Below are 57671 nucleotides of genomic sequence, written 5' to 3'. Positions count from 1 at the left end.
AAAAGCGCAAGTCGCTGCCGATCGCCAAAACTGGCCAGGGTTAGTCGAATGCTTGCAGCAAGTGACAGCCAAAGCCGGCAAGCCGCAGGAACAACACATTTTAGAGCAAGCTGTCAGTTTAGCAATAGAAGCTTTAGAATGGGGCGATTTTCAAGATCGTTGGGAAATTGCTAAAGTATTGCCCAATCTGGGAAATGGCGCGATCGCACCTTTAATTGCCGTACTCGAAGACGAAGACGCTGACACCGAGCCCCGGTGGTTCGCCGCCCGCATTCTCGGAAAGTTCGATCGCCCGGAAGTGATTCAAGCTTTAGTAGAATTGGTCAAAAATTCCGACGAAGAATTGAGCCAAATCGCCGCCGAAACCCTAGGGAATTTCGGCCCGACAGCCATAGAATCCCTCGCAACTCTCCTACTCCAAGAAGACTCGCGACAGTTTGCCACAGCAGCACTCGCCCAAATTCGGCGCACCGAAACCATCCCGCCGCTGTTGAGCGTAGTCGCAGACTCTCAAGTTGCGGTGCGGGCGCACGCAATCGAGGCCCTGAGCAGCTTTCACGATTCCCGCATTCCGCCGGTACTGGTAGCAGCACTCAAAGATCCGGCGACAGCAGTCAGAAAAGAAGCCGTGCGAGCTCTCGGTGTGCGCGCCTATTTAGATGCAGAATTCGATTTAGTTAACTTGCTCAAACCTTTGCTTTCGGACATCCGATTAGAAGTTTGTCAGCAAGCGGCGATCGCGATCGGGCGAGTAAAAACCGATGCTGCAGCGGCTGCTTTATTTGAATTGTTGCGATCGCCAATAACTCCCGTTGAATTGCAAATCGAAACTGTGCGCGCCCTAAGCTGGATGGAAACTGCAACCGCTTTAGAATATTTGCATCAGACATTAATGGCGCAATTTACTCACATAAATTCTACTGTTTATCAAGAGATAGTCACTGTTTTAGGGCGGGTAGAAAAGCCGGAATTAAAAGCTGCTGCTGCTGAAATTCTGATTGATTTGCTGAAAACCGATCATCCGGCCGTGCAGGAGGCAGTTAGCAAAAAATCTTTAGCTTTAGGTTTAGGAAAATTAGGAGATATGAGAGGGCTAGATGCTCTGATTTCAATGTTGGGCGACGCAGACAGCAGCGTCAGGCTACACTGCATGGCAGCGCTCAAACAGCTAGGTGCTGCCGAGGCCAGGCAGCAATTAGAAAGCTTAGTGAAACAAGACAATCTCGAACCGAGATTGAAACAAGGAATTGCGATCGCCCTGCAAGAATGGCAAGAAAATTAATCAAAAGATAAAATACCCAAATCCCCAACTTCTTGAAAAAGTCGGGGATCTAATAGCGATCGCATCTTTCTTCTTCCTGACCTCCGTTACATCCGTTAGAGAATCTGTTGCCGAACTTCCTTCGGCTAGATCATCGATTTTCTTTGTGAATTTGGGCGATCGCACTTGTCACCCGCTCTAACTCTTCATCAGTTAAATTAGAGCCAGAAGGCAAGCAAAGCCCGTACTCAAATAACTCTTCCGCCACCGCACCGCCCATACATTCGCAATCAGCAAATACTGGCTGTAAGTGTAAAGGTTTCCAAACCGGACGCGCTTCTATTTTCTCTTGAGCAAGTGCGAGGCGAACTTGTTCTCTATCTGCACCGAAAGCGGCCGGATCGATCGTTAAACAAGTCAGCCAGCGAGTAGCGCGTCCAAAGGAAGCTTCCGGCATAAATTCAATTCCCGGCAAGTTTCCTAAAGCTTGTTTGTAAAAGTCAAAATTGCGCCGTCTAGCTTCCACTCGCTCTTCCAAAACCCGTAATTGACCGCGACCAATTCCCGCCAAAACATTGCTGAGACGATAATTGTAGCCAATTTCTGAATGTTGGTAATGAGGAGCGGGGTCGCGGGCTTGTGTTGCCAAAAAACGAGCTTTTTCTACCAGTTTTTGGTCATCGGAAACTAACATTCCGCCGCCGGAAGTGGTGATAATTTTATTACCGTTGAATGAGAAAATGCCTATTTTACCAAAGGTTCCAGGCGATCTCTTTTTGTAGCTAGCCCCTAGAGATTCGGCCGCATCTTCTATTAGCGGAATTTCATAAGCATTGCAAGCTTCTAGAATTGGGTCGATATCGCAACTTTGACCGTAGAGGTGTACGATCGCAACAGCTTTGGGTAATTTACCAATTTTTGCTCGTTTGTCAAGTGCTTCTCGTAACAAGTCGGGGTTGAGATTCCAAGAAGTGCGATCGCTATCAATAAAAACTGGTTTTGCGCCAAGATAAGTAATCGGGCTAGCAGTTGCAATAAAAGTCAGAGTCGAGCAAAAAACCTCATCTCCCGAACCGACACCAATTAATTGTAAAGCCAAATGCAAAGCTGCGGTTCCGGAACTAACAGCCGCTGCGTGTTTAGCGCCAACTACCTCGCAGAATTCTTGCTCGAAAGCATCCACATGGGGGCCGACGGGGGCGATCCAGTTGGTATCAAAGGCTTCTTTGACGAACTCTTGTTCGAGGGAACCCATGTGAGGTGTTGAAAGGAGAATTTGTTTGGTCATTTTATCTGCTGTTGGGAGAACGATAGGCTGGAAAAAAGTTTGACTTTAGGAGTTCTTTAGGCTCAATTTTTAAATATTTGCTCCTTAATCTGACCAGATAATTATATTTTTCTTCTTCGACAATCAAGCGCATCGTTAAGTATTTGTGCCTTTGGTTGGCAAACCCTGATTTGAAATGGAAAAGAGAATCTTTTTCGCCTCCAACTCCACCTCCCAGATGTAAGACTTCATTGCCGCGCTCTTTTGCCCATAATCGAGTATAATCTATTTGTAAGCTGTTAGGAGATTGTTTTAAAAATTTGTTTTGCGTGGCAGTAAAGATACTCTGAACGATACCGCAACATTCTGTATATAAACCACCGCTGGCGATTTCCCCCTGAAATTCAACCAGGCATAGGTGCATTTTTTCCCCAAAGGCATCTGCCATATTCAGCAAATACTCTAAGTTGAAAGAATAATAATACTCTGCAGCTTCTACGCGCTGCATAGTTATTTGATAAATTTCGATAAATTTATCGATATATAGCTTAACTGGCACCATTTTTGCTGTAAAACCGGCCTGCTTGCACTTAGTTATTGACTGTCGCTGATTGCGTCTAGTATTCTGCCACATTTCGGCTTCAGAAATTCGCAAGTCAATAGAGACAGTTTCTCCAGTGATTTGGCAAATATCTGGATTTAATATTTGGTCTAACCCTTCATTAAGTATAGGATGCAGCCGAAAGAAAGCCGAACAGACCTTTTTGGCGCGTAACACCCGCGTTAACTCATTTATTGCTGAATTCACAAACTCAGGTGTAGCAGCAGCTTCGTTCAACAGAATTCCCGGATAGCCATAAGGTGATACCACATCAAATACTTCTGGTATATTCTCTTCCCATACTCGATCGCACGGGCGCACAAGATAGGACAAAAAGAACATTTTTTCATCATCAACTATTAAAATAGCCTCTGGCTTATATTCAGTTCTTTTTGCTTCTAAATTTACATACTCTGGCCAATGATAAATATCATGGCATATTTTTTGCAGGGTAGAAATCCACCAACTACTTGACAAATTTACAATTTGTATATCCATATTTAGATAATTTTTTGCAGATTCAAAAAATTTATGGGTTGATTTGGCAGATCGGAAATTATGCGATCGGATCTAACAAAAATCTTGAGCCGATTTGGCTCGATTGATTTTAAAGCATAGGTTAACCTGTCGTCTTTTAGACAACTGTAATCGGGTATGCGCCAGTAATCGTTGCCCAGCCTACCAATTTTGAGAAGACCTGAATTATTAACAGACAGCATTATATAGGAGAAGCCATAGCTATATTGCCATGCTTCGGCTTCCAGCCAATTTTTCACTTCAAACGAGCATTTTTGCGTGCCAAAGTAATCTATTGGTATTTCGTATAAAAATTTGGACTGCTTGATTTCATAACCGAGTTGTTTGTATAAACTTAAACCTGCTTCGTTATTGATATCCACATCTAAACTAATTTTTTTGATGTGATGATTTTGGCATTCTTCCAGGAGATAAGCTAACAGTTGTTTTGCTATACCTTGGCGTTGAAATTCAGGAGCAACAGCTAAATAATTTATACTTAAGGATTCCCCATAAATTTTAGCATTTACATATCCAGCTAGATTACCTGCTAAATTTACTGTAAAAAATTCGGGATATTTTTGAGTAAAATCGCCTTCTTCTATCACTTTACTAATGTATCGTGATACTAGAGGGCTTAAGAATATCCAATCGCATAGAAAATCTTTGGGAAAAGCCTTTTTATGTAGTATTTCTATACGGCAACTTTCCGATGGTAAAGCTTGTCTAACGATCGCACTGTTTTCTTTCATCATCTAAGTCCTTCATTATTTTACTGGGGACTACAGCAACTGATTCTCTTCGCAGAACTTTTTCAACTGTCTTAACCAAAATTTTTACATCCATAAATAAAGACCAATTTTCAACGTAGTACACATCAAAAGCAAGTCTTTCATCCCAGAATAGGTTATTCCGACCGTTAATTTGTGCTAATCCGGTAATGCCTGGAAGTACATCGTGCCGCTTTGTTTCTCGGTCAGAATAATAAGGTAAATATCTGGGCAAAAGCGGTCTTGGGCCAACAAAACTCATGTCGCCTTTGAGAACGTTCCAGAGTTGAGGAAGTTCGTCCAGACTGGTTTTACGCAAGAATTGACCGAGGGATGTAAGGCGTTGCTTATCGGGGAGCAAATTACCCTCGGCGTCGCGATCGTCCGTCATGGTGCGAAACTTGTAGACTTTAAAAATGCGACTGTCTTTGCCGGGACGCGCTTGGGTAAAAACAACTGGACTACCCATGCGGATATGGATAGCGATCGCAACTATCAACAGTATAGGAGAGAAAACCAAAAGGGCGATCGCTGCACCCAATCTATCGAATAACCACTTAATTAATCTGCTGAATTTGATAAGTGGTAATTGCTTGTTATTCATAGTTCATTTCTCTGCTTACCACCTATACTTTAAACTCACAATCCCATTTTTTCCTGACTTAAGAAGATCGCATCGTCATAGCGAAGCATCACAACATCTTCCTGCCAACCATCAATGCTTATTTCTGGATTTTTGCCTAAAATCATTTCGATAATCCAGCGTGGAAAGTTAGCACCTGCTGCAAAAGAAAGAGGATATCCCCCCCCAAAACGAGGATTAATTTCAGTAAATTTAATATCTCCATTGGGAAGCAGAAAACATTGAACGGTAATGCAGCCTAAAGCACCAGGTAAAGTATCTACAACTTTCTTGCCCGCTGCAATTAAAGCTGAATTCTTAACGGTTACTCCTTTACTAATTTCTCCCGCTCTTGTTTCTATGCGTAGTCTAGGTACAACTGAGCGTACCTGTCCTTGAAAATCAACTAAAATATCTAGCGTATATTCTTCTCCTACTAGCAATTCCTGGACAATAGCATTGGGGATATAATCTTTAAAAAAAGCCAATTCTTTGGCATTTTTTATTTTTGTCACTCCCACACTAGCACTGCCATCAGCCGGTTTAAGCAAAAAAGGATATTTAGCTTGAGAGTCAGCTAAAATCTGATCAGCATCTAAGATTTCTGGAGTTGGCAATCCCATTTTTTTGAAAAACTCGTAAGTTTTCGTTTTATCATTGCAAATGCCTGTAGTTTCAATTGATGAAACAACAATAGTTACACCTAATTTCTGGAAATCTTCTTTATGAACGGCTAGGGTATTTAGTTCTGTGTCAATCAGGGGAATGAGCAGTTTTATATCATATTTTTGGCAAATTTCCTTTAAAATACTGATATAGTTTGGGTCTTTTACACGAGGTACTAGCTCGTTGAAATCGCTGATAAAAGAAGCTGGGGCATTATTTTGTGAATCAGCAGTCACAATGCTACCAGTTAATCCCATATCTTTTAAAGTTTTCTTAAAAGCTTGGATCAGGGATACTCTTCTTCCTGCACTTGTAAAAAGGATGTTGAATTCGCTCATAAAATACCTCTTAATTACGATTTTGATTCCCAAGAAATTTAGGCATAGTTACCTTTTCGCTCTGATTAATTCCTTCTTGCTTGAAAACTTTGATTACTGTTAACCAAAGAATTTTCAGATCGAGCCAGAGACTCCAGTTGTCTATATACCACACATCCAATTTAAATTTTTCCTCCCAAGTGATAGAATTGCGCCCATTAACCTGCGCCCAGCCAGTAATACCTGGTTCTACTTCATGACGACGTGCTTGTTCGGGACTATAGCGATCTAAGTATTCTACCAGTAGAGGTCGAGGCCCTACAAAACTCATGTCGCCTATGAAAACATTCCAGAGTTGAGGAAGTTCGTCCAAGCTCGTTTTACGCAACAAGCGACCAAAGGCTGTAAGCCTTTGTTTACTGGGCAAAAGATTGCCATCAGAATCGCAGTCATTGGTCATGGTGCGAAATTTGTAGAAGTTAAAAATCCGACCATTTTTCCCCGGTCGGGATTGCATAAACATAATTGGTCTACCCATGCGAATATAGATAGCGATCGCTACTATCAGCATCACGGGAGATAAAATTAGCAGCGCGATCGCCGCGAACATTCTATCTAATAGAAACTTCACAAACTTGGTCGGTTTGGTGCTTGGTAATTGGTAATTAGTCATGGTTCTTAGTGTGTTCTTAGTGAATAACTAACAAAAGATTTCTCCGCAGATAAATTATCAACCGTTTCCTGTAAACAAAATATTATACCTTCCTAAGCTAAAGCTTCAGCATAAAGTTCTTCATGTAGCTTGATCACCTGGCTCACATCGTAAGCAGCCATCCGTTCTCGTCCCTGCTTGCCCATAGTCTTAGCCTCTTCAGGACGATCTAACACCCAAGCCATTGCTTTTGCGATTCCTTCTATATCCCCCACTTCTACCAGAAGACCGCAACCTCCTTCTAGTAATTCTTGAGTACCGCGAATTTTAGTACCAATTACAGGAATTTCCATTGACAAAGACTCCATAACGCTTCTAGGTAAACCTTCCTGTTCGGAAGCTAGGATATTTGCTACTGAAGCTCGCATTAAAGTAGGAATATCATCGCGCCTACCTAAAAAGTGTACTATATTTTTGACTCCCAAATCCGATGCTAATTTCTGCATTTCCTCTAATAGTCGTCCACGACCGGCCAATACTAAATGTACTTCCGGTCTAGCCAACTTGGCAAATGCTTGAATTACATCTCGATGATGTTTGCGAGCAATAAATTCAGCTACGCACAAAAACAGAGGAGTTCCTTCAGCTACTCCCAACTCCTGACGCACTCGCCCTACCTCTGATTCTGCTACAACATCCGGGTTGTAATATTTTAAATCTACACCAATTCCTGGCATATAGCGAATACGTTCTGGGGGCAAAATATTATATTTCTTGGCTGTTAACTCATCCTCGCGATTAATTAATGTTAAATAGTCTGTCCAATTCCCAGCTATTTTTTCTAAAGTTAGAAAAATAGCATTTTTTAAGGCTTTTCCGCCTGGATGAAAGTGAAAGCCGTGAGCAGTATAAATGACCTTACATTTCCCCTGCTTTCTTAAATTATTAACAGCGTATCGGCCAACAAAAGCAGCCACAGGAGTATGTACGTGAACGATATCGTAGTTCCCTTGTGCCATTACTTCTCGAATTGCTTGTGGAGCAAGGATCAGATTTTTAGGATCTAAGGGATTGCGCGACCATTCGATTTCCCAAACTCGGTTAAAAGCTTGTAAACATTCAGGGGATTTAGAAACACCTTGAGCCATTGCATCTACTTGCCAACCTTTGCTGCGGAAGTGGTAAGCAAAAGGCAACAGGAAAGCGCGGAGAGTTGCTGCTATCGTAGTTACTACTAAAAGGCGGGTCATTTTTTTTGCCTCAACCATACTTCTGTGATTTCCCGGACGTGGCGATAAAATTCAATCCGTTGTTTTTCGAGAATTTCATCTCTATATTCTTTGGCTGTTTCTAAGTTACCCGCTGACATTTTGGCCATACGAGCGGGCTCGGTTATTACTTGGCGAATTTTAGTTGCCAATGCTGTTACATTGCCGGGGGGCACCATATCTTCCGGGGGTAGCAATTCCGGTATGCCTCCTACTGTGGAGCCAATACAAGGCAATGCTCGCGCCATTGCTTCTACCATTGCTCTCGGTAAACCTTCTTGGTGGGAAGGCAGAACAAACAGATCGGCACGATCCAATTGGGCCATTACTGCATCACCACCAGATAACTGACCCAGGAAAGATACTCGCTCTTCTATGCCAAGGGATTTGGCTCTAGCTTCCAATTCCGATCGATGTTTGCCATCTCCAATCAAAGTTAATTTTAGGTCTAATCCCTCTTGCACGCAAGCCCCAACTGCATCGATCAACACATCGGGTGCTTTATAAAGTTGAGCGAGCGTACCGACAAAAACTAGATTAAATGTGCCTTCTTGACGAGGTACACGAGGGGAAGAAACCAGCGTGCGTTCTGGAATGTCTACATCTGATACACCTACGGAAAAGTTAGCACAAGGGTATCGTTGCTGCAAAGCGTTTTTGGTAACATAAGCTGCTGCTGCTGCTTCTCTACAATGCCGCCGCAGTCTTCGGGGAGATGACCAGCGAAAAAACGGGCGCAGGGGATGTTTTACCGACCCCGGTGCAAAGACATCATAAGGGTCTGCTACTACTTCCACGGCATAAGGACGCCCCGCTTTGTGTAGCATGGATTGGATAGGGGAGGCGATCGTAGAACCAACGCGCAATATTACCGCATCGTTTGGTTTGACTGCATTTCTGGCACTGCGCTGCACTTGCCATGCCTTGAGCAAATATTGCCAAGGGCCAATGTAATAAGGTATGGCCGCAAAGTCAACTCCTTCTCCATTTGCTTGTTTCCAGTCGGAAGGCACATTTGGGACATCTCGCACGCGGGCTACGACACGCACGCGATCGAATACTTGTAAGTATCGCGTCCAAAAGGAATAGGGGAAGGTTGTTTGCGTCCATACCTTGCCATCTGGCGTGCGATCGAAGCGATATTCCACAGTTACGACAACATTCATAGCGGGAAGAAAGGGGCTAGGGGCATTTGAATTAGGGAATGATAGGCCATAAAAGAACGAGCGAATCTAAAGTTCCTTAGTTGCTTGATAAACTGCCACATCTAAAGGTTTAAGAGAGCCAGATAGGCGAGTGCCGTTTAATGCTAGATTGTCAGGATTATTTTCAAACATACGTTTGAGTTGCGTAATTTTTGATGGGATGGCGACCGATACTTCTTGGCGATCGTAAGAACGGTTAACTACTATCACTAATGCTTTGTTTTGATAAGTCCATATTCCAGCTATTACCTTTTCTATACCTACATCAATTATTTTTATATCTCCCTCTAACAATAGGGAATCAATGGTTTTTATTTCTGGCACTAAAGTCTTCATTTTTGCCCACAAATCCGGGTGGGATGGTAGATGCCAACCTGTATCGTGATAAGTGTAGTAAATAATTCCTTTTGCACCTGCTAACAGGGCTTGATAGGTCATATTTCTCACTTCATCAAAAGTTGGGATGCGGAGGGGACGGAGTTTTCCTTGTTTTCTTCTTCGCCAAGCAAAAGCTTGTACGTTAGCATAAACAGCCTTCTGGTATGGAGCAACTGCATCGCGGACAAGGGAAACCCGATCGTAGGTTAATGATATCTCATCATCTCCGTTACCAATAGGATAAGACTGCATGGCAATTACATCAGCACAACTGGCAAATTCTTTAATTTTATTTGAATAACCGCTGATATAAGTGATATGATTTGGATCGTTTAATTTCACTTGTTGGTGAAATTTTAACACTTCTTGGGGAACGAGTTTACCATTATCAACATCATCCGCAATATTCCAACCCAAAACCGCAGGTTTTTCTTTGAAGGAATTGACCATATTAACTAACCCAATCCCTTGTTCGCTCACAACATAAATCCCAAGGCGCTCCGCTTCATTCAAAAATCGATCGTAACTATTAACTTCTGTTGCGGAAGCATGAATCGTGTTGAATCCAGCCGCTGCAATATCCCGCATATCTTTGATTAATTCTTCTGGTTTTGATTTCCAAGAAACGTGATAAAATCCGAACGGGAAAAATGGTTTACCATTAACTATGGTGATACCGTTAACAATATTTACGCTCTTATTTTTTAACGATTGATTTATAGTGGCTGCTTGAGAAGAGCAGGCTAAATTATTATTTGTTGTAATTGCTACACTTATTACTAGCATTACCACAAATAATGCTACCAATGTATAGATTTTATACCAGTTTTTTCGCTTGCTCATATTGTTTCGCTTAAGCCTTTGGAGTTAGGTAAAGATTCTTCTAGTAAATAAGGAGTTCTCAGGACAATTGCTACCGAACTGAGATAAAGTCCGAGAAACTGACCTAGAGCGGGTACGGGATAAAAAGTTTCTTGACTAACAGCGGTAAGTAAAAAAGTAACTGTTCCCCATAAAAAAGGTTTTTCTTTGATTTCTATCTTATACAAATAGAAGAGAATCATCCCAAATAATATGGCAAATATGCCCACACCTATCAAACCTGTTTCGGAAGTAATTTGTAGATAAAGCATATGGGCATTGTCGCCTCGATCGATCGCCGAACCAAAACCATTTCCGACAATCCAACTAACTTGATTGTCATCTAATGCAGCCAGGTGAGCAGCCCATCTTTCATCCCTTCCACTTAAATTGTCAGTGTTATTAGCTTGGAACACGGTTAATTGGCGATCGATAATTGAGCCTTCGTAGGAATTTAGCTCAATACCTTTCAACCCTAAAGCAGATGCCAGTACAGGTAAAATCCATGCCATATTAATAATTATTAAAACATAAAATGGTTTGGTTACCAAATAAAGTAATACTAAAAATAGGATAGCTGCGAATCCAGAACGAGACTCGCTGATAAATACAGTTAGTGCAGAAAGAATAAGGAAAGTAGTGTTAGATATATCCTTTTTTTGACTGCTGCCTAAGTGCAATCTCAAAATCAGAAGCATCATTACTTGGGCAGCAACATAAGCATGGTTGTAACCGACAAAACCTAAACCCTTAGTGCCAATCTCACCAACATTACCATAGTATTGCCAAGCTCCCACCTTCGGTAAATGGGCAGTGATTAATGAGAGAGGTATTACACCAGCATAGGTTAAGAAAACTCCCAAGCAAACAAAAATTAGTACACCATCAACAATTTGCCTCATTTTCTGAAGTCGCTCTGGTGTTAATGGAATACGAGCAATTAACCAAAATGAACTAAAGTATTGCACTAAGCGATAAAGTTGGAAAGCGCCAAAAGGAGGACCAACGGCATTGGGTTCGGCAGTAGCCAAGTAACAAAGATAGGATAGGATGATTCCCAACAAAATAATTATAAAAATCGAAAATATTTTTTTATTTGGCAGAGATAGAGGGGTAGTATATCGACGACATCGGATAAAGGTGAAGATAATGAAAAAGAATGCTAAATCAGAAAAACAAGGCCAAAGTGCCCAAGGCCCTATCGGTAATATCGGGACTGTGAAACTTTGGGAGAGCAAATAACAGCATAAACCAAAAAACAACCATTTTGTGCGTTGTAACTGCGATGACGATATAGCCGTAGAGTTAGGTATAACAGATTTAGTTTGGGTTTTTAACTTCATTGAACGATCGCTCCTGTGTAAAGTGCCTCCAATTGTTTAACGCTATTATGAATATTGAACGAACTTTTCTCAACCACTTGATAAGCTTCGGTTTGGGGAATTTTCGGTTTGGCTTTTTTAGTAGTTAGGATCGCCTCCGACCATTTCGATGCAGTTTTGGAAAGGGAAAGTCGTTGCATCAATGGCCGAACTACCTCTACTTCTTGAGTAATAACATCAGAAAAGATACAGGGTAAACCAGCAGCTTGCGCTTCCATCAAGACGAGAGGTAGTCCCTCGTGCAGGGAGGGCAAGAGGAACAGATCCATTGCCCCAACCATCAATTGAGGAACATCCGATCGCACGCCTGCCAACATAACGCGATCCCTCAAATTCATCTGATGAACTTTTTCCTGCATCTGCGCCCGCAAGGGGCCATCCCCCACCAATAAGAAGCGGATGTCAGCATCTTTCTTAGCTAGCAAACCAGCGATATCTAAGATAAAGTCATGGTTTTTTTGTTCTTCAAATCTACCAACATGACCGATCACAAAAGCCTCGGCAGGAATGCCCAATTGATTGCGTATTGCTTGTCGATCGACAGATTGGCTAAAAGGAGTCAAATCGACACCACAGTAAAGCACTCGCCAGCGCGGGTCATTTTCCCAATGGGAACCGAACAAAGATTGGGCAGATGGGCGACTGGCAGCTAAACCGATCGTGGCATGGCTAGAAATCAACCATTTCGTTAAATTCAAATACAATTTTCGCGTTGGGCTAGCCTTAGCTTCTACCGCAGAGGTATCGTTATGGCTGTGGGCTATGCGGATGGGTACACCAGCCTGCTTTGCTAACCGGAGAACGTAACCATTGAAGTGCTGAACGTGGCTGTGGACAATATCATACGATTCATTTTTCTGGAGAATCCGTTTAAAATTAGACTCGTAAAGCAACGGTTGGGATGGGCGAGGGCAAGATATAATCTGGCTGCCAAGAGTGCGAACTTCGTCATCGTAAGGGCAGGGTTTAGTGGTATGAACCAAAAAGTCTATCTGGAAGCGATCGCGATCGATATGTCTCAAAACGTGCATCAGCCAAGTTTCAATCCCGCCCCGATTCATGCCACCGACGACATGGAGAATGCGTAGGGGACGGCGATCGCGTTTTTCAGAGAGTATTTGATTCTTCGTCAACAGAGCATCTACGGGGTTTGCATATGGCATGATAAGTAACACGTGAACTGAAAACCAATCGAACTAATACTGAAATAACCAGCGCGATGCTGGCACCTCTCAACCTCTCAATCCCTCAACTCTATTTTGGGTGACAAATAATTACAATACCATCAGCCAGCAAAGGATATCGTGCTAATATTATATTTTTAATTTGCTCCTTGAAAAATTTGTTTGAGTGAGCGCTTGTGCACAACTGGATTGTATCAACAAATAGCCCAGCTTGATTTACCACTTTCCAAATTGTGTAGGGTGTAAACCAGTACCTATGGTCGGAATTGATAACCTCTACGTTTTTAAAGACCCGTCGAATATTACTGAACCTGAGAGCATTAGGAACAGTGATAACAATCTTTCCAATATTGTCTCCATAATTATAAATAAATTGGTTGAGAAAATAAACAGGATTATCAATATGTTCTAAAACCTCACCTAAAACCACGTAATCCCAGTATTTAGAAATAATTCTTTGATTTTTATCAGGAGAAATTATATCTCCAAAGTAAATATTAGAGACATGAAACTTTTCTCGAACAAAGTCAATACCTTCTTGGTTAATATCAATCCCCAAGCATTCTGATGCAATATTAGTCAAGCGCTGATGAAACCAAATACCAGATTGAATTCGGGACTCAATGAGTGGAACATGGTCAAGGCAGCCAATATGAAGCACACTTTTCCCCTTTACTATATCTTCAACAAATTCCATTCTTTCTCGGATGCGACCTAATTGCTCTATCGAGAGTGCAAATACATCGCTGAAAGATTTTCCATCAATATAAGAAAATGCTTTTGAGTCAAGTTTCATAACTACCTCTGCGGAGTTTGTATATGGCATGATAAGTAACACCAAAACTGAAAACCAATTGAATTAATGCTGAAATAACCAGCGCGATCGCTGCCCCTCGCACTCCCTGTGTTGGAATTAACCAGAGGCTAGCGATCGCAGAAGTCCCTGTTGCCAAAGCAAACAAAGGCATTAGCACCAGAAAGTACCTAGCTGCCGTCATCGCGGAGCCCAGGAAAGACGACACATATCCGATACCCGCAGCCACCATCAGCCACGCGAACAAATCTGCCCGCTCGGCATACTCCGGTTTATAGAGTAAAGTTAGGATTTCCCGGCCGGCAACAACAGCGACAAAAACGCCTCCCGCACCTAACATCAAGCCAATCCCCACCAGCTTGAGCAAAAGTGTGCGAAAAGCAGTGCTATTTCCCGCTGCATAATATTTTGCCAGCCGCGGACTTGCAGACTGCGCTAGGGGACTGACTACCATGTTCCCTGCAACCATCAGGTAAGATATTGCAGAGAAAATCCCCAGTTCCCGTTCGCCCAAATACCGCTCGATAAAGTATCGAGGAATGTTAGTATTCAGCGAAATCAACATCATCACCCAACCCAGAGGTAAAGCCAGCAAAACTAACTTTCCCAAAGTTTTTCCCTCCCAGCGCGGGTACAAGGGATTTTGGCTGTTTTCAGGTTCAGCATCGGCCACTAATAAATCTTCTCGCTCTCTCCCCTGCGAAGAATTATTTAAAATTAATCTACCATTCCGAATATCCCAGCCGAATAGGACTAAACCCCACGCAACTGCTAATCCGATCGCTCCCCCTACAACACTCCCAGTCAGAGAAACTCCGATGCCTAAAAGTAATAACGACAAAGGCCCTTTAATCATCAAGGCGATCGCAATTCGATCCATCCGTTCGTGTTGTTGAATCAAGCCATAAAACACATCGCTGATCGACTCAAAAGCCTTTGCCAGGGCGATCGCCAAAACCACCAGCGAAGTCTCCCACCGATATCCAGCGTTGAGCGTAATTCCGGCAATTATCAAAAGTGCTAGCGCGGTTGCAATTAACCTCAGACCCAGATAATCGCTAAAAACATACTCCCCTTTGGCATCTGTTGCTTGGATCTGACGCAATTGGAGATTGCTAAACATGATCACAGGTGCTGTAACCGCCAGGCCCAAGGTAAATTGACCCACCATTTCAGGACTGCCCAATTTAGCAAGCAACACCAACATCCCCCACTGGGAAGCCGCATAAACGAGGTGCCCAGTGAAAGTCCATGAAAAATTTCGGCGTAATGTTAGTGGTTTCAACTGTTGCATTAGTAGCTAATTACCTGCTTGCTAATTGGTGGATTCTCTATCGTGTATTTCCCATTTCAAAGTTATTCATAAATGCCCCCTTAACTTTTCGCACTCTTAGCCATCATCAATTTCCCTACCGCAGCACCTTCTACAGGCTTCGAGAAAAAGTATCCCTGCCCGTAGACGCACTTCATGGATTTTAGCTGAGCTATTTGCCACTTCGTTTCTACTCCTGTGGCAATCATGCCCATACCTAACTCCTGAGTGATTGCAACAATTTTATGAAGAACTTCTAAGTTGGGGTTGCTAGCATCCAGCCCGCTGACTAGAGAGCAATCTAGCTTCAAACTGTCAAATTTCCCATACTTCAGCCGCGTCAATTGGTAAAGGTGAGTTAATGATACATCACTAAGACCACAGTGGTCGATTTGTACTTGCACACCTAAAGTTTTAAGTTTGAGAAAAACAGCTCCAGCCAACTCGGAATTTTCCGTCACAACATATTCAGGAATTTCTAGCCTCAAACTCGGAGCAGCGAGATTTGTTTCTTTCAAAATTTTGGCAATCGTCTCAATTAAGTCAGCGTGAAAAAACTGTTTGCTAGTCAGATTCACGCTGACTGTTAAAGGAGGGTTAAGACGAAATTGCGACTGCCAAATCCGCATCTGGCTGCAAGCTTGCCGCAGTACCCACTCGCCAATAGGAACAATCAAGCCGGTTTCTTCTGCCGCTGGTAGGAATTCGTCTGGCCAAAGCAAACCTCGATTCGTGTGCTGCCAGCGCAACAGCGCTTCAAAACTACTAATCTTATTAGTTTCCAGGCAGACGATCGGCTGATAGTGAATCCGAAACTCCTCATTGGCAAGAGCCACCCGCAAATTATTCTCTAACTGAACAGATGCTGCACTGCTAATCTTGGCCGTCTCGGTTGTTTTTTGGGCTGTATTGGCGTGCAAATTGGCGGTTGAATACCCTGGTACGTACTCAGGCACTAACTGCTGTAGCATTGAGACAATTAAATTCGCATCATTACGATCGCTCGCTTGACAAAGGGCTTCTACTTCCTGGTCAATATTTTCTTTCACTAGGCGGCTGGCATTGCCAAGACTGAGAATTTTTTCGTGTTTAGTGCGGTTGTATTTCTCGCCCGGAATAAACAGCTCTTCAAACAATTTTTCTCCCGGCCGCAGCCCTGTAAACGCGATTTCTATGTCTTTGCCCACTTCATATCCTGAGAGCCGAATCAAATCTTTTGCTAAATCAAAAATTCTGACTGGTTCTCCCATCTCAAGCATGAAAACTTCCCCGCCATTGCCGATGACTGCTGCCTGCAAAACCAGTTGAACTGCTTCGGGAATTGTCATGAAATAGCGAGTGATATCTGGATGGGTAATTGTGATCGGCCCGCCCTCAGCAATTTGTCGCTTGAAAGTAGGTACGACGCTACCGCGGCTGCCAAGAACATTACCGAAACGAACCACTACAAATGGGTTTTTGCTTTTTTTGGCTGCTTGCAGCACCAGCATTTCGGCAACTCTTTTGCTAGCTCCCATAATGCTAGTTGGATTCACCGCTTTGTCGGTGGAAATCATCACAAATTGTTTCACATTGTATTTCAATGCCAGATCCAGCAGATTTTTCGTCCCCCGCACATTGTTAGTAATCGCTTCCGGCGGGTTTAATTCCATCATGGGTACGTGTTTGTGAGCGGCCGCATGAAAAATGATGTCTGGTCTCATTGTTAGAAAAACGTACTCTAAGCGCTCGCGAAAGCGAATATCGGCCATAAAGGCTGTCACGCGAGTAATATCTGTTGGGGTTTGGCTGGTTTTTTTGAGTTCTGACAGGGCTTTTCCTAATTCTTGTTGAATGTTGAATACAGAATTTTCTCCGTGTCCGACGATGATGATTTCCGCAGGAGCGCACTTTAATATTTGCCGACAAAGTTCGCTGCCGATGGAGCCACCCGCACCGGTAATTAGAACTTTCTTGCCTCCAATCAATCCCAAGACTTTCTCAACATCAGTTTGAATGGGTTCGCGGCGGAGCAAGTCCTCAATCTGTACTTCTCTGAGGCTACCTAAACTGACACGACCGTTGATGATTTCATTGATGCCGGGGAGGGTGCTGGTTGGAATTCCCATTGACTGACAAATTTCTACGATCTCCCTAATCTCTTTTCCCGGAGCTGAGGGGATGGCAATCATAACTTTGTCGATATTTAGCGATCGAACTACTTCCGGAATGTTACAGCGATTGCCGACTACAGTCAGTTTGCCAATCTGCTTGGAGATTTTTTTGCGGTCGTCGTCTATGAAAGCGATTGGATCGAGTCCTACCTCTGGACTCCTCTGCATCGTTTGCATCAGAGATGTGCCTGCACTGCCCGCACCGACTATCAGGACGCGATCGCGTTGCTGAACTTTCCACGATTTTTGGTTCCATCTTTCCAGGGCTGGAATGCTGAAACGAATCGCCCCCACTAACAAAAAGCTGATCATAGCGTCTAGTAGCGGCAGCGATCGTGGCAGATTGGCGATCGGCGAATTATTTAGCTGGTAGAGTTCTTGGAACAAGATAATTTCCCCTGCTAGGGATATACCTATCAGCATCGTTATTTGTGCCATTTCTTCCAGGCCCGCATACCGCCAGTAACGCTTGTAGAAGCCGCCGCCATAAAATACTGTAAGCTTTAGTGCTAAAAATAATACTGTAACTACCGCTAGGCTCTGTAGGTAGGGAGTCAGATTCAATATGCCATCTAAACGAATTGCCAAGGCCAGTAACGGTGCGATCGCAAAACAAATTGCATCGATTATCAAAAAATGACGGGTTCTTAATCCCACCAACACTTTGCTAATTTTTTTTCTGATCATATTCTTCCGACGCTATTAGACAACAACTTTACAGTAACTAGATCGAGTCCCTAATGCTGAGGTATTTTTTTATACCACCCTCTCCCCTTAAATTAATCAACCTTTTAATCGTCGGGCCTAACTCAAGTGATATTATGGTTAAGGAGAGATTATCAAGAATATGTCCCGTCTCTTAATTTATTTTTAGAGAGGATTTTTAGCTAAAATTTATAGATGCCACCTTATTGCTGCTTCTATCTTCTCCTACTACTGGTTCGATCGCTCATAACTTTACAATTATTTACATAATTTCACCCAAAAATATTTCTCTAGGGGGATGGCCAACGATATATGTGTTAAAACCATGACAGTGCTTGACTTAAGTGATAAAATGGATATCCTCAATAATGAGTTTAAAAGCCTAGGGCGTGTTTTCTTGCCTCGTTGTATCCTCGAAAATAGGCGTGCTCCGGCAGGAAGTCTTGAGGAACCCTTGGAGACTTAAGTACGGAACAGTGGGATTAGTTAAAACCGCTACTACCACCGCTCCAACCCAAAACCGATCAGCCTGCGTGACGACCATCGACAAGTTGTCAATGGCATTCTGTGGATACTCAGAACCGGGACTCCGTGGCGAGACCAGCCAAAACGTTATAGTAAGTGGGTTCAGGGTGGCAACACGGTTTTATCGGTGGCAAAAAGCCGATCGAAGGAAACAAGTCTTATAAGGTCTACAAGCCGATGCGGATCAACTCCGAAAGCTACACTATCCGGTTCATTACGTCGATCGAACTGTGATTCGTGCCCGCCAACCCTCGGCTATGGTGGAAAAAAGGAGGCGAATCACAGGAAAAACTAGGCCGTTCTCGTGGTGGTTTTAGTACCAAAATACAGATACGTTAAAGTGAGGGTAAAGGTAAACCTATAACTTTTCTTCTGAGTAGCTTGTCAACCTAACGAGTCAATTTTTTTAGAACAATTGATGGAACAAGGAGCAGTAAGCGCATTCTGGTGCAGGTCGTCCGCGTCAATCCCCTGAAAGAGTCGTAGGAGACAAAGGCGATCGCACGTCGTCCCATCCGTAGTTATCTAAGTCGCGCCCGGTATCCGTTTTACGATTCCACGACTTTCAAATGAACTACGTCGCCGTCTTTTTAGCCGTGAAATCTACTCTCAACGCAATATAGTTGAATCTGCTATCAACCGACTCATGAAAAGGAGACGTATTGCTACCGGATAGGAGAAATTGGCTGCCAACTATACAGCCATGATTACGATCGCCTGCATTCTGTTGTGGTTATAGTTTAAAAACACGCCCTAGGGTGTTAGAGTTTACAAAAAATCATTTTTCGGGAGTAACTGATGGAATCAACTGAAAGTGGTATCGGATTTCAGGAATACTGGCAGATTCTGAAGCGCAGGTGGCTGCCAGCCTTAGCAGTATGTGCCTCGGTTGTTGCACTCGCCACCTACAGCACGCTGAAGGAAAAAGCAGTTTATATGGCAGAAGGAAAGCTGTTATTTAAGAAAACAACTCCTGGATCTGCTTTAACAGAATTGGGTAAAGAAATCGGAGAGTTGACTCCTGCGGCGCAACAAAGCAACCCTCTGACAACGGAAATCGAACTGATTCGTTCAGTCGAAATTGTCGAAAAAACTATAAATATACTTCAGTTAAAAGACGAAGAAAATAATCATCTGAAAACAAAAGATTTTTTTAAAAATCTGACAGTAGCTACTATTAAGGGCGCTGATATCCTCACGGTTTCCTACAAAGATAAAAACCCGGAGATAGCAGCCGCTGTCGTAAAAACCATGATGAAGTTTTATATTGATAACAATCAAAAAGTGAATCGCTTAGAAGCTGTGTCTGTTCGACAGTTTATTGAAAAGAAGCTGCCTAAGTCAGACCAAGCTATGCGGAAAGCAGCTGCAGAATTGAGGAAATTTAAAGAAGATAATAAAGTGGTCAATCTTGAAGAAGAAGCTAAATCAGCAGTGGCAGTTATGGCGGAACTAGAAAGTCAAATCGACCAAGCTAAGTCGGATTTGCTCAAGGCCCGGGCTCAGTCTAAAGCATTTGAAGACGAATTACAAATGAATCCCCAGCAAGCATTGACCGCCAGCACCCTCAGCCAATCTAGCACTGTGCAGGAAGCTCTCAAAGAATACAAACAAATAGAGCGGCAGTTAGCAATTGAGCAAAATCGCTACCAGGAAAATTCGCCTATAATCACTAGGTTAGAAACTAAGAAAGCTACGATGAAAGCTTTACTAGACCAACAAATACAACAAGTTTTAGGGGGGCAACAGCCGTTGCAAAATCAAAGTTTACAGATAGGAGAGGTGAAACCCAAACTGATCGAAGAATTTATCAAGGTAGATGTAGAACGCCAGGGTTTGGCTGAGCGAGTTACTATTCTATCAAATGCTCTAGCTGGCTACAAGCAGCGGGTAAAAGTTTTGCCGAAGCTAGAGAAGGAAAAGCGGGAACTAGAAAGAAAACTCCAAGAAGCCGAAGCTGATTATCAGGAATTGCAAAAAAAACTCCAGGAAATTCGGATTACTGAAAATCAGCAAGTGGGGAATGCTCGGATTATCCAAAAGCCGAGTGTTCCGGAGGAACCAGTCCGTTCTCGCAAGTCTTTATTGCTGGTAGCTGGCGGCTTGTTGGGAACTCTGCTGGGTATAGCTGCGGCGCTGCTTTTAGAATCTCAAGATAAGTCGGTCAAAACTATTGAAGAGGCGAGGGAATTATTTGGGTTTACTTTGTTGGGAGTGATTCCTTTCCATAGAAAGTCTGAAAAAAATCCTCGGCGCAATTCCTGGCGACTTAAGTCTGCTTCGCAGGATTTAGAACAATCTCCCCGACAGATTGTTGTGAGAGATACTCCTCATACTTCGAGCAGTGCTGCTTACCGAATGCTTCAGGCAAATCTGAGGTTCCTGAGTTCTGATAAAGAGCTGAAAGTCATTGTTGTCAGTAGTTCGCTACCGCAAGAAGGCAAGTCTACTGTATCGGCTAATTTGGCTGTAGCTATAGCTCAATTAGGACGGAAGGTTTTGCTGGTAGATGCGGATATGCACTGTCCTGTTCAACATCGGATTTGGGAGCTTCCCAATCAAGTAGGTTTGAGCAATGTGATAGTCGGACAAGCTGGGTTTGGCGATGCGATCGCCCAAGTCATGGATAATTTAGATGTGCTCACTTGCGGGGTGATTCCGCCTAATCCAATGGCTCTCTTGGATTCACAGCGGATCACTTTATTAATTAAGCAATTTTCGGCTACTTATGATGCAGTAATTATTGATGCTCCTTCTCTGAATGTTGCTGCTGATGCTCTGATTCTGGGGAATAAAGCAGATGGGATTTTATTGGTAGTGCGGCCTGGTGTTCTGAATTCTGGTACTGTGGCTTTTGCCAAGGAGCTATTGAAGAAATCAAGCCAGCACGTTCTGGGCTTAGTGGTGAATGGAGTAAGTGCTAAAAACGAACCGCACAGCCATTACTATTTTACCAATGAATCTTACGCTCAAGAGCAGAGTCCTGGCATCAATAAAATAACGAATAACCAGTAACCAATAACAAAAGTTAACAGTTAACTGTTGACTTTTGTTATTGGCAGCCGCACTCCGAAAGTCGAGCCGAGTCCTTCCCCTGAACTTTCGGCCCAGACACTGCCGCCGTGGAGTTCCACCAGATGGCGGACGATCGCCAATCCCAGTCCCAGCCCGCCGTAATTGCGCGTAGAAGTGCTGTCAGCTTGGCGGAAGCGATCGAACACAAAGGGCAAAAACTCCTTGCTGATGCCAATTCCCGTATCTCTGACAACGATCGAAACAGAGTGAACCGGAGACGGCCCAGACAAGATCGCGCCACCCGCTGCTCCCGGTTCCCCATCCTCCGAGAGCCTTACTTCCACGCGACCCGACGGCGGCGTAAACTTAATAGCATTCGAGAGCAAATTAGACACCACCTGCTGCAAACGAGTAGCATCGCCCCTCACCAAGCTCACCCCTTCGCCACAAAAACTCACCAATTCAATTCCCCTAGCTTCAGCATCAGGGCTCAGCGCCTTCACCGCCGTTTCTACAATCCGCACCAAATCCACCGGGAACAGCTTCAAACACACTTTGCCGCTGACAATCCGGGAAACGTCCAGCAAATCCTCAATCATCTGAGTCTGCAACCGCGCGTTTCGCTCAATAGTCTCCAAACCGACAGCCGTTTTTTCGGCACTCATCTGGCGCTGCCGCAGCATCTGCGCCCAGCCCAAAATGGCGTTCAGAGGCGTCCGCAACTCGTGAGAAAGCGTTCCCAAAAACTGGTCTTTAATCCGGTTGGCCTCCGCTGCTTCCCGGTAAAGCCGCGCATTGTCGATCGCCACCGCCGCATCCCGCGCCAAATCCTCTAGCAAAACTAAATCGCTCTCCCTGCAGCGGCGGCCCGACTCCCCGCACAGCAACGAAATCGCTCCCAGCGTCCGCCCGCGAGCGATCAGTGGCACGCAGATTGCCGACAGCACCTGAGATTGGGATCGCAGCACCAACTGCAGTTCCCTGTCGGGCACAACCGCCTCGATCACCCATTCCGGTATTTCGGCGTAAAGCTTCGACTCCCCAGTCCGCAGCACCTTTGCTACTCCGTGCCGTCCCTGGGGGTCTAGCGGCATACGCCGATCGATTTGCCACAGCAGAGCGACTTTGCTCGGATCTGAATGAGCAACTGCGTGCAAGCGGATCGAGCCGTCGGCCTCGACCAAATGCACGCAGCACCAATCCCCCAGCGCCGGTACTGTTAAATCTGCCAAACCTTGCAGCGCCTCCTCGTAATCCAGGGAAGCCGACGACAGCACAGCCAAAGCTTGAGCGCGAAAATAGGCTGTTTGGGTCGCTCGCTGGCGATCGTCAATATCCGTACAAGTCCCGAACCACTTGATAATTTTCCCCTCAGCATCCCGCACGGGCAATGCCCTGCCCAGATGCCAGCGGTAAGCCCCGTCAGATGCCCGTTTAAAGCGGTATTCCACCTCGTAAGTCCTCCCCGTCTCCACGGAGGTATTCCAGCGTTCTAGGCAGTTTTCCACGTCATCTGGATGCAAAACTGGCTGCCACCCCCAGCCTTGAGTTTCCTCCAGCGTCAAGCCGGTATATTCAAACCAGCGCTGGTTGTAGTAGTCGAGCCAGCCGTCGGGTCTGGCAGTCCAAACTATTTGCGGGATGGCTTCAGCGAGGACGCGGTACAACTGTTCGCTGGCTTCGGCGTGGCGACGGGCGGCCTGTTCCCGCGCCAATGCCCAATTCCGCTGTTCTTCGGCCTCTTTGCGAGCGGTGATGTCGCTAATCACGCCGATCCATTTGCAGGGATTACCTTGTTTGTCAAGCACTGCTTTGCCCCGATCGATCCAATGGAGCAAGCCACCCCCCTGGCACTGAACGCGGTATTCCTGAAAAAATGGGGCGGCAGAACTGTCTGGCGCACTCAAATACCGATCGACTGCGGCTAAAACTCGATCGCGGTCGATCGGGTGCAAGATACTGTTCCAAGCTGCTCTTGTCCTCGGAAATCCGCCTTTTGCGTACTCCAAATGTTCGTCAACGTGACCGAACCACAGCACGATCCCGGTTTCGATATCCCATTCGTAAATTAAATCACTGGCACTTTCTGCAGCAATCCGAAACCGCTCTTCAGACTGTCGCAGCACTTCCAGAAATTTAAAGCGTTCCGTCACGTCCAAAACCAGAGACAGCACCGATACCAACTGTCCCGAATCGCTGTAAAAAGCCGAATTGTACCATTCGCAGTGTACCAACGAACCCGACTTATTATAATTGCTGTTGCGAACTACATTGCAGCGATTTTCTGGTTTTTTTAAACTATAAATTGCCGATTCTACCTCTGATAAATCGCCCTTTGAAATAAAGTCCCAGTCGCTAAAATGCTTGCCTAAAACTTCTCTTTTTTCCCACCCAAAAATCTTCTCGGCCGCCGGCGACCACCCGCTGAGACGAAAGTTTTCATCCCACTCAATCACCGCTAGGGGCGTATTTTCAAAATGAGAAGTGAGTTTTTGCAGCGCCTCGCGCAGGGATGCTTCTACTTGCTTTCGCCCAGTAATATCGCTAAAAGAAATAGCAATGCCGTCTCCCAATTTAACGGTCATAATCCGAAACCAGGCGACAATGCCTTCGTTGTTATAATAAATCTCGGTATCGAGGGGAATTCCTGTTTCTACAACTTGCACGTAACGGTCGAACAAATTGTTATCTTTATGGCCCGGCAGCACTTGCAGCAATCGCTTGCCGGTTAATTCTTCAGGAGTACGGTGTTGCATTTTGGCCGCTGCGGGATTGACGTATTCCCATTCAAAATCCACAATTGTGGATTCGTCGCGGATGCTGCGGAATACGTTAAATCCGTCTAGAGATAATTCCTGAAAAACGCGGAAGCGTTCTTCGCTTTCTTGCAGCTTGCCTACAGTGTCAAGCAGGAGGTCCTCGACTCGCTCGCGCTGTGTTATTTCTGCAAGCAATTGCTGGTTAATTTGCTGGAGTTCGGTTGTGAGGGAAGGGAGGGAATTTGTAATAGCAGAGTCGGCTTGCAGTCGATCGACCTTTTGGGTTCCCAGCGCCGTATTTCCTGGTAAAGAGGCAGCCCCAGCCAAAGCCAACACTTGAGGAACCCAGGGTATCAGGGACGCTACAGCCCACAAAGAGATGATAGCGGTAACGGCAGCGATCGAACTTGACAGCCAGTAGCTGGGATGCACCAGCATCCAAACTTGCATCAAGTGAGTTGTCCCGCCGCAGAAAAACCAGGCTCCCAATAGGAGAAACCCCTTGCTTAAAGGCACATTCCGCTGCTTCCGGGCATAGTATGTCAGAAGTGCTGGAATTGAATAATAAGCCAAGGCAATTAACACATCGCTGACCGCGTGCAGTCCCATCAACTGGGGCTGCCACTGGCAACAGCCATCTTGGGGAATAAAATTGTGGTTAAATGACATAATCTTAATAAATGCTTAATAAATGGCAGCATTTCGGCTTTCCTGTGCGATCGATCCTAGTTGCACTTGTGTTGCTGACCCGCTAATTTCTAGTTTATACACAAAAAAACCTAAAACAAGAGTAACTTTAGTCTGGGGAGCAAAGTTCACAGTAGGTTTTAACCTGCCTACAATATTCGTACATTTATTGAGAGGTTTAGGGAGAGTCAGATACTATAATTCCCAAGGAGGTACGAAATTCAATGCTATATTTTGAATTCACAACTTACTAAAAAACAGAGCAATCGAGCGCACTTGATGAAGGGATTACTAAAGTGCCGTTCATTGAAACGGTTTAGCTAGAAGCTTGCAATATTCGATAAATTCATCTTTATGGAATCTATTCTTTGAGAAGTTTGCCGATTCAGAAATCCCTTCAACATAATAGGAGAATCGACCTCTACTTGGAGGCTCAGAAATCCTGCCGGAGCAGATTGATGCTTGGAACGTAGCATCCCCGCCTCTCGCCCCGGAATCACAACTAATCTGTACCTGTATCAAAGTCTACTAAATTCTGCTACTAAATCGGTTAATGTCACAGATAATCTTCCAGTAAAATTTCTGAAACCATCTCGAATTAAACATCCATGCGCTTAGAGCAGCTTCAAGCATTTCTTTCAGTTGCTGAAACTGGTAGCTTTCAGCAAGCGGCCCGGAAGTGCGGCGTTACCCAATCGACTATTAGCCGCCAAGTGCAGGGATTAGAAGCGGAAGTGGGTTTGTCGCTGTTTCACCGCACGGCCCACGCGAAACTGACTGTGGGAGGGGAATGCCTGTTACCTCACGCTCGCAAAATCTGTCAGACTTGGCAAAATGCTGCTGAAGAATTGGGAGACTTACGGGCGGGAAAGCAGCCGGAACTTTGCGTGGCTGCGATTCACTCGGTTTGCGCTGCTTATTTGCCACCTGTGCTGCAAAAGTTTTGCCGCGACTATCCAGACGTGCAATTGCGGGTGACTGCCCTGGGGAGCGATCGAGCTCTGAAAGTCCTCAAAGATGGTTTGGTGGACATAGCGGTGGTGATGAACAACCGCCATTTTACTCAAGCCCCGGAAATGTTGGTTGAGGTGCTCTACAATGAGCCGATCGAGGTGTTGATGGCGGCGGGTCATCCCCTGGCCCAGTACGATCGAGTACCTTGGCCGGAATTGATTTGTTACCCGCAAGTGGTGTTTAAGGACGGGTACGGAATGCAGCGGATGGTGCAAGAACAATTTGGACGCATCGGTGCTAAACTTCATGCTGTTTTGGAACTCAACACTCTTGATGCTTTTCGGGGTGTGGTGCGACAGGGAGAATTGATTGCTTTGCTGCCACATTCAGCTTTGGTGGACGCCAAGGGCGATCGCACTTTAGCAATTCGGTCGATCGCCCCAGATCGGTCAAATTCCAAGGTTTCGACGATCGGTCAATTGGCAGCAGATCCCACTTGGACTCGCGAAGTGGTATTGGTGACAACTCACGATCGAATGCAAATTCCGCCGATCGCCCATTTCTGGAATCTGGTACGCGAATTTGTCCCGCCAGTTGATGTAATCAAGCTAGGAAAATCAGGGAGTTAATACCATTTTAGATTTTAGATTTTAGATTTTAGATTGGGAAGGACTGATGAAATAAGGGTTTGGATATTTCCAACAATTGCCTTCTTTTTGAGAACTGGTATAATTCGATAATTTTGAATAGATAGTTCTGAAATTTAAATTTAAAACGGTTCAAATACTACCAATTACCCCTTACCAATTACCAACTTCAAAAGTTATGAGTGACGCATTTAGAGAATTGCTGCGAAAAATTGGCAGCGGAGTACACACAGGAGAAAACTTAACTCGCTCCGAAGCAGCAGCAGCCACGCGGATGATGCTGCTGGGGGAAGCAACACCGGCTCAAATCGGAGCTTTTATGATTTCCCACCGCATTAAACGGCCCACTGGGGAAGAATTAGCCGGAATGCTCGATGCTTATGAAGAATTGGGCCCTATGCTTGCCCCCCCAAACCGAGAAAAAGGGTTTTCCGTCTCTACCGTCGCCGTGTTTGGCGTTGCTTACGACGGGCGATCGCGCACGGCTCCAATTAGCCCAATAACCGCCCTAATTTTAGCCGCCTCTGGCGTCCCAACCCTCATGCACGGGGGAGATACCATGCCAACAAAGGAAGGCATTCCCCTGATTGAAATTTGGCGCGGTTTGGGAGTGAATTGGGGAAAACTGAGTTTAGAAAAAGTCCAGCAAGTTTTTGACAATACGGGTTTGGGTTTTGTTTACCTTCCCAAGCATTTTCCTCAAGCCGCCACTTTAGTTCCCTACCGCCGCGAAATTGGTAAACGGCCACCTTTTTCGACAATGGAGTTGATGTGGTGTCCCTGTACCGGCGACGTTAACGTTATATCGGGCTACGTCCACCCGCCGACAGAAGGTATGTTTCAAAAAGCCTTTGATCTGCGCGGAATCAAAAATTATACCACAGTCAAGGGATTGGAGGGAAGCTGCGATTTGCCGCGCGATCGTACTGCGATTATCGGCATTGCTAAGCCGGACGCTGAGTTTGAGCGAGTGCTTTTAGCCCACGGAGATTACGGTTTTAGCAGCACAAATCCGGCCTTGGAATCAACCTCTGAGTTATTAAAACAAATGCAGGAAGTGTTGCTGGGAAAACCCTCAGAAGTGATGCAGTCCGCTATCTGGAACGGCGGCTTTTATCTGTGGCGCAGCGGAGTTTGTTTGGATATGAGCTCTGGTTTAATTGAGGCAGAAACTTTACTCAGCAGCGGTCAAGTAGTGCAAAAACTTGAGGAAGTTAGCCAAGCCGTTAGTGTTTTGAGTTGAGAATGACAGTAGTCAGTAGTTGACAGTTGACAGTTAACTACTGACTACTGACTACTGACTACTAGACATCTCCAATAATTATTGTGGAACAGGCATCTTGCCTGTTCAAAACAGACAATTGTTGCGATGACTAATGACTAATGACTAATGACTAATGGCTAATGACTAATGACTAATGACTAATGATAATGACTAATGACTAATGACTAATGACTAATGACTAATAACTAATGACTAATGACTAATGACTAATGACCAATCATAAAATTGCCGTAATTGTACTTGCAGGCGGTCAAAGTTCGCGGATGGGTAGGGATAAAGCTCTACTGGAAATAGAGGGGAAATCCCTATTGCAGCGGGCGTTGGAAGTTGCCACAGTTGTAACCCCCGAAGTTTATGTTCTGACTGCTTGGCCCCATCGCTATCGATCGACCTTAACCGAAACATCCCAATTTCTGGTAGAGTACAATCCGGGTTCCGGGCCTTTGGTTGCATTGACTCAGGGATTGACAGAAATTGCCGCCGAGTGGATTTTACTGTTAGCTTGCGATTTGCCTTTGTTGGATGCCCAGATTATTCAGAATTGGGCAAGTCAGTTAACAGAATTTTCCCCATCAACTTTAGCAGTTGTGCCTTATCAAAATTCGCGCTGGGAGCCTTTGTGTGGCTTCTACCGCCAACAATCTCTGCCCAGCTTGCAAAGTTTTATTGACAAAGGGGGACGTTCCTTTCAAGTGTGGTTAAATCAAATCTCCGCAATCCCTCTACCTGTAGGGGAACAAGAAGCAGTAATGTTATCCAATTGCAATACATTAGAAGAGTTTGAGCAATTAAAAGGTAAAATGGTTAACGGTTGACCGTTGACAGTTGACAGTTAACTGACTACTGACTAAGGACAACTGGCTCATGACCGTTAACTGACTAATGACTAATGACTAATGACTAATGACTAATGACTAATGACTACTGACTACTGACTACTGACTACTGACTACTGACTACTGACTAATGACTACTGACTAATTACTAATTACTAATTACTAATGATTAACCAATATTGGTTGCTCGATCGCAATATAACTTTCCTCAATCACGGCTCTTTTGGGGCTTGTCCGATTCCCGTACTGGAAGCGCAAACCGCTTTTCGGGAACAACTGGAAAGAGAACCTTTGCGCTTTTTAATGCGGGAATTTGAACCATTGTTGGATAATGCCAGAAATCAATTAGCAGCATTTCTCGGTGCGGCTGAGGATGACTTGGCTTTTGTGCCGAATGCCACGACGGGAGTAAATGCTGTTTTGCGATCGCTCTGTTTTTATCCCGGCGACGAATTGCTAACTACCAATCAGGAATACAACGCTTGCCGCAACACACTTAACTTTGTAGCCGAGCGTACAGGCGCTAAAGTAATAGTAGCAGAAGTCCCCTTTCCCATTGAGTCACCAGAACAAATTATTGAAGCAATAATTAAGTGCGTTTCACCGCAAACAAAGTTAGCTTTATTAGACCACGTTGTGAGCCAAACAGGTTTAATCTTTCCCATCAAACAGTTAGTGGGCGAGTTAGCTAACAGTGGCGTGGATGTATTGGTAGACGGAGCTCATGCGCCGGGAATGGTAGCACTGAATTTAGATGAAATTGGCGCGGCTTACTATACGGGAAATTGCCACAAGTGGCTGTGCGCGCCCAAAGGTGCGGGATTTTTATACGTGCGGCGCGACAAGCAAGATGCCATTCGGCCAACTACAATCAGTCACGGTGCTAACTCGCCCCGCGCTGATAAATCACGCTTTCAATTAGAATTTGACTGGATCGGAACAGTCGATCCTAGTCCCTATTTGTGCGTACCTGTGGCTATTGATTTTATGGGTTCTTTATTGAGTGGCGGCTGGCCGGAATTGAGGGCAAAGAATCATGCTTTAGCATTGGCAGGGAGAAAAATATTGGCTGACAAATTAGATTTGCCGCTGCCTTGTCCTGATGAAATGGTGGGTTCGATGGCAGTTGTCCCTCTGGCAGACGGCCAGTCTGATGTGGTTGCAAAGGGAGGAATTCCACCTTTGCAAGAGGCGCTGTGGGAGATTTTTAAAATTGAAGTTCCGGTGATTCCTTGGCCGGATGCTAGTAAGCAGTTGGTGAGGATTTCGGCTCAGTTATATAATACTTTGCCGCAGTATCAATATTTAGCTAATGCCCTGGTTGAGCTGACGAGAATTTGAGCTGGATTTTCCCGAAAAGAAACATCACACCCAACTACAAACCTTTAAATGTTTGTAGTTAGGGTGTCCGTCCTCATAGTTGGGGTGAATAAAAACTATTCGTCATTACTACAAAGGTAATAAGGGTTATAAAACTAGGCACAATTAAAAGAAAAAATCCTGCAATAAATCACCCTTAAGCGTCTTTGATTTGGCTACCATTTACCGAAACTAAAAAAACTAAAAAAACAGCTCTCAAGCCCGAAGTGCCTAGACTTCACCAATCCGCCCAACCCAAACAAAGTTTGTAAATAACCCGCAAGATTTCCTAAGTTAAAACAGGGTTGTCAAATCGGATAGTGAACAACTTCCGCGCAACAGAATATAATGCAATACGCTTGGGTTAAAACTGTTTATTCCTCGGAGATTCCTTGCAGCATCCCCCTGGTTGTTGGGGAGTAGGGGTTGACTTTGAGCAAGTTCTTGTTCCCCCCTTTTTAAGGGGGGTTAGGGGGGATCGGCCTTAACTAAACGGTATTAGAATATAATGTATCCACACTTGTATTTTTGCAGACAAAAAAAAGTAAATGAAAAGAGGCGAATACCATGTCCAATGCCATGATGGTAATTTACCCCTATCGCGAACAGTACACCTGGGTTTTTGACGACGAGAGAGTCGGACTTGTCCGAGAACCATTTGTTCAGGGCGTCCCCGAAATGATTAACGCGCTTGTCGCAGACATTCCCAATGCCGCTCAAGGTTTCCGACTTTTATTTTCAGCCAACCCATTTCCCGGATATCACGCAGAAATGCTGTGGTTGAAAGCAGAGTACGGGGGTAACTGGTATCGGTGGGAATCGAAAAATCTCGAAGGCTGGCTGTGTCCGGCTTTGCTCAAATACTTTCCAGAAGCACCGCCCAAGTTTTACTGCAAAGCTGAAAAACTGCAATAACCAACAGCAAGTCAATGAAAAACTTGTCAATTTTTAAAAGAAACTTTGTTGAACGAGTCGATCAAACATCTCGAAAAAAGCCTAAATTCTTCGTATATATAGTGGGGCTATTTTTCCTAGTCTTCACCGCCGCCATCTCGGCCACAATGGGGGCAATTACTGCCCTGTTAGCTCCCGTGGAACCCCCAATTATCAATAGAGTATTAGAGGCGACTGGCTTTGACTATCTATCCTCCAACCGAGCGGGATACCGCCTGTCGCGGTCAGTTAATATCTTGGTATTGGGAATTGACGGCGTGCCGGAAGCTGTCGCCAATGGCCCTAAAATATTTAACGGTCGCAGCGATACAATACTCTTATTCCACCTCGATCCTAGAGATAAATCTATTAGTTTGCTTTCTGTTCCACGAGATACTAAAGTCGAAGTTCCCGGAATTAGCTTCAGCAAAATTAGCGAAGCCAATGCTAGAGGAGGAGCAGCTTTGGCGACGCAATTAGTTAGCAGTATGCTGAACAATACGAAAATTGACCGATACGTGCGAGTCAGCAGCAATGCGTTTCGGGAATTAGTCGATTTGTTGGGCGGAGTTGAGGTATTTGTACCTCGCGCGATGTCCTATACAGATACCGCCCAAAAGTTAAAAATAAACTTAGCCAAGGGATGGCAAACTCTCAACGGAGAACAAGCAGAACAATTTGCTCGATTTCGCAACGACGGTTTAGGAGATATCGGCCGCATTCAGCGACAGCAATCTTTAATTCAAGCTATTCGGAACCGCCTCGCAAGTCCATCAGTATTGGTGCGCTTACCACAAATTGTTCGATTGATGCAAAAATATGTGGATACAAACCTAAATTATGAGGAAATACTGACGCTGGCAAATTTCGGTTTGCAATTGGAGCGAGAGAATTTTAAAATGGTAATGTTGCCTGGAAGTTCTAGTTCAGAACAAGCCGATTTAAGGAGTTATTGGATTGTAGATGCGATCGGGCGCGATCGCATTATGACACAATACTTGAACCTGGGCGTGCCAGATTTTGAACAAGGACGAATTCGCAATCCCAGCGACTCCCTGTTGCCCAAAAACCTCAAAATAGCTGTCCAAAATGCTTCTAGCAAACCGACAACCGCAAAAACCGTTGCTGAATTTCTCAGAAAAAAGGGCTTTTTTAATGTATCTGTAGTGCAGGATGCGCCCCAGAAGCAGCGTCAAAGTCAAATTATTGTTCAGCAAGGAGATTTAGAGGCAGCGAATTTACTGCGAAAAGAGTTAGGTGGCGGTAAAATTGAAGCATCTTCTACCGGTGAAATCAATTCTGACTTGACGCTTCGCGTCGGCGAAGATTGGGTAAAGCGATTTTAATTAGTCATGAGTCATTAGTCATGAGTCATGAGTCATTAGTCATTAGTCATTAGTCATTAGTCATTAGTCATTAGTCAGCAGTTAACAGTCAACAGTTAACAGTCAACAGTTAACAGTCAACAGTTAACAGTCAACAGTTAACAGTCAACAGTCAACAGTCAACAGTCAACAGTCAACTATGCCCAATTCCCCATTCCCATCATCATGAAAAGTGTTTTCCGAATCTTCCTGAGCCTGGTTTTAAGTTTAGTGTTGGCTGTTGGGTGGGTGCTGCTGAGTGCTACTCCGGGATTTGCCTTGCCGAAAACAAGTATTAATTACACAAATATTAATTTGTCCGATCGCGATTTTTCCAACTCGGATTTAGCGGGAGGAACATTTGTCGCTGCTGAAATGCGGGGAACAAATTTTCAAGGTGCTGATTTAACTAATGCGATTTTGACTAAGGGAGTTTTGCTGAATGCCAACTTGTCAGGTGCCAACCTCTCCGGTGCTTTGGCAGATAGAGTTACATTCGACGGCGCTAATTTGATGAATGCTAATTTTACCGAGGCAATTATGACTCGAACTCGGTTTTTTGATGCTGCAATTTCCGGCGCTGATTTTACTGACGCGATTATCGACGCTTATCAAGTGAGTATCCTGTGCGAGAAAGCAGATGGTGTCAATCCCGTGACGGGAGTTTCTACCCGCGAAAGTTTGGGATGTCCGTAGAAATTCACACTTACAGGAATTACGCAAAAATTGGTTTTACGCGCTACTTATAGCGGTTAAATTTATAGCGGTAAGGCGCGCAGGGCGCACCCTACATATAGATGTTCTGAGTAACTTCTGTTCTTCCTTCTTCCTTCTTCCTTCTTCCTTCTTCCTTCTTCCTTCTGCTGTATTGGCTCTATCGAGCGCTACAAATGTCTGTGCTGGCAGTACCAACTACCAAATCGGAATTCAACAGCAAATCTAAATCGGTGTCGGGATTAACAGCATACAAATCGACTTTATCTCGGCCCAAAAATACTCCGATCAAAGTCCCGATTCCCGCACCGCCGAGCACCTCTTCAGTCGCGATCGCCCGATCGCCCGTAACACCTGCAATCGCCGCCGCTGCTGCTGCACCCAACGCCGTATTCTTAACCAGATTGCCAACATTAACGCCCTTGGTAACAGTTTCTTTCCTAGTAATCAGTTGCGAAGTGGCATTGAGAGGCACTCTGCTGCCGTTGAGTATACTTAATTCTTGAGCCACAAACTGAACGCCCGAAGCAGTCGATCGCAATTCGCCACTAATTTTCGAGCCTTCGGGTATCAGCACTTGACCATTATTACCCGTGATATCCGAAGCTACAGTCAGCGTAATTGGAGACTTGTCATTAGGGCCGAGCAAAATCTTGCCTTTTGTGTACTCGATTGGGATAGTCACCCCCCTGGGAATTTGCACAGCAACAGACTCGTTAACATCAACCTTAGCAATGTAAGGAGAATTAATTGCTCTTGCTTGATTGGTACTCACTAATGTTTGATAGATAAAAGCAGCTACTTCAGCTCGCGTTGCTGACTTGTTGGGTTTGAGAGATTTAGGATTGGGATAGCTGACAACCAACTGTTTTTCAGTAGCAGCAGCAACGCTTTTGACAGCATAAGTTTGAATCTCACCCGCATCATTATAGTAGCTGAGAACATCTTGAAAATCGCACGTAGGCTCATAGCCCATTCCGTTATTTAAAGCGACTACAACTTGAACGCGAGGAATCTGCTGTGTCGGCCTGAAAACATTGCCGGGATAGCCAGACATCCATCCCATTTCGTAAGCTTCGGCGATCGCCCCGCTTGCCCAAAAATTCGACGGAACATCGGCAAACCTCACAGCATCGCGGGTTTTTGCCTTTTTCACAGAACGCACCATTGCCGCGAATTCAGCCCGCGTTACCGGTGCATCCGGGCGAAAACTACCATCGGGAAATCCTTTGATAATTCCTCTTTCTGACAAATCTTGGATAAAGTCTTTTGCCCAGTAGTTATTATTAACATCCGAAAAAGCTGTTTGAGCAAAAGAAGGCGCAGGAGCTACCATCGGCGCTGCGGTTGCCGCAAATGTTCCCAGTGTTAATAAAACAGATGTACCGGATTTAATGCGATGTAATACAGACATTTTTGATTCTCCAATTTACACAAGCTTTTTATTGAGGAAAAGTAAGCTTTTGATAGGCTGATTAATTACTACCGAACTTGCTCTTTCCCTCCGTCATGTAATCATTATTGAATGCTTTTACTTTTAGTGTGGGGAAGATACGGTCTTTTAAAATAAATATTTTGATGCTTCTTTTGGGATTTTAAAATGCTTAAATTCCTTAAAATCCTTATGTTGCTTATCTCCCTTATCTACCAGGTCTCTGCAATTAACAGGATTTAGGGACAAAACCGAAAGCCGTTTGATATTAGTTAACTATATTAACTGAGATGTTGCACCATTCTCAATAAGCTTTTTATGAACAGGCTTTTAGGCCTGTTCCACAATAAAATTCACTCTTTGTGGAAGAGGCCGAAAAGCCTGTTCCACAATAAAATTCACTCTTTGTGGAAGAGGCCGAAAAGCCTGTTCTTGAGAATGGTGCAAGATGTGAGTTAACTAAAAGTGAATATAATTGACTAGATCGAGAAATACCTGTTTGTTGCCTATGAGTAGCCTGACGTTTGCCTCTGCCCATCAGCTAGCGCGAATGATTCGCGATCGCCAAGTCTCTGCCGTCGAAGTTCTCGACGCTTACCTTACTCAAATTGCAAAGCACAACTCGCAATTAAACGCCATTTGTACGCTGGATGAAGACAATGCCCGTACTAGAGCAAAACTTGCGGATGAAGCCCTAGCCAGAGGAGAAAACTGGGGTGCTTTACATGGGGTTCCCATCACGATTAAAGACATTTTTGAAACAGCCGGACTCCGCACCACAGCAGGCTATATTCCCCTCAAAGATTATGTGCCTCAACAGGATGCAACTGCTGTTGCGAGATTGCGGGCCGCAGGTGCTGTCATCATGGGAAAAACCAACATGGCGGAACTGGCTGCCGATTATCAAAGCACAAATTCTCTGTTTCCACGGGTGAATAATCCTTGGCATCTTGACTACACACCTGGGGGCAGTTCTGGAGGGAGTGCCGCGGCTGTCGCAGCCGGACTTTCACCGTTGGATTTGGGGAACGATTTCGGGGGTTCGGTGCGTCAGCCTGCTCATTTCTGCGGCATATATGGTTTAAAGGCGACAGATCGCCGTATTTCTACAGCAGGGCAGATTCCTGAAGTGCCGGGAATGCCACTGTCTATTCGGCAAATGATGACAGTGGGGTGTTTTGCGCGATCGCTCGAAGACATCCGGCTATGTTTTTCGTTAATTGCAGGCGCGGATCTGCGACGCCCTGATGTCCCGCCGATTCCGCTCGATCAACCCTCTGGCAAGCCTTTGCAGCATCTCAAAATCGCTTGGAGCGATGAATGGGCCGAAGTTCCCGTTGCTTCTGAAATTCGAGCAGCTATGGAGTCGATCGTGCAAACACTCTCTGACGCAGGTGTCCAAATCGAACGCTGGCTTCCCAAAGACTTTGAGCTTTCCAAAATATTGAATCTCTACGGACGGATGTCAATGTACCTGACTATCTACGCTCAACCGCAGGATAGATATAACGTGCGTCGCAGTTTAGAGTTAATCTTCCGCACCGCAACCCAAGGCGACAAGGAACTCCGAAAATTGGGAGATTTCAGCAGATTCCTACCTGAGATATTGAATCCAAGTTTGAAAGGATATTTCGAGGCACTCACACAGCGCGATCGCTTCACTGCCCATATAGATGAGGCATTAGAACCTTGGGATGTATGGCTTTGTCCCGTTGCGGCAACCGCTGCGTTTACTCACCGTCCCGCTTGGAGTGCCGTTGACATTGATGGCAGATCCTATCCTCATGCAGTGGCAAACGGGGCTTACACCATGCCTTCTAATCTTAGCGGACATCCTGCCGTGGTAATTCCAATTGGACAAACTCAAAATGGTTTACCGATTGGAATGCAAATTGTTGGTAAGCGGTGGCGTGAAATGGAGTTGTTGGCGATCGCAAGTGCGATCAACAAAATGGTTGGTAGTTTGCAACACCCACCTGGTTATTGAACGCTCTATCGGCACAAAAAATCCGCTCGTGACGCAAGATTTTTGGATGGTGCGTCATGCGTAAGCCCTGTCTCTGTAATTAACAGGATTTACGGACAAAGCCGTTTGAGAATAACTGCCAGTTCTATTGATATTAGCTAACACACATGGGAATATTAGATATAGACGACATATATCGCATCAACTCTAGAAGCACAATATGAGCGCAGACGAACATATCCTGCAATTACCGCATATAAGTTTAAAGGGCAGAACGCTACTGCCAGAAGCATCGGGAATATATTACGTTGTTGATGAAAAATCCATAATTTGGTACATAGGACAAGCAAAGAATCTGCGTACCCGGTGGACAGGTGATAGTCACCACAGACTATATCAACTACAAAAGCAACGAAAACAACAGTTTACTATCTACTACGAATTATTGCCGGAATCGCTACTTGATATTATCGAACAGCAGCGGATTGAGCAGTACAGCCCGCAGTTGAATGGAACTAAAGTCAAGGCTAAGAAATTAGCTCCCACAGAGAGATTATTACGGGAAACGTTATTTAGCCTAGCCCCTTACAGTTTTGTATTAGGTGTAGAATCCGCCCGAAAAGAAGACCTTAAATTTATCGAAACTTCTATCTATTGGCAAGATAATTGGAGAGTAAAAAAGGCTGTTTTGCCTCTGACTGTAATACATATTTGCATAAATCTAAGTGAATTAGGCTACAACTGGAACTCAGAAATGCGTTTCCTGAGAAGGATTTTTAGAAAGCGCAGTAATTATTATACTAATTGGGAATTTGCTTATACTTATAAAGGTAAACCCATTTATGAATTAGCCGTGAGAAGATTGTTGGTTAATGGGTTAATTATAGAAGTATATGGAATCGAGCGAGAAGCATTACAATACATTCAAGGGTACGATTTGACTCAAGTGGCAAATGTAGAGGTTAGGGCTGTTGATGAAGCTTCTTTAGCCATCCTAAAAAATAAGTGTTTGCTTGGGATTGGAGGGATATCTTTGGCTAAAGATAACCAAGATGACCTATATGAGAGACTTTCCCGCAAGGCTATAGAACGAATATATCCTTATAAACAAGATTTGGTTAAATTACTTTTTAATGAAGAGATAGATTTTAGTAAAAAGCAAGTATTACCAACCAACACAACAACTGTCCGGGATAGTAATACAGGTATGCTTGTAAGGTTAGCTAATCTTGCTAATAAGAAGCAATATCTCGTGGCCTTGTTAACGGAACGTGGTATTGACTTAAATCGTTATGAGGTAAATAAGTATTTAGAGTGCATACCAAAAGATGATAATTACATAGACAGTAGTAGAGATAAAAGAATGATGATATTTGTTAAGCCATTCTTTTGCGATTTAAAAGAACCAATAGGAAAGACAGATGTCAAGTCTGGAGTTTTTCCTATAAGCAACAGCATATACGGTGCAAAAGGGAGGACAAATCAAGGTTCTCAGCATAAAATTTACAAAGAAGTTTATTTGCAAACCACAGTAGATAGAGTCTTTTGGTTGCTGCTAGAAGCCTACTTGTCTGACTTTGCTAAAGTAAAGCTCAACGAAGAAGAAGGATATATAGAAAAAGTGTATGTATCGCCGAGAAGATTTATCACACCCGCTACAGTAACTGTCACTTTAAATGGAAAATGGAAAGCAGATATTCCGTTTGGTTCTAAAGATAATATGTCGTACAAGACAAGTGTAGAGGCGATCGCCAGTCTCTTACAGGCAAGCGGAATACCTAAGCTTAAGTTCTCATTCACAGTAGAGTCTATACGCACATAACTGTTTGTAAAAGAAAGAGTTGTGGTAAACTGCGTCAGGTTTGACATTCTCAATCACCACGAAAAGTAGGATTATGACGAACAGTTTGTTCCCTGGTTCGTCAGTTGTGAGATTGTTAGTTTGTAACGAAAATAATGCGCTGATGACGCACCCTACTTCATTGACTAATGACTAATACTTGCGATCGGCTCCCAACTTGTCACATCTTCAAATAAAGATTGATAGCCCGCTGCATTGGGATGAAGCCCATCTGCAATCAAGCGCGATCGCCACCAATCACTGCCCCGATTTACCCATTTATCAAAAATATCTAAATAGGGAATTCCCCGCAACTCACAAGCTAATTTCGTTGCTTCCTTATACCGATATTGGTCGGCATGACTGTAATACAAACAATCTTGAAAAGGCATTTTACTTTCATCCACCGGCACCATCCCGACAAATATCACCGGACAAAGTTGTTGGGACAGGTTTAACAAATGATCCAAAACAGTTTTAAAATGTTCAAAATCAGTATAACTGCGCCCGGTAGGCGACTGCACTCTCGCCGAATCGTTGAGGCCTACGGAAAGAATAATCGCATCCGGGACGCGGTTTCTGAGCTCGCCACGGTGGCGAAACTCGTTTTCGAGCCGCTGGGAGACTTGATAAGCCCGATCGCCCCGAACGCCCAAATTGTATAAAACGTGTCCTACACTCTCCGGTAACATCCACTGGCGCCGCAATCTTTCCACCCAACCCCCGCCTACACCGTCGCCGAAACCGTAGATTAAGCTGTCACCGAAAGCAACCAATTTGAGGGGATGAGAATTTCCCCGATGCAAGTGACCAAAGGAATAGGCTGTTGCTACCTGCATAAGCAATAATACTCAGTTAATAAATTATGAATCTTGACATACTAGACTAGAATGTAACATTACATAAAGTAGGTAGTCTCATGGCTAATAAGCGTCCACCCTTCGATTCTACTCAGCTAACCCGTCGCGCGGAAGAGTTGATTAACGGTGCATCCAACCGCTATCGGATTACGGTGCAGGTGGCGAACCGCGCCAAACGCCGTCGCTATGAAGATTTTGACAATATGGACGACCATCAAATGAAACCTGTAATGCGGGCGATATTTGAGATGTCGGACGAACTGACTCAGCCGGAAATTATCGGAGACAAGTACTAGACTTTGGGAGTTTTGGGTTTTGAGTGGTGAATTGCCAGCAATTTTTGTCAACTCAAAACTCACAACTTTTTCAAACTAGACTTGGGCGCGCGGGACGAGAAACCCGGTTTATTCCTAGCTACCTCGTTAAGAAACCTCTGATTTTTCTAAGAAACCGGGTTGATGAGCGTAAATCCTAAAATTATAAAGAATACCCTGAAAACCCTGTGGCTTTAGCCCAGGGATGAAAGGGCGTTGCAGGATTTATCCTGCCTACTATCAAGATTGCCAGATGCGGTAAAATAAATCAAAGGAGGTGAAATCAAATGTATGCAGTACAAAAAGATATTTGGCATTTAAAGGGACTCCACAAAACCATTGTTGAGCAACTACTCAGATGGTCGAACAATCTGTTTAATGTTGGCACTTACGAAAGTCGCCAACGATACTTTAAGGATAAAAGTGCTGTCAAATATCTTGACTTGTACAAAATCACTAAAACCAACGAGAATTACGGTTTACTTTATTCTCAGGTAGCTCAACAATCCCTTAAATCTGTTGCCGAATCTTTTAGCTCTTTTCGAGCCTTGGAAAGGTTAGCCAAAAAAGGAGAGATTAATCAAAAACCGAGGCTGCCTAAATATAGAGCAAAAGGCGCTATGTACCAAGTCTCCTATCCAGGGCAAGCCTTAAAAATAGTTGGCAATCGAGTGAGGCTACCTCTGGGAACCAAAGGGAAAGGACACTTTGGGACAGATGCTCTCTGGGTTCCATTGCCAGAAAGGTTAAAAGATTGCCAGCTCAAAGAACTTAGGCTGATCCCTAGAAACGGTCAGGTCTGGATTGAGTATGTCCACGAAAGTCTAACTGAACAGGCTCGCCTGTGCAGTCTCGAAGTAACAGGAGTTTTGGGCATCGATCATGGCATCAACAATTGGTTAACCTGTGTCTCTAGCAATGCCAACCCTTTCATTATTGATGGTCATAAGTTGAAGTCTTGGAATCAATGGTTTAACAAACGAAAAGCTTTTCTTCAATCTGAACACGCCCGACATAAATTACCTCAAGGCTTTTCGTCAAAAAGACTGCAACAGTTATCGGAAACTCGCGCCCGCAGAATGAGAGATGCGGTTAATAAAGCAGTCAGCACTATCGTAAATTATTGCAAAAATAACCAAATTAACGTCATAGTTTTTGGCTGGAATAAAGGACAAAAGCAAGAAGTTAATATGGGAGGTAAGACCAATCAGAGTTTTGTTCAAATTCCTACCGCTAAAGTCAAGGAAAGATTGCAGCAAGAATGCGACTTAATGGGATGGCGATTTGTAGATCAAGATGAATCTTACACATCAAAATCGAGTTTTTTAGACCGAGATTTTCTGCCAGTGAAAGTCGGTGAAAAACCCGACAATTGGCAGCCATCGGGTAAAAGAATCAAAAGAGGATTGTACCGTTCTAGCACTGGATTATCGATCAATGCAGATACTAACGGTGCAGGGAACATCATTCGGAAATCAAAAGTAGCCACAGACTTAATTATTAAGCGAGTGGGTAGTGGGCTGCTGACGAACCCTTTAAGAATTAAACTTTGGCGGGATTCATCCCCCAAAGTTTGTCCTTAAGAATCCCCGCGTCTTTAGACCGGGGAGTGTCAAGAAATTATTCTATTTTTGAAATTCTTGTCAAAACCGTGAATAGATTAAAGCAGGGCTTAAGTTTTCTGTTTGTTACTTTGAGTGTAGCGATTTTCACGCTTTTGAGTTGGGTATTGGAATCCGGGGAACTGAGTCTGTCGGCTTTGGAACCTTCGCTGCTGCGGAGTTCTGAGTCAGCGTCTGTGCAGCGGGTTGCTCAACAATCTGCGCCACCGCAAGTGAGGGTGCAAGATGCGTGGAAATTGGTGTACGAAAAATTGCCGGATTTCCCGATCGAAAATAACTACATTTCCAAGGAAACTGGAAAAGTCGATCCTACCAATACTTTAGTGGGGCGGTTGATTCGATATCACGTATTTGTCAAAGGACGGCCCCCCAATTACCGCTTTGATTGGAAGTTGAGTTTAGCTGACTATTTGGGCGCGACTCCCGATTATTTGGTGGAAAGCGTTTATCCGGGAAAGGACGTTTTGCGCTCAAATCCAATGGAACAGGATCGCGCTGCTATTCAAAGTTTAAATAGAGCACAGCGGGATGCTTTGGTTCAAGCTTTGGTTGATGTCTTTACCGAGACTTCCGGGCGTGGGCGCACACCAGCGGCGGGGGAAAAACCACAAGGGCGATCGAATTCGCCGGAGATACCGCAGCCGCAGCCGGGAGATGCGAAGTTGCTGGCACCTTAATACTCATGGATACAGAAACCGGGTTTTTTACGGAAATATTGCTGTTGACCCTTTAACACAGCTAAAAAACCCGGTTTCTTCCGTTTCGTATTTATGGGTAAGTCCTACTAATCTAAAATCCAAAATCTAAAATCTAAAATCCCTCAATGGTGGAACGTGTAATTAAAACGGGTGTTGGGTGGCGTTTGGGATGGAACCCAGAGGCGGAGGAGTTTAAGGGTTTGGTGGCTGGCGACGGTTGGGCGATCGAACTCACGGAGGCTGAGTTGAACGATTTTTGCCGATTGTTGGGGCAATTAGCCGGCACAATGAGTCAAATGGCCTCTGAGTTAATGGATGAGGAAAAAATCGCCATTGAAGCCGAAAGCGACTTGCTGTGGGTGCAGGTGGAAGGCTATCCCGAAGCTTACAGCGTGCAGTTGATATTGAATGCTGGCCGTCGCGGCGAGGGTTTTTGGCCGGCGGCTGCGGTTCCGAGTTTGGTGCAGGCTGCAAAAGTTTTAAAAGTTTTTTGACTTTTTTGGGAATTCTATGCTAAGCTGTTAAAGCTGTCGGGGCGTAGCGCAGCTTGGTAGCGCACTACTTTGGGGTAGTAGGGGTCGTGGGTTCAAATCCCGCCGCTCCGATAGATGGAATCCTTATACACTAAGGATTCCATTATTTTTGGGAGATTTCGCAGCATATTGTCATTCCCAATAAGGGGTGACAATATCTGACATACTCAGACATAAAGTGCGATAAATCTGCGATATGCCAAAAGGCTCAGTAAATATAGAAGTTTTCAAGCCACTTTGCCGTCACAAGTAATTTTTGAACATTAATCTTGAGGCGCTCGAAATGGTTACTCACAATATTTTAGTTGACATCTCTGAATAATTATGATGCCGACTTCCTACAGCTACGTATAGATTTGTGGATTAGCTTTGACACTCCGGGCGCCTGAAGGCACGAGGATTCTTGGATCATCCAGTCGATTTGCTCGTTGATGCTGCCACCAGCGAGTAGAGATCGGTCTGTCCCCCAGCGTGAATTCCGGTGTGTCCCACCGTATTTAAAGTGATTCCTGCCTGTTTCAAGCCCTTTGCCAAAATGTTTCTTCCGGCATTGTGGTCGCGATCTAGTATCGTTCCGCAACTACAAATATGGGTTCGAGTTGACAGGGTTTTCTTGACAAGATTGCCACAATTTGAACAGTTCTGAGATGTGTACTGCGGTGGAACAGCAATAACTGTTTTGCCGTACACTTTCCCAAAATATTCCAACCATTGAGCAAATTGCGACCAAGCTGCATCGCTAATTGATTTAGCAAGCTTGTGGTTTTTCACCATATTTCGCACCTGAAGGTCTTCATAGGCTACAAAATCGTTAGATTTTACCGCGCACAATGCCGTCTTTATGGCGAAGTCTTTACGCTGCCGACTAACCTTTAGGTGCTTTCTTCCTAACTTGTTGAGCGCTTTTTTCCGGTTTCTGGAACCTTTCTTTTTCCGAGAAACTCGCTGATGCAATCTCTTCAAAGCTTTTTCACTTTTTATGAGATACCGAGGATTAGGAACTGTTTCACCGTCGCTGTCAGTATAGAAGTGGTTTAACCCGACATCTATGCCAATAAATTTACCAGTAGAAACGGGTTCCTCTTTTCGTTCAACGTTGATACAGAATTGGGCGTAGTATCCGTCGGCACGGCGTACAACTCTGATTCGCTTAATCTCATCGGGCGCATAGAAATGCAAATCCCGACTGCCGATTAACTTGAATTTTCCAGCAGCAAAACCGTCTTTAAATGTTAGGTATCTTTTGTCGCTAGAAAGCGCCCAGCCTGATTGTTTGTATTCAACGGAGCGAGTGTGCTTCTTGAATTGTGGATATCCCTTCTTTCCGGGTTTTTTCGCTTTGCAATTGGCAAAGAAACGCCCTATAGCAAAAATGGCACGTTCCGCTGAAGCTTGACGTGCCGTTGAATTAAGCTTGCCCGCCCATTCAAACTCTTTAGCCATAACGGCGCATTGTTTGTACAGGTCTACTAGCTTAATCCCTTGATTGTCTATCCAGTGTCTAAGAGTTTTGTTTCGCACAAATTGAGCCGTCCGAATCATGTCGTCGATGATTCGATATTGCTCCGCTTTGCCCTTTAACTTAAACTCTAATACTATCATTGCAATAGTCTACCACTTTTACAAAAATTTTTACTTACAAGTCTGTGTATCCAACAAATCTTCACAGTCTTTGTAGTTAAAGCCGTCCTATAAGGACGGGGCTTTAGACCCAATTTCGTGGTAACAAAATATAGCAGTCCAAGCTGCATATAAAGCCAATTGAAGGTTTGTTATGATTAAAACTTGTTGGTGAAGTCCCGCTAGCATGAAAAAGCGATCGCCACCCTCCAAATACAGCGATCGCACAATATCAAGAGAATCCTTACCCCTAAGCCTCCTCTGATTGAATGCGAACTGGTTCTGGTGCTGATACTTCCGGCCCAGGTGGTGTTGCCGTGGGCAATGCAGCTTCCTATGTTGGTTGTGTGGGTAGTGTTTTCGCTCTTAGTGATGCTGTGGGTGTTGTTGCGAGCGATACAACGAATGGTGCTTGCACACCTGTTTTTATGTGTGTTAGCTTATTACTTAGAAGGGAATATGTGTCAACGATTACCGTCCGTCGTCGTTGTTCGAGGATGAGGAGTGGTTGAATGTTTCTGATTCAGGGCCGGTGGTTGTTGTGGTTAAGCCATCCACTCCAGCCAAACGGAAAGCTTCAACAAAATTTACTTCTGAGGGTTTTCCAGTTCCCAGTTTTCGGACGTTAATAACAAATTTATCGACAATCGCTAAAAATCGAGTCTAGCCTAAATTGCGTCGGGTTTCAGTTAGTTTCGACAAGCTGACGATGCCGGCTCCTTTGCAACGTAGAGAACTTTGGATTTACTGAAGGTTTTTCCTAATATTGTAGTCATCTATTGGGCGATGGCTAATGCCGTATTGCCCGACTGATGGGGTTTTTGCTTGGATGCGATCGACCACTTGGGGAAAGTTCCGCACTAAAAGTTGAGACTATTTCAACTTTGTGACTGCTTTCGGGAAAGCAACGCTTACGCATCACACCAGGAAGCATACGCGAGCTCGCTTTCTATTTAGCTACCCTTAAACAACGAAACTCTACCTTACATCTTGCACCAGTCGAATAATCTCACATTCCATCTGCCCTGCTTGACAACAGGGGTGAAAACCCAAAGTTAATTTCTGGCTTCTCTGACTGAGGTGAAACTTCCTAATTGGTGCATTGTCTTACTTAGAGGCATCCAGCACATCCATGAATTTTCAATTCAAAGCACGTTTGAAGAGCCAGAAGAACTCACCAAAATTGGTGATGCCGTTAATTAACCAACATTGGTTGGTGCGGATCGTCCTGCGCTCTATTTCCTACTTCCGCCAAGATTTATGGCTGATAGTCACGCTCTTGCTTTTAATCGGGGCCTCGGTGCTTTTGAACCTTCTCAACGCCTGGCCGATCGCGATTCTAGTCGATACGGTTTTGTCACCAACTCCGAAATCCAACTGGATTCATACGCTGTTTCTTGCCCCGTTCGGTGAAAGCACGCTGAACCGAATTTTCGGAATGGCGTTCGTCGCGATGATTATTAGAATCCTGAGCGATACCGTCTTCATGCTCCGTAGGATGTTGAACTACCGCATCCAGTACAACGGAACCTTGCGGGTTCGTACCGAACTCTACGACAAAATGCAGGCGCACAGTCTCGGCTGGCATGGCTCCCGATCGCAGGGTGACGCAATCTATCGGTTGAGCTACGACAGTCTCGGCCCCTGGGGGGTAATCGATACGCTCATCGGCTCCACGGCCGCATCGGTGACGCTGACGGCGATGATCTGGATCATGCTGTCGCGCCACGTCCTTCTTACCGTGTTTGCACTTTCGTTCACTCCGCTTCTAATACTGGCGAATTGGTACTTCGAGGGAAGGATTAGGAGTCGAGCCCTGGAGTCGAAGCAGACCGATGCGGTGATGACCTCAACCATGCAGCAAGCTATAGAGTTGATCGGGCTAATCCAGTCCTTCGGTCGAGAAGCAACGGAGTCGCGGCGCTTCGGGCAGGCGGTCGAACGCAGCGTCAAGGCCTCCATGCGGCTCAATTGGCAAGAAAACCTCTATCCGCTAGCGGTTCAGGTAGTCTTTGCCCTGGGAAGCGGGGTAATCTTAGGCTACGGCGGATACCTAGTTTATCGCGACCAGTTCTTGCGTCCGGTGCCCGGCGGCGTGACCATCGGCGATCTGCTCGTATTCATGGCGTACCTGGGGCAGTTCTGGGACCCGATAGGTTGGGTGTTGGGGTTCACGACCAAGATCCAGACGTTTGTAGCTTCATGCGATCGCGTCTTTACGGTTCTTGACGAGCCACCCGCCATACAAGACGCGCCTGACGCGCCATCGCTTCCCGTCTATCCCCGCACACTAGCATTTGCCGACGTGAGCTTTGAGTACAACGCTGGGCAACCCGTTTTACGGAATATCAGCGCTAGTATCGAGCCTGGTCAGATGGTGGCGTTTTTGGGTCCTAGCGGAACGGGAAAGAGTACGCTGCTCAATCTTTTGCCGCGCTTCTACGACCCGACATCGGGCAGCGTCCTTCTCGACGGCTTTGACCTCCGCACCGTTAAGATTGCCGATGTCCGCAAACACATGGCGCTCGTCTCGCAAGGCAGCCCGCTTTTCCCCGGAACGATTGCAGAGAATATCGCCTACGGTCGCCCGGATGCGAGGCTCTCCGATATTCGGGAGGCGGCGGTTGAATCTGGGGCAGCCGAGTTCATCGAAACCCTACCGGAGCAGTATGATACCTCGATCGCTGAGGGCGGTCAAAACCTATCGGGGGGACAGCGACAGCGCCTAGCTATCGCGCGGGCACTCGTCACTAAGGCTCCCATACTCATCCTCGATGAACCCACGAATGCGCTGGACTTGAAGCACGAGCAGTGGGTCATAGAGACTCTGCAACGTCTGCGCCGCAAGAGAACCATCATCTTGGTCACGCACCGACTGACAACTGCGGTAGACTGCGATCTGATTTTTGTGATGCAGGAAGGTGCGATTGTTGAATCTGGTACTCACGCCGAACTCCTTACCCAGCAGGGGTTCTATTACCGAATGTTTGGCTATGACCCAGTACAATCAATAGGGTTTACTGATAAACCCTGCATACAGTAAGAGTTTGAAGCAGAATATGCTGAAAACTTCCCCGATCGAAATGGGAGCCCCTGCAAAATCTTTAATGTGAGTAAATAAAAAAAGAAGCAAGCCGCATCTGATGAGAGGATTAGAAATGCAATTGAGGGCAAATTTGGGGCTTGCGTAAACGAAGATTCGATCTGAATTTGGTCAGGGCAAAACTTGACAATACCTCGCAAACAGCCATTGCGATTACTTTTTTAGTAATGAAACTTTCTACCGGGTGGCGCCGGGTTTTTTGTGGATTTTTATGCCGTTCGGGGAAAACAATGCCTGTTTTTGGGTAGAACATAATCTACAGTTATGTTTTACTAAAATTGAAGCAGGAAAAACTCATATTTGGGAGCATCTCAATGAAAGCAGCCCAGCTAGAAATTGGAGTTAGGAGTCAGGAGTCAGGAGCCAGGAGAAAAGAGTCAGAAGGAAGAAGGAAGGAGCCAGAAGAAGTGTTTTTACAAAGATGAGATGCTCCCTCATATTTAACGTTGGTTGAATATATCGATCGCTCTTGTTATTGATTTGCGATCGCTTATTCAGCAAGCCCCAATTAGGGGCATCGGCCCAGAAACCAGAATCAATCTCTGCTTCGGAACAGTCTATAGCTGTATCCTCAAATTCAAAGGCTTTGCGATCGCTTCGGGACCCTCACAATGAAATTAATCATAAAAAAAATGGCGTTTGTACTTGACAAACGCCATTTTATAGAGTTACGAACGCGGCGTCTTATCTTGTTTAAACGACGCTAACAATTCGCGAATTTGGTCGGCCGCAATCTCGCGCCCGCCCAAACCAAAAGCTAGAGCAATACCAACTGCGATCGCCCCAAGCAGCAGCCCGAAAGCCAAATTCACAATATCGCTGCCAATGCCCATCTGTTGCAGCGCCAAGGCCGAAACAAAGGCAATAATCGCAATCCGAGCCGTTTGGCCCAAAAGCCGCGCTTGACGAGTTCCAGAACTGGCAATCAAACTAAACGCCAGATTCGCCAAATACAAGCCGATCGCAAATACCACCAAACCGGCCAGCACCCTACCTGCAACGAGGACAATACCGCTAACAATCGCCGTCAGCGCTGGAATTTGCAGCACGTCGGTAGCCGCCACCACTGCAAACAGCATGATGCCCACCTGCACCACAATGCCGACCAACTCAGAAGGCGTGCGGGCCGGAAGTTCCGGTTCCTGAAGAATCGTTGCCTCCGGATCGATCGAACTTGGCGGTAGCCTCAGCGACTGTTTCGGTGGCTGCACCCCCAACCAAGAAAAGACATTGTTAAAGCCAATTCCGGTCAGGATATTAGTAACCAAATCGCCTACCCAGCGCCCCAAAAGGTAAGCAAGCGCCAGAATCAGCGCTGCCGTGAAGATTTTGGGAACCGCGCCCAAAATGTCGTTGAGCATCGCGACTGCAGGCTGCGAAATCGCTTGAATTTCCAAAGCGTTGAGAGCTGCGATCGCCGTTGGAATCAAAATCAAAACATAGACGATCGTCCCGGCAATCCACGACAGCGATTGTCCGCCAGAAGTCCGCGAAATTCCAAACCGAGCGCCCAAACCGTCCGCCCCAGCAGCAGCCAACAGATTCGTGACAATCCGCCGCACCACCATAGCCAGTAGCCAGCCCACAAACCCAATCAGGACAGCTTCCAGAATTTTCGGAATTGCCGCCAGAATTTGGTTGAGTAAATTATTAACCGGCAGCAGAGCCTGCTGCATTTCCAGTGAGTCGAGAATCAGCGGCAAAAACAGCAGAAAAATGAACCAGTACAGCGCATTCGCCACAGTATCGCTCAGCAGCAAAGGGCGCTCGCTGGGCGCTGCGCCCACCTCCTGATTCAAGCGCTCGTCTACGCTAAAAGTCCGCATCACGCGCGATACGGCCATTTTGGCGACTGTCGCCAACACCCAAGCAATCCCCAACCAAATTAAGGCGCCGGCTAACTTCGGCAAGAAACCGGTAATTTGATTGAGAAAAGTATTGAGCGGTTGCGAGACAGCCGTTAGATTCAGGCGATCGAAAAAGGCAATTAGGAAAAAGATAAAAATGATCCAGAACACCGCTGTGGAAATCCATTTTTCCACTTGCGGGGTTTCAGCTCCTTCCGGGCGGCCGGTAATCCAAGCCGCCAGCCGATTGTCGATCGTCGTCTTCTTGAGCAATCCCCCGACTATAGATGAGACGACGGCTGATACTATCAAGCCAACTAGCAGGATACCGACGGCCCAGAGGAGATTTTCAATGTTTGAGCCCTGAAAGAGATTGTTAATTCCGCGTTCGGCCTGTGCCAGCGGATTTGCGGGCTGGGCCTGTGCCAAAAGGCGATCGGACAAACCCGCTATTGGGCCCGATATGGGTCTAGTTATTTCTTGCCAAGTTTCATTCATTTTTTTCTCAGGTTAACGTCACATTTGACAAGGAGAAGACGAAACTTTAATAATAGTTCCAAAAAATCTAGACATCGCCTAAATTTAATGTTTGTACACTTTTAATGTACTGGGTTAACTACAAAACCCTCTAGCGAATTTGGGATCAACCCATCTCCGACTGCTTTGGGGCCAATATTCAAAGAACCGTTGACATCGGCATTTATGAAGCGTCCAGTTTGGGTTCTGAACAATCCTCTTTTTACCCTACTGCCAATGTAGCCGGAATGTTGTTGAATTGGTTCCAAATCCCAAGCTGAACATTTGGATGTGTAACTCTCCTCAACTAACCCAACTTTAATTCCTGCAAGTTGTCCTTTGTACTGCAACATTTGCACGAATCGGCGATGGGGAATACAGGCAAAATTTTGATTATTAACCTTACCAGTATTAATCCCATCTTGAAAATCATGGTTCCAGCCTATCGCTAGCAAGCCCCTTTGATGATTAACGAGTTCTTTAATAATTGCGGAACTCGTCGTGTGGAGGTAGTAATCCACTTTACAGTTAGGCTTGTGCCACAATGGGGCAAGTTTTTTACTGTTTTTTTGCGCTGCGGGCAGCAATGATTTCAATGCCGATGAAACTTGATTACAGTATTGGTTTGTTGACTTAACAGCCCGTCCATCCAAGATTGTCGGTACTAACCCAGGAACATTGTAGGTTAATGTTGCCAGATTGTTTAATCCTAAATCTATGGCAGCTACTGTCTGATTAACTTGTAAAGGCTGTTCTAACTTTTCATAGAGCACCTCGACAACATAACAACCTACTTTGGGAACAATCCGGATTTCCAGAATCGAGGTGACTTTTGAGGGGAACCAAATATTAGTCCCAGAGGGACGAGCATATCCTTTTTTTAAGGCTCTTTTGCGGACAGCTTGACAATTAAATACAACTACATAGCGCCCGTCCTCTCTTTTTCGCTCTCTTGAACCTTTGTAATGAGGGATTTTCGGGGCGGCTTTAAATTTAGTTGGGTCTTCCTGATAGTTTCGCACCGCCAGATAGTAGCTAGTCGAGGCTTTGAGGACTAAGCCGATCGTGCTTTGTGCTACCTTTGCAGGCAGTGCTTTGTAATCAGGACTTATTTTGAGGGTGCGATCGACAGCCTGAGCATTTGTTTGTTGGCTGGCGAAAAAGTTTTGACGGTAGATGTAGTTAGCGCTATTGTAAAGATTTTTGCACAGCCAAGACAGTCGATCGGCTTCTCGATAAAACCTATGATTTGGTTTAATGATGTGCCTTTCGACTAACTCCATAATCAGTATATATACTTTATTTGAAGATGATACACTGTATTTATGAGTGTGTCAATCTTTTAATTTCTGGAAAAATTGACGTTACAAGTAAATAAAGGACTATTAAAGTAAGCAAAGTTTTGTAATACCCTCGTTGTTGCAGGTTCTCATGTCAATTCGTCAAGTTTTCGAGCAATCCATTGAAATTCAGGCTGCTGCTACTCTGGTGGAGCGCTGTATAGTCGATCGTACTTTAATGCACAAGTGGCTCAATCCCCTGCTACGTTGCGAACCCCAGGGCGAATGGGATACTGCTGTAGGAAGTCGCAGCTTATTTATCATAAAAATTCCCGTTTTGCAACCCTCTTTAGAGAGTGTTGTATTGGAGCGTCAACCAGGTTTAATTGTTTGGGGGTTTGACGGATTTTTCAAAGGATGCGATCGTTGGGAATGCCAGCCGCAAATCCAAGGAACTCTCTTGATTAACCGCTTTGAATTTCAAATTCCCAATCGTTTAATTAGATTTGGTTTCAATCGCTTTGCCGCCCCTTGGACGGAAAAAGATATGAAAGACCAACTCCGCCGACTCAAGCGGGTAGCCGAGCAACTATCTCAAAGAATGGGTAAGGGGTAAGGGATCATGGGTAATGGGAAACGGGAGCATCTCAATGAAAGCAGCAAAGCTCGAAATTGGAATTAGGAGTCAGGAGTCAGGAGCCAGGAGAAAAGAGTCAGAAGGAAGAAGAAAGAAGTGTTTTTGCAAATATGAGATGCTCCCTGGGAAACTTTTACCCTCGCGTAGCCTAATAATTGGTAATTGGTCATCAGTAATTGGTAATAGCTGAAAGCTAGAGCTAATAGGAAAAAAAGCACCAATTCCCAATTCCCAATTCCCAATTCCCAATTCCCAATTCCCAATTCCCAATTCCCTCCAACTTCAGTTATTTATTTCGCACTTCCTGATGGACTGGGCTGACAAATCATTTGTCGGGCCGAATTCACCGCTTGGCCGGCGGTATTTTGCAAAGCCGGGGAATTCTGATACATAGCTTGCAAATTTTGCAAGTCTTTAATCACTCGTTGGTAAATAGCTATAGCTTGATTCCCGTCAACTTCTAAGGCAGCAGGGCTGTAATTTTGCATCACTTCAATCAGCGATATTTTGCCATCTTTGGAAGCGGCGACTAAAGCATCGCGCAGTGCGGGCGCGCTTTGAAGACGAGTGGCCGGCGTATAAGCAACCTCCCCCAATTGTTTGAAAACAATTTCCCCAAAATAAGTATTTGCCAGCCCCGCTACTAATTGGGAATCTAAAGGGACTTCTTGCGTTAATATTTGGCGCACCGACTCGGGACTTTGTTTCGCAAGACTCAGAACGCTTTGCAGTTGAGATGATGGTTTGCCGGTTTGTGCAAAGCTTTGCAAGTCGCTCATCGGTAATGTTACGTCAACAGCACCGTATTTTACGGTGACATTATCTAATGCCAAGGCTTTGCCGCTGCTTAGGAATACTGCACTTGTTCCCAACAAAAGCGCCAAACCAAATGATAAAGACTTTGACATTCTTTTGGTTAAATTGGCTGACAGCGGTTGCATTCCGTTGAGATAACCTTGTTGAAACTGAAAGTTCATGAGTTTGTGCCTCTTTACGTCAAAATACTTTTTCGATCGCTCGTCATTGCGGGTATCAGTGCAGGTATCAGTGCGGGTATCAGTCGGGAAAGTGGACTCGGAAGTTCGGTAAATGACCTATGATTTTACAGTCATGTCAAGCAAATTTAACCTATCAAAAGATAGGTATTAATTGAGAATTAATATGTTAGAATTAGCTGTTTGACAATTTTAGATACCTTTGCAAAAATTATAAAAGCGAAATTTGGTCGTCGGGCAGCAGTTTATTGAGTGTCGCTTTCACGCCTTATATAGCAATCCTTGCAGGAGTCGTAAATTTTTGACCCCACCCCAACCCTCCCCTTATCAAGGGGAGGGAGTAAGAAATTCACAAATGATTTAGGATGGCTATAGTGTGCGATCGATACCAAATTTAAATATCCCGATCAAGCCGATCGACCAATTGGCGAATTCTAGCAGCATCAGGAGCATTAGGAGCATTTCTCAGGTATAGTTCCAAATCGTGGCGCGCTTCGACCAAGCGTCCCAGTTGATAATAGAGAATTCCGCGATCGCGCCGTTCCCCCAGCGCGTCGGGAAACAGCAGCAAAATCCGTTCGATCGCCAAGAGCACCCTCGAAGCATCTCGCTGTTGCAAATAAATGGCCTTCAGATTTCCCAGCATTCGCCCCAAAAAATGTCGGCGACTTACCGGAGCCAGAAAAGCCGGCTGCAACTCCATAGGTTGACCGTAAATTTGAGAAAGTCGGGCTTGACAATCTTCAGGAAACAAGATTTCGCCGCCGTTAAACGCATCAACAAAAATGCCAGCATCTTCAAAATCCGGTCTAATTAAAAAATGTCCTGGCATCCCAATTCCCACCATCGGAAAATCAATGCGCTTAGCCACCTCCAAATAAACCAAAGATAAAGAGATCGGAATGCCAGTACGCCGATCGATCACTTCATTCAAAAAGCTATTGCGGGGGTCGTAATAATCAACATCATTGCCCGCAAACTGCAACTCCCCGTATAAATAGGCGTTAATAGTTTGAATAATCCGCAGCGGATAATTCTGTGCCGGCAGGCGATCGCGGACTTCATCTGCGATCGTGTCGAGAGCATTGAGATACTCTTCGGGCTCTAAATTTGGGTATTCTTCCAACGCCATGTAAAGGGCAGCTTTCGCCAGGTCGATCGAGCCATCGGGCTGATTTATTTCTCGATAAAAGAGTTGTCGGGCGATCGGAAAATCCATATTGATTATTAATTTATTTTTAATTTACTTATTGGGCTAATATCATGAACAGGCATCTTGCCTTTTGCAGCTTTTTGTTGTAGTATTATTAACCTTTTTTCTGGTAATACAGGCATTTTTTCTTGTGGAACAGGCATCTTGCCTGTTGCTCAAAAGATATTAAAAACAGTGCCTTATTTAAATTTTAATATATTCTAAATTTTTTCATCTAAATCAGCCACTATTTTTAATAAAGCTTCACGATATTTTTTGCGATCGAGCCAGATTGAGGTGAACGCCCTCGAATGTCAAATCAACTTTCAAATCCCGTGACTTTTACCAATCACCCAACTGCGGCGAAAAATCCGAGCCAGAGTAGATTCTTCCAAAGCAAAATAGATGGGGCGGCCGTGAGGACAAGTGCGCGGATTACGAGTTTGCTGCCATTCATCCAACAAATTTTGCATTTGGGAAAGACTCAAAGGAGTACCGTTTCGCATAGCGCTACGGCAAGCAGTCGCAACTTGAGCCGCTTGTAAATCGGCGACTTTACTGAGCTCAAAAAGCGCATCCGCACAGTCATCTCGATCGGCTAACAATTCAGGAACTTCGCGGGCAGCCCATAGCTGTTCGCCAAAACTTTCTACTTCCAAACCCAAGCGGGATAAATTATCAATTTGCAGTGCAGATAATTGACTGAGAATTACTGGTTTTTCTAGACATTTTAGCTGCCAAGCCGCGCACAATTGCTCGTACAAAACGCGCTCGTGAGCGATGTGTTGTTCCACCAACCACATTCCGCTGGAATGTTCTGCAACAATGTAAGTATTGTGAACTTGAGCGATCGCCCTCAATTCCATCAATCCTATTTGATTAGCTTTTTCCTGTTCGTCGCCTTCATCATTCTGCCTAGCCGAAATTCCGACACTGTAAGCACTTTTTTGTTCCGATGCCTTCAGTAATTGTCCCACTCGAGCGGGAATTGGGGCAGGGGGCAAAACTTCATCGTTCAAATGTAAAGCACGAGAAATTGCCGCGCTAACTTGTGCTTGCCAAAAACTCGGATCATGCAGATAAATTTCAACCTTAGCCGGGTGGCGGTTCCAGTCGATTTCCGAAGGGGAGATTTGCAGGTGAACAAAACACACCGGATAGCGATCGCGCGGACAAGTGCGGGCAAAGGCGCTGAGAATAGTTTGCTCTAATTCGGGCGATCGCACAACTCGCCGATTTACCCCAACTTTCACCCAATCCGGCCGCCTGCGGTGACAGCGATCGGGCAAACCAATTACTAATTCTAAAAACTGGGAATTTGGAATAGGGCATGGGGCATTGGGCATTGGGAATTGGGCATCGGGAATTGGGCATGGGTAACTAGGCTGTGTTTTTGACAAAAACAATTGCGTGTGTGCGAAATAATCTGGCGATTTATTCCTTTCAGGAAATGAAGGCAAATTTACTTTTAAATACTGCAAATCATTCAAGCGAATTCCCCGCACGAATTGAGGTAAAAGTTGTTCCGCTGTGCTACCAGGAGTTACGTGCAAACAAGGCGTAGTTCCTTGACGCAACTGCCAATTAACGTGCGGGTGACAAATAGCAATTTGCTGAAGGGTTAATTGGATCGATCGCATTTGCTGTGCCGGCGACAAAAAACTGCGACGCACAGGCCAATTGCCAAACAAATTATCAACAGTCACCACCGTACCAGGAGCGATCGCCGCTGTTTCCACCTCCACAGCAACGCCTGCGTTATTGTAAACCACCCGCCAGCCCGATCGAGCATTTTCCATTCCCCCCTTGTTAAAGGATGATTTGGCGGGGTTTGACGCCGACTCTGGATTTTCCGAAAAATCCCCCAATCCCAAATCATTCGATCGGCTCAAAACCTCCAAACAGCCCAACTGAGCTAAACTGTGCAAAGCTTCCCCACGAAATCCCAAAGTATCAATTTTGTAAAGGTCAGCTTCCGTGGTAATTTTGCTCGTACTGTGAGGCGAAGCCGCCTGGCGCAAATTTTCCAGATCCATTCCTGTACCATTATCTGCAACTTGCACCCGCCACTGTTCGGGCCAGACAGAAACAACGATGCGAGTTGCGCCAGCATCCAGAGAATTTTCAACTAATTCTCGTACCGCTGCGGCGATCGAGTCAATCACTTCGCCGGCGGCAATTAAATTGATAACTTCTGTGGGTAAGGTTTGAATAGTAACTGGCATCAGATTTTTAGCATTTCGTTAATTCAATTCTACTAGATTCTGCAAGTCGCTACACCGTATTAGGACTTACGCTCTTCAACCCGGTTTATTAGAAAAATATTGTTTGATAACAAGATATCTACTCATCAACCAAGTCTCTGAGGCTTAGTGAGAAAGTCCTAAGTATATATCTTCCTAGGGAGCATCTCATCTTTGTAAAAACACTTTTTCTGGCTCCTTCCTTCTTCCTTCTGACCGAAAGCATCCAGGATACAAGCCCCCGGATTCATTCCGAAAGCAGACTCAGGACCCAGAAATAAAAAACCTGTACGCGATAAACAAGCCCCCGAATTTATCCGTGGGGTCAATTCTTCAATTCTTTAATCTAAAATCTAAAATCTAAAATCGATTGACTCTTTTCTCCTGGCTCCTGACTCCTGACTCCTAACTCCAATTTTGGGCTGGGCTGCTTTCATTAAGATGCTCCCTATTCCTACCTACTTAAATTTGATCTGCTAAATCCATAGTTTTCGGCAAGCGGATGTAAAAAGTTGTGCCTTTTCCCTCCTCCGACTCATAAGTAATTTGCCCTTGGTGAGCCTCAACCATCGACTTAACAATTGCCGTTCCCAACCCAGTACCAGTCCGTTTACCATAAGTCACAAACGGTTCAAATAACTTTTCCTTAATTGCCTGCGGAATGCCTGGGCCGTTATCGTAAATGCTAATTTCTGCCCACTCCTCACTTTGTGTCACCGCAATCTCCACCCGCCCCCCTCGTCCGCCAAAAGCCTCAACAGCATTCCCAACTAAATTTTGTAAAACGCGCAAAATCTTATTTTCATCCGCTTCCACTATCACTTCTGTCACCCGTACTACCAAATCTACTTTTGCTGCTTCAAAATAAACTCTGTTCAACTTTTGAAACTGCTGCAACGTGTGAATTAGATTAACTGGTTTTTTATTTAATACAGAATTGCCGCGCGAAAATTCTAACACTTCTTCAGCCATCCCCAACATTCGCTGAACCTGCAATTGAATAAGTTCGCACCACTCCTGAGTTTCCTCATCCGGGTGCATTTCTTTGATCACTTCACTGGAGAGTTTAATTCCGGTAAAAGGACTTTTGAAATCGTGAATAATTGTACTCACCATTTCTCCTACCAATACCATTTTTTGTTTGTGTACCAACTGGCTAACATATTGATCCGTGGTATCCCGTAAATTTTTAGTAATGAAACTAAACATTTGCAGTACCGAACTGCCTTTAGCAAACTGGAGAGTTGTTATTAGTTCTTCACGGTCTATTTTGGCCAAAGTCGAGCCTGCAACTGCCACAGCTCTAGCACTGCGAGGCTCTCCGTCTAAAACTCCTAGTTCGCCAAAATAATCGTCTGGGTTAGCGACAGCAACAGTTTGATATTTATGATTTTCTATCCGCTTGCTAAACTCGACTTTACCTTCTAAAACTAGATATAAAAAATCCGCTGTTTCTCCTTCTTCAAAAACCAGCGTTTCCTCAGCAAAACTCTCCAAAACAGCTATTTGGCAAAGGTGAGCAGCTTGCTCTGGTTCAAAATAAGACATAAATCGATGAGAGGCCAGATCCATGTGAAAATACCTGAAGCTTAATTTAAACAGTTTCTTTCTTCTATTTTCGCCGATCGCCATCGGTGCGTTAATAAAATACAATACTGCTTTAATCTGGCTCTCTTTTCTAGCCTCCGAGGCTTTGACGCAAGGATTAGCGTCGGGATGCAGAGCCAGACTAGCATAGCAGCACCAGCAATCTCACCAAAATTCTCAGTTTATTGACTAAAATACATAAGTATTGTACTATTTTTGAGATTTAAATTGGATGTGCGGGGGTTCTCCGGCCACCTCAGAAAATTTTAACTGTAGAGAGATCGTGTAATGTGAACAAACCTGACGGTCAACTGAGTACAGTTAGACCGCAGGCTTCTTTTTCCTTTTTTGCAAAGGCTTTTTTGAGTGACGGA

At 44.9% G+C, this 57671-nt stretch carries 45 protein-coding genes, 1 tRNA gene and 1 pseudogene (1 of these 47 running past the window's edge); 21 read left to right on the top strand and 26 right to left on the bottom strand.

Annotated elements, in window-relative coordinates:
- On the top strand, positions 1-1282 hold the 3' portion of the coding sequence (locus QUB06_RS19715) for a HEAT repeat domain-containing protein (protein WP_333436692.1). 17 nt of this gene lie to the left of the window's left edge; the window shows 1282 of its 1299 coding nt (coding positions 18-1299); the start codon falls outside the window, past its left edge; it ends in the stop codon at positions 1280-1282.
- 130 nt (positions 1283-1412) lie between these two features.
- Here the strand turns inward: QUB06_RS19715 and QUB06_RS19710 are convergent, their stop codons facing one another.
- The 14 genes from QUB06_RS19710 to QUB06_RS19645 all read right to left on the bottom strand — a co-directional run bounded on the left by QUB06_RS19710 (position 1413) and on the right by QUB06_RS19645 (position 17916).
- A complete protein-coding gene (locus QUB06_RS19710) occupies positions 1413-2549 on the bottom strand; it encodes an aminotransferase class I/II-fold pyridoxal phosphate-dependent enzyme (RefSeq protein WP_333436691.1) in 1137 nt (378 codons plus the stop codon).
- 1 nt (position 2550) lies between these two features.
- Positions 2551-3627, bottom strand: a complete 1077-nt coding sequence (locus QUB06_RS19705) for a GNAT family N-acetyltransferase (RefSeq protein WP_333436690.1) — start codon at positions 3625-3627, stop codon at positions 2551-2553.
- A 2-nt stretch (positions 3628-3629) separates the two neighbouring features.
- Positions 3630-4400, bottom strand: a complete 771-nt coding sequence (locus tag QUB06_RS19700; protein WP_333436689.1) for a GNAT family N-acetyltransferase — start codon at positions 4398-4400, stop codon at positions 3630-3632.
- Positions 4372-5019: a sugar transferase gene (locus tag QUB06_RS19695; RefSeq protein ID WP_333436688.1), complete on the bottom strand. Its 648-nt coding sequence runs from the start codon at positions 5017-5019 to the stop codon at positions 4372-4374. Before QUB06_RS19695 ends, QUB06_RS19700 begins: the two co-directional genes overlap by 29 nt.
- 35 nt (positions 5020-5054) lie before the next feature.
- A complete protein-coding gene (locus tag QUB06_RS19690; RefSeq protein ID WP_333436687.1) occupies positions 5055-6041 on the bottom strand; it encodes an ATP-grasp domain-containing protein in 987 nt (328 codons plus the stop codon).
- A 10-nt stretch (positions 6042-6051) separates the two neighbouring features.
- On the bottom strand, positions 6052-6693 hold the full coding sequence (locus QUB06_RS19685; protein ID WP_333436686.1) for a sugar transferase: 642 nt from the start codon (positions 6691-6693) through the stop codon (positions 6052-6054).
- 92 nt (positions 6694-6785) lie between these two features.
- Positions 6786-7922 (bottom strand): glycosyltransferase family 4 protein, encoded by a 1137-nt coding sequence (locus QUB06_RS19680; protein ID WP_333436685.1) that lies wholly within the window; start codon positions 7920-7922, stop codon positions 6786-6788.
- Positions 7919-9106 (bottom strand): glycosyltransferase family 4 protein, encoded by a 1188-nt coding sequence (locus QUB06_RS19675; protein WP_333436684.1) that lies wholly within the window; start codon positions 9104-9106, stop codon positions 7919-7921. The genes QUB06_RS19680 and QUB06_RS19675 overlap by 4 nt, the downstream gene beginning before the upstream one ends.
- A 66-nt stretch (positions 9107-9172) precedes the next feature.
- On the bottom strand, positions 9173-10366 hold the full coding sequence (locus QUB06_RS19670; protein WP_333436683.1) for a hypothetical protein: 1194 nt from the start codon (positions 10364-10366) through the stop codon (positions 9173-9175).
- Entirely contained in the window at positions 10363-11727 is a 1365-nt protein-coding gene (locus QUB06_RS19665; RefSeq protein ID WP_333436682.1) for an O-antigen ligase family protein, read from the bottom strand. The genes QUB06_RS19670 and QUB06_RS19665 overlap by 4 nt, the downstream gene beginning before the upstream one ends.
- Entirely contained in the window at positions 11724-12929 is a 1206-nt protein-coding gene (locus QUB06_RS19660) for a glycosyltransferase family 1 protein (protein WP_333436681.1), read from the bottom strand. Before QUB06_RS19660 ends, QUB06_RS19665 begins: the two co-directional genes overlap by 4 nt.
- A gap of 91 nt (positions 12930-13020) precedes the next feature.
- The gene (locus QUB06_RS19655; RefSeq protein WP_333436680.1) at positions 13021-13746 is read right to left on the bottom strand and encodes a methyltransferase domain-containing protein; all 726 of its coding nucleotides are present in this window, start codon (positions 13744-13746) and stop codon (positions 13021-13023) included.
- Entirely contained in the window at positions 13736-15058 is a 1323-nt protein-coding gene (locus QUB06_RS19650; protein ID WP_333436679.1) for an oligosaccharide flippase family protein, read from the bottom strand. Before QUB06_RS19650 ends, QUB06_RS19655 begins: the two co-directional genes overlap by 11 nt.
- Before the next feature lie 80 nt (positions 15059-15138).
- Positions 15139-17916: a polysaccharide biosynthesis protein gene (locus QUB06_RS19645; protein WP_333436678.1), complete on the bottom strand. Its 2778-nt coding sequence runs from the start codon at positions 17914-17916 to the stop codon at positions 15139-15141.
- A gap of 541 nt (positions 17917-18457) precedes the next feature.
- Between QUB06_RS19645 and QUB06_RS34730 the strand changes: the two genes are divergently transcribed.
- Both QUB06_RS34730 and QUB06_RS19640 read left to right on the top strand, forming a co-directional pair.
- On the top strand, positions 18458-18754 hold the full coding sequence (locus tag QUB06_RS34730) for a transposase (protein ID WP_445251404.1): 297 nt from the start codon (positions 18458-18460) through the stop codon (positions 18752-18754).
- Between the two features lie 503 nt (positions 18755-19257).
- The gene (locus QUB06_RS19640; RefSeq protein ID WP_333436677.1) at positions 19258-21474 is read left to right on the top strand and encodes a polysaccharide biosynthesis tyrosine autokinase; all 2217 of its coding nucleotides are present in this window, start codon (positions 19258-19260) and stop codon (positions 21472-21474) included.
- A gap of 20 nt (positions 21475-21494) precedes the next feature.
- Here QUB06_RS19640 and QUB06_RS19635 read toward each other — a convergent pair whose 3' ends face one another.
- Positions 21495-24902 carry a PAS domain S-box protein gene (locus QUB06_RS19635; protein WP_333436676.1) on the bottom strand — a complete coding sequence of 1136 codons (3408 nt, stop codon included), beginning with the start codon at positions 24900-24902 and terminating at the stop codon, positions 21495-21497.
- A gap of 626 nt (positions 24903-25528) precedes the next feature.
- Between QUB06_RS19635 and QUB06_RS19630 the strand changes: the two genes are divergently transcribed.
- The 7 genes from QUB06_RS19630 (at position 25529) to QUB06_RS19600 (ending at position 32994) form a co-directional block, all read left to right on the top strand.
- Positions 25529-26503, top strand: coding sequence for a LysR family transcriptional regulator (locus tag QUB06_RS19630; RefSeq protein ID WP_333436675.1), 975 nt, complete (start codon positions 25529-25531; stop codon positions 26501-26503).
- 196 nt (positions 26504-26699) lie between these two features.
- On the top strand, positions 26700-27764 hold the full coding sequence (locus QUB06_RS19625; protein WP_333436674.1) for an anthranilate phosphoribosyltransferase family protein: 1065 nt from the start codon (positions 26700-26702) through the stop codon (positions 27762-27764).
- Between the two features lie 251 nt (positions 27765-28015).
- Complete coding sequence (locus QUB06_RS19620; RefSeq protein ID WP_333436673.1) at positions 28016-28621, top strand: molybdenum cofactor guanylyltransferase; 606 nt, start codon at positions 28016-28018, stop codon at positions 28619-28621.
- Between the two features lie 186 nt (positions 28622-28807).
- On the top strand, positions 28808-29983 hold the full coding sequence (locus QUB06_RS19615) for an aminotransferase class V-fold PLP-dependent enzyme (protein ID WP_333436671.1): 1176 nt from the start codon (positions 28808-28810) through the stop codon (positions 29981-29983).
- 585 nt (positions 29984-30568) lie between these two features.
- A complete protein-coding gene (locus QUB06_RS19610) occupies positions 30569-30916 on the top strand; it encodes a DUF6717 family protein (protein ID WP_333436670.1) in 348 nt (115 codons plus the stop codon).
- Positions 30917-30930: 14 nt separating this feature from the next.
- The gene (locus QUB06_RS19605) at positions 30931-32280 is read left to right on the top strand and encodes an LCP family protein (protein ID WP_333436669.1); all 1350 of its coding nucleotides are present in this window, start codon (positions 30931-30933) and stop codon (positions 32278-32280) included.
- A 204-nt stretch (positions 32281-32484) separates the two neighbouring features.
- Complete coding sequence (locus tag QUB06_RS19600) at positions 32485-32994, top strand: pentapeptide repeat-containing protein (RefSeq protein WP_333436668.1); 510 nt, start codon at positions 32485-32487, stop codon at positions 32992-32994.
- A 36-nt stretch (positions 32995-33030) separates the two neighbouring features.
- Here the strand turns inward: QUB06_RS19600 and QUB06_RS19595 are convergent, their stop codons facing one another.
- Together QUB06_RS19595 and QUB06_RS19590 are read right to left on the bottom strand one after the other, a co-directional pair.
- Positions 33031-33210: a hypothetical protein gene (locus tag QUB06_RS19595; protein WP_333282560.1), complete on the bottom strand. Its 180-nt coding sequence runs from the start codon at positions 33208-33210 to the stop codon at positions 33031-33033.
- Positions 33173-34426: an S-layer homology domain-containing protein gene (locus QUB06_RS19590; protein ID WP_333436667.1), complete on the bottom strand. Its 1254-nt coding sequence runs from the start codon at positions 34424-34426 to the stop codon at positions 33173-33175. Before QUB06_RS19590 ends, QUB06_RS19595 begins: the two co-directional genes overlap by 38 nt.
- Before the next feature lie 526 nt (positions 34427-34952).
- On the opposite strand from QUB06_RS19590, the gene QUB06_RS19585 reads away from it, so the two are divergent.
- Together QUB06_RS19585 and QUB06_RS19580 are read left to right on the top strand one after the other, a co-directional pair.
- The gene (locus tag QUB06_RS19585) at positions 34953-36431 is read left to right on the top strand and encodes an amidase (RefSeq protein ID WP_333436666.1); all 1479 of its coding nucleotides are present in this window, start codon (positions 34953-34955) and stop codon (positions 36429-36431) included.
- Between the two features lie 199 nt (positions 36432-36630).
- Positions 36631-38232 carry a hypothetical protein gene (locus QUB06_RS19580; RefSeq protein WP_333436665.1) on the top strand — a complete coding sequence of 534 codons (1602 nt, stop codon included), beginning with the start codon at positions 36631-36633 and terminating at the stop codon, positions 38230-38232.
- A 164-nt stretch (positions 38233-38396) separates the two neighbouring features.
- Here the strand turns inward: QUB06_RS19580 and QUB06_RS19575 are convergent, their stop codons facing one another.
- Complete coding sequence (locus tag QUB06_RS19575) at positions 38397-39089, bottom strand: GDSL-type esterase/lipase family protein (RefSeq protein WP_333436664.1); 693 nt, start codon at positions 39087-39089, stop codon at positions 38397-38399.
- 80 nt (positions 39090-39169) lie between these two features.
- Here QUB06_RS19575 and QUB06_RS19570 point away from each other — a divergent pair, with 80 nt between their 5' ends.
- The 5 genes from QUB06_RS19570 to QUB06_RS19550 all read left to right on the top strand — a co-directional run bounded on the left by QUB06_RS19570 (position 39170) and on the right by QUB06_RS19550 (position 42349).
- Positions 39170-39406, top strand: a complete 237-nt coding sequence (locus QUB06_RS19570) for a DNA-directed RNA polymerase subunit omega (RefSeq protein ID WP_333080095.1) — start codon at positions 39170-39172, stop codon at positions 39404-39406.
- A 305-nt stretch (positions 39407-39711) separates the two neighbouring features.
- Positions 39712-41007, top strand: a complete 1296-nt coding sequence (locus QUB06_RS19565) for a transposase (RefSeq protein WP_333436663.1) — start codon at positions 39712-39714, stop codon at positions 41005-41007.
- A gap of 68 nt (positions 41008-41075) precedes the next feature.
- Positions 41076-41723, top strand: a complete 648-nt coding sequence (locus tag QUB06_RS19560) for a hypothetical protein (RefSeq protein ID WP_333436662.1) — start codon at positions 41076-41078, stop codon at positions 41721-41723.
- A 146-nt stretch (positions 41724-41869) separates the two neighbouring features.
- Positions 41870-42238, top strand: coding sequence for a DUF1818 family protein (locus QUB06_RS19555; RefSeq protein WP_333436661.1), 369 nt, complete (start codon positions 41870-41872; stop codon positions 42236-42238).
- 37 nt (positions 42239-42275) lie between these two features.
- A tRNA-Pro gene (locus QUB06_RS19550) sits at positions 42276-42349 on the top strand.
- A 336-nt stretch (positions 42350-42685) separates the two neighbouring features.
- On the opposite strand, the gene QUB06_RS19545 is transcribed toward QUB06_RS19550, so the two are convergent.
- Positions 42686-43879, bottom strand: coding sequence for a transposase (locus QUB06_RS19545; protein ID WP_333436660.1), 1194 nt, complete (start codon positions 43877-43879; stop codon positions 42686-42688).
- A gap of 1150 nt (positions 43880-45029) precedes the next feature.
- Between QUB06_RS19545 and QUB06_RS19540 the strand changes: the two genes are divergently transcribed.
- A complete protein-coding gene (locus QUB06_RS19540) occupies positions 45030-46940 on the top strand; it encodes an ABC transporter ATP-binding protein (RefSeq protein ID WP_333436659.1) in 1911 nt (636 codons plus the stop codon).
- 78 nt (positions 46941-47018) lie between these two features.
- Positions 47019-47248: pseudogene (locus QUB06_RS19535) on the top strand (transposase); the annotation flags it as partial.
- Between the two features lie 420 nt (positions 47249-47668).
- Here QUB06_RS19535 and QUB06_RS19530 read toward each other — a convergent pair.
- The gene (locus QUB06_RS19530) at positions 47669-49345 is read right to left on the bottom strand and encodes a mechanosensitive ion channel (RefSeq protein WP_333436658.1); all 1677 of its coding nucleotides are present in this window, start codon (positions 49343-49345) and stop codon (positions 47669-47671) included.
- A gap of 101 nt (positions 49346-49446) precedes the next feature.
- On the bottom strand, positions 49447-50646 hold the full coding sequence (locus tag QUB06_RS19525) for a transposase (RefSeq protein ID WP_333436657.1): 1200 nt from the start codon (positions 50644-50646) through the stop codon (positions 49447-49449).
- 148 nt (positions 50647-50794) lie between these two features.
- Here QUB06_RS19525 and QUB06_RS19520 point away from each other — a divergent pair, with 148 nt between their 5' ends.
- Together QUB06_RS19520 and QUB06_RS19515 are read left to right on the top strand one after the other, a co-directional pair.
- Complete coding sequence (locus QUB06_RS19520) at positions 50795-51259, top strand: SRPBCC family protein (RefSeq protein ID WP_333282524.1); 465 nt, start codon at positions 50795-50797, stop codon at positions 51257-51259.
- Between the two features lie 34 nt (positions 51260-51293).
- Positions 51294-51470 (top strand): hypothetical protein, encoded by a 177-nt coding sequence (locus QUB06_RS19515; protein WP_333282521.1) that lies wholly within the window; start codon positions 51294-51296, stop codon positions 51468-51470.
- 100 nt (positions 51471-51570) lie between these two features.
- Here the strand turns inward: QUB06_RS19515 and QUB06_RS19510 are convergent, their stop codons facing one another.
- The 5 genes from QUB06_RS19510 to QUB06_RS19490 form a co-directional block, all read right to left on the bottom strand.
- Positions 51571-52257: an alpha/beta hydrolase gene (locus QUB06_RS19510; RefSeq protein ID WP_333436656.1), complete on the bottom strand. Its 687-nt coding sequence runs from the start codon at positions 52255-52257 to the stop codon at positions 51571-51573.
- Between the two features lie 412 nt (positions 52258-52669).
- On the bottom strand, positions 52670-53494 hold the full coding sequence (locus QUB06_RS19505) for a transglutaminase family protein (protein ID WP_333436655.1): 825 nt from the start codon (positions 53492-53494) through the stop codon (positions 52670-52672).
- Between the two features lie 8 nt (positions 53495-53502).
- On the bottom strand, positions 53503-53631 hold the full coding sequence (locus tag QUB06_RS19500) for a hypothetical protein (RefSeq protein ID WP_333436654.1): 129 nt from the start codon (positions 53629-53631) through the stop codon (positions 53503-53505).
- A gap of 162 nt (positions 53632-53793) precedes the next feature.
- Positions 53794-55692, bottom strand: coding sequence for a DNA mismatch repair endonuclease MutL (mutL, locus tag QUB06_RS19495; protein WP_333436653.1), 1899 nt, complete (start codon positions 55690-55692; stop codon positions 53794-53796).
- Positions 55693-56172: 480 nt separating this feature from the next.
- Entirely contained in the window at positions 56173-57282 is a 1110-nt protein-coding gene (locus tag QUB06_RS19490; protein ID WP_333436652.1) for an ATP-binding protein, read from the bottom strand.
- Between the last annotated feature and the right edge of the window lie 389 nt (positions 57283-57671).

Origin of the sequence: Microcoleus sp. D2_18a_D3 (assembly GCF_036702455.1) — a bacterium.
Lineage (GTDB): Bacteria > Cyanobacteriota > Cyanobacteriia > Cyanobacteriales > Microcoleaceae > Microcoleus.
This window is presented reverse-complemented; position numbering and strand designations above follow the sequence as displayed.

Bases quoted from the DNA above. Each gene is read 5' to 3' on its own strand.
- QUB06_RS19710 (WP_333436691.1), bottom strand. From the start codon at position 2,549: ATGACCAAACAAATTCTCCTTTCAACACCTCACATGGGTTCCCTCGAA.
- QUB06_RS19705 (WP_333436690.1), bottom strand. From the start codon at position 3,627: ATGGATATACAAATTGTAAATTTGTCAAGTAGTTGGTGGATTTCTACC.
- QUB06_RS19700 (WP_333436689.1), bottom strand. From the start codon at position 4,400: ATGATGAAAGAAAACAGTGCGATCGTTAGACAAGCTTTACCATCGGAA.
- QUB06_RS19695 (WP_333436688.1), bottom strand. From the start codon at position 5,019: ATGAATAACAAGCAATTACCACTTATCAAATTCAGCAGATTAATTAAG.
- QUB06_RS19690 (WP_333436687.1), bottom strand. From the start codon at position 6,041: ATGAGCGAATTCAACATCCTTTTTACAAGTGCAGGAAGAAGAGTATCC.
- QUB06_RS19685 (WP_333436686.1), bottom strand. From the start codon at position 6,693: ATGACTAATTACCAATTACCAAGCACCAAACCGACCAAGTTTGTGAAG.
- QUB06_RS19680 (WP_333436685.1), bottom strand. From the start codon at position 7,922: ATGACCCGCCTTTTAGTAGTAACTACGATAGCAGCAACTCTCCGCGCT.
- QUB06_RS19675 (WP_333436684.1), bottom strand. From the start codon at position 9,106: ATGAATGTTGTCGTAACTGTGGAATATCGCTTCGATCGCACGCCAGAT.
- QUB06_RS19670 (WP_333436683.1), bottom strand. From the start codon at position 10,366: ATGAGCAAGCGAAAAAACTGGTATAAAATCTATACATTGGTAGCATTA.
- QUB06_RS19665 (WP_333436682.1), bottom strand. From the start codon at position 11,727: ATGAAGTTAAAAACCCAAACTAAATCTGTTATACCTAACTCTACGGCT.
- QUB06_RS19660 (WP_333436681.1), bottom strand. From the start codon at position 12,929: ATGCCATATGCAAACCCCGTAGATGCTCTGTTGACGAAGAATCAAATA.
- QUB06_RS19655 (WP_333436680.1), bottom strand. From the start codon at position 13,746: ATGAAACTTGACTCAAAAGCATTTTCTTATATTGATGGAAAATCTTTC.
- QUB06_RS19650 (WP_333436679.1), bottom strand. From the start codon at position 15,058: ATGCAACAGTTGAAACCACTAACATTACGCCGAAATTTTTCATGGACT.
- QUB06_RS19645 (WP_333436678.1), bottom strand. From the start codon at position 17,916: ATGATCAGAAAAAAAATTAGCAAAGTGTTGGTGGGATTAAGAACCCGT.
- QUB06_RS19640 (WP_333436677.1), top strand. From the start codon at position 19,258: ATGGAATCAACTGAAAGTGGTATCGGATTTCAGGAATACTGGCAGATT.
- QUB06_RS19635 (WP_333436676.1), bottom strand. From the start codon at position 24,902: ATGTCATTTAACCACAATTTTATTCCCCAAGATGGCTGTTGCCAGTGG.
- QUB06_RS19630 (WP_333436675.1), top strand. From the start codon at position 25,529: ATGCGCTTAGAGCAGCTTCAAGCATTTCTTTCAGTTGCTGAAACTGGT.
- QUB06_RS19625 (WP_333436674.1), top strand. From the start codon at position 26,700: ATGAGTGACGCATTTAGAGAATTGCTGCGAAAAATTGGCAGCGGAGTA.
- QUB06_RS19620 (WP_333436673.1), top strand. From the start codon at position 28,016: ATGACCAATCATAAAATTGCCGTAATTGTACTTGCAGGCGGTCAAAGT.
- QUB06_RS19615 (WP_333436671.1), top strand. From the start codon at position 28,808: ATGATTAACCAATATTGGTTGCTCGATCGCAATATAACTTTCCTCAAT.
- QUB06_RS19610 (WP_333436670.1), top strand. From the start codon at position 30,569: ATGTCCAATGCCATGATGGTAATTTACCCCTATCGCGAACAGTACACC.
- QUB06_RS19605 (WP_333436669.1), top strand. From the start codon at position 30,931: ATGAAAAACTTGTCAATTTTTAAAAGAAACTTTGTTGAACGAGTCGAT.
- QUB06_RS19600 (WP_333436668.1), top strand. From the start codon at position 32,485: ATGAAAAGTGTTTTCCGAATCTTCCTGAGCCTGGTTTTAAGTTTAGTG.
- QUB06_RS19590 (WP_333436667.1), bottom strand. From the start codon at position 34,426: ATGTCTGTATTACATCGCATTAAATCCGGTACATCTGTTTTATTAACA.
- QUB06_RS19585 (WP_333436666.1), top strand. From the start codon at position 34,953: ATGAGTAGCCTGACGTTTGCCTCTGCCCATCAGCTAGCGCGAATGATT.
- QUB06_RS19580 (WP_333436665.1), top strand. From the start codon at position 36,631: ATGAGCGCAGACGAACATATCCTGCAATTACCGCATATAAGTTTAAAG.
- QUB06_RS19575 (WP_333436664.1), bottom strand. From the start codon at position 39,089: ATGCAGGTAGCAACAGCCTATTCCTTTGGTCACTTGCATCGGGGAAAT.
- QUB06_RS19570 (WP_333080095.1), top strand. From the start codon at position 39,170: ATGGCTAATAAGCGTCCACCCTTCGATTCTACTCAGCTAACCCGTCGC.
- QUB06_RS19565 (WP_333436663.1), top strand. From the start codon at position 39,712: ATGTATGCAGTACAAAAAGATATTTGGCATTTAAAGGGACTCCACAAA.
- QUB06_RS19555 (WP_333436661.1), top strand. From the start codon at position 41,870: ATGGTGGAACGTGTAATTAAAACGGGTGTTGGGTGGCGTTTGGGATGG.
- QUB06_RS19545 (WP_333436660.1), bottom strand. From the start codon at position 43,879: ATGATAGTATTAGAGTTTAAGTTAAAGGGCAAAGCGGAGCAATATCGA.
- QUB06_RS19540 (WP_333436659.1), top strand. From the start codon at position 45,030: ATGAATTTTCAATTCAAAGCACGTTTGAAGAGCCAGAAGAACTCACCA.
- QUB06_RS19530 (WP_333436658.1), bottom strand. From the start codon at position 49,345: ATGAATGAAACTTGGCAAGAAATAACTAGACCCATATCGGGCCCAATA.
- QUB06_RS19525 (WP_333436657.1), bottom strand. From the start codon at position 50,646: ATGGAGTTAGTCGAAAGGCACATCATTAAACCAAATCATAGGTTTTAT.
- QUB06_RS19520 (WP_333282524.1), top strand. From the start codon at position 50,795: ATGTCAATTCGTCAAGTTTTCGAGCAATCCATTGAAATTCAGGCTGCT.
- QUB06_RS19515 (WP_333282521.1), top strand. From the start codon at position 51,294: ATGAAAGCAGCAAAGCTCGAAATTGGAATTAGGAGTCAGGAGTCAGGA.
- QUB06_RS19510 (WP_333436656.1), bottom strand. From the start codon at position 52,257: ATGAACTTTCAGTTTCAACAAGGTTATCTCAACGGAATGCAACCGCTG.
- QUB06_RS19505 (WP_333436655.1), bottom strand. From the start codon at position 53,494: ATGGATTTTCCGATCGCCCGACAACTCTTTTATCGAGAAATAAATCAG.
- QUB06_RS19500 (WP_333436654.1), bottom strand. From the start codon at position 53,631: ATGCCTGTTCCACAAGAAAAAATGCCTGTATTACCAGAAAAAAGGTTA.
- mutL (WP_333436653.1), bottom strand. From the start codon at position 55,692: ATGCCAGTTACTATTCAAACCTTACCCACAGAAGTTATCAATTTAATT.
- QUB06_RS19490 (WP_333436652.1), bottom strand. From the start codon at position 57,282: ATGGATCTGGCCTCTCATCGATTTATGTCTTATTTTGAACCAGAGCAA.